At 54.5% G+C, this 57,671-nt stretch carries 50 protein-coding genes (1 of these 50 only partly in view); 21 read left to right on the plus strand and 29 right to left on the minus strand.

Annotation, left to right across the window (positions count from 1 at the left end):
- The 5 genes from C5Y96_RS08460 to C5Y96_RS08480 form a co-directional block, all read right to left on the minus strand.
- Positions 1-517, minus strand: partial view of a sugar phosphate isomerase/epimerase family protein gene (locus C5Y96_RS08460; protein WP_105351995.1) — the 5' portion only. 332 nt of this gene lie to the left of the window's left edge; the window shows 517 of its 849 coding nt (coding positions 1-517); its start codon is at positions 515-517; its stop codon lies beyond the left edge, outside the window.
- 42 nt (positions 518-559) lie between these two features.
- Positions 560-1,213: a hypothetical protein gene (locus tag C5Y96_RS08465; protein ID WP_105351997.1), complete on the minus strand. Its 654-nt coding sequence runs from the start codon at positions 1,211-1,213 to the stop codon at positions 560-562.
- A gap of 83 nt (positions 1,214-1,296) precedes the next feature.
- Entirely contained in the window at positions 1,297-2,436 is a 1,140-nt protein-coding gene (locus C5Y96_RS08470; RefSeq protein ID WP_105352000.1) for a Gfo/Idh/MocA family protein, read from the minus strand.
- Between the two features lie 57 nt (positions 2,437-2,493).
- Positions 2,494-3,006 carry a DUF5063 domain-containing protein gene (locus C5Y96_RS08475; RefSeq protein WP_105352002.1) on the minus strand — a complete coding sequence of 171 codons (513 nt, stop codon included), beginning with the start codon at positions 3,004-3,006 and terminating at the stop codon, positions 2,494-2,496.
- A gap of 6 nt (positions 3,007-3,012) precedes the next feature.
- Complete coding sequence (locus tag C5Y96_RS08480) at positions 3,013-4,047, minus strand: sugar phosphate isomerase/epimerase family protein (RefSeq protein WP_199188658.1); 1,035 nt, start codon at positions 4,045-4,047, stop codon at positions 3,013-3,015.
- A 410-nt stretch (positions 4,048-4,457) separates the two neighbouring features.
- Between C5Y96_RS08480 and C5Y96_RS08485 the strand changes: the two genes are divergently transcribed.
- Positions 4,458-5,612, plus strand: coding sequence for an aldose 1-epimerase family protein (locus C5Y96_RS08485; protein ID WP_105352006.1), 1,155 nt, complete (start codon positions 4,458-4,460; stop codon positions 5,610-5,612).
- 63 nt (positions 5,613-5,675) lie between these two features.
- Here C5Y96_RS08485 and C5Y96_RS08490 read toward each other — a convergent pair whose 3' ends face one another.
- The gene (locus tag C5Y96_RS08490) at positions 5,676-6,392 is read right to left on the minus strand and encodes a class I SAM-dependent methyltransferase (protein ID WP_105352371.1); all 717 of its coding nucleotides are present in this window, start codon (positions 6,390-6,392) and stop codon (positions 5,676-5,678) included.
- A gap of 255 nt (positions 6,393-6,647) precedes the next feature.
- Between C5Y96_RS08490 and glgC the strand changes: the two genes are divergently transcribed.
- Together glgC and C5Y96_RS08500 are read left to right on the plus strand one after the other, a co-directional pair.
- A complete protein-coding gene (glgC, locus tag C5Y96_RS08495) occupies positions 6,648-7,907 on the plus strand; it encodes a glucose-1-phosphate adenylyltransferase (RefSeq protein ID WP_105352008.1) in 1,260 nt (419 codons plus the stop codon).
- A gap of 107 nt (positions 7,908-8,014) precedes the next feature.
- Positions 8,015-9,439: an N-6 DNA methylase gene (locus C5Y96_RS08500; RefSeq protein ID WP_105352010.1), complete on the plus strand. Its 1,425-nt coding sequence runs from the start codon at positions 8,015-8,017 to the stop codon at positions 9,437-9,439.
- On the opposite strand, the gene C5Y96_RS08505 is transcribed toward C5Y96_RS08500, so the two are convergent.
- Both C5Y96_RS08505 and C5Y96_RS08510 read right to left on the minus strand, forming a co-directional pair.
- Positions 9,436-10,515: a site-2 protease family protein gene (locus C5Y96_RS08505; protein WP_146115571.1), complete on the minus strand. Its 1,080-nt coding sequence runs from the start codon at positions 10,513-10,515 to the stop codon at positions 9,436-9,438. The two genes, C5Y96_RS08500 and C5Y96_RS08505, sit on opposite strands and share 4 nt — an antisense overlap.
- Before the next feature lie 226 nt (positions 10,516-10,741).
- On the minus strand, positions 10,742-12,409 hold the full coding sequence (locus C5Y96_RS08510) for an HDOD domain-containing protein (RefSeq protein ID WP_105352015.1): 1,668 nt from the start codon (positions 12,407-12,409) through the stop codon (positions 10,742-10,744).
- Between the two features lie 157 nt (positions 12,410-12,566).
- Here C5Y96_RS08510 and C5Y96_RS08515 point away from each other — a divergent pair, with 157 nt between their 5' ends.
- Genes C5Y96_RS08515 through C5Y96_RS08525 form a run of 3 tightly spaced genes read left to right on the plus strand, consistent with a single transcriptional unit; the run spans position 12,567 to position 14,287 of the window.
- Positions 12,567-13,619, plus strand: coding sequence for a DUF1559 domain-containing protein (locus C5Y96_RS08515; protein WP_233198883.1), 1,053 nt, complete (start codon positions 12,567-12,569; stop codon positions 13,617-13,619).
- A gap of 48 nt (positions 13,620-13,667) precedes the next feature.
- A complete protein-coding gene (locus tag C5Y96_RS08520; RefSeq protein ID WP_105352021.1) occupies positions 13,668-13,895 on the plus strand; it encodes a hypothetical protein in 228 nt (75 codons plus the stop codon).
- Positions 13,896-13,900: 5 nt separating this feature from the next.
- Entirely contained in the window at positions 13,901-14,287 is a 387-nt protein-coding gene (locus C5Y96_RS08525; protein WP_105352374.1) for a type II toxin-antitoxin system death-on-curing family toxin, read from the plus strand.
- On the opposite strand, the gene C5Y96_RS08530 is transcribed toward C5Y96_RS08525, so the two are convergent.
- The 3 genes from C5Y96_RS08530 to C5Y96_RS08540 form a co-directional block, all read right to left on the minus strand.
- Positions 14,284-15,519, minus strand: a complete 1,236-nt coding sequence (locus C5Y96_RS08530; RefSeq protein ID WP_105352024.1) for an LL-diaminopimelate aminotransferase — start codon at positions 15,517-15,519, stop codon at positions 14,284-14,286. The genes C5Y96_RS08525 and C5Y96_RS08530 overlap by 4 nt on opposite strands.
- Before the next feature lie 128 nt (positions 15,520-15,647).
- On the minus strand, positions 15,648-16,745 hold the full coding sequence (locus C5Y96_RS08535) for a glycosyltransferase (RefSeq protein ID WP_105352026.1): 1,098 nt from the start codon (positions 16,743-16,745) through the stop codon (positions 15,648-15,650).
- Between the two features lie 33 nt (positions 16,746-16,778).
- Entirely contained in the window at positions 16,779-17,540 is a 762-nt protein-coding gene (locus C5Y96_RS08540) for an alpha/beta hydrolase-fold protein (protein WP_105352028.1), read from the minus strand.
- A 258-nt stretch (positions 17,541-17,798) separates the two neighbouring features.
- Between C5Y96_RS08540 and C5Y96_RS08545 the strand changes: the two genes are divergently transcribed.
- Complete coding sequence (locus C5Y96_RS08545) at positions 17,799-18,071, plus strand: DUF4190 domain-containing protein (RefSeq protein WP_105352030.1); 273 nt, start codon at positions 17,799-17,801, stop codon at positions 18,069-18,071.
- Positions 18,072-18,080: 9 nt separating this feature from the next.
- On the opposite strand, the gene C5Y96_RS08550 is transcribed toward C5Y96_RS08545, so the two are convergent.
- The gene (locus C5Y96_RS08550; protein WP_105352038.1) at positions 18,081-18,998 is read right to left on the minus strand and encodes a metallophosphoesterase; all 918 of its coding nucleotides are present in this window, start codon (positions 18,996-18,998) and stop codon (positions 18,081-18,083) included.
- Between the two features lie 171 nt (positions 18,999-19,169).
- On the opposite strand from C5Y96_RS08550, the gene hpt reads away from it, so the two are divergent.
- Together hpt and C5Y96_RS08560 are read left to right on the plus strand one after the other, a co-directional pair.
- Positions 19,170-19,700: a hypoxanthine phosphoribosyltransferase gene (gene hpt, locus C5Y96_RS08555; RefSeq protein ID WP_105352377.1), complete on the plus strand. Its 531-nt coding sequence runs from the start codon at positions 19,170-19,172 to the stop codon at positions 19,698-19,700.
- Entirely contained in the window at positions 19,697-20,878 is a 1,182-nt protein-coding gene (locus tag C5Y96_RS08560; RefSeq protein WP_105352041.1) for a glycosyltransferase family 4 protein, read from the plus strand. Before hpt ends, C5Y96_RS08560 begins: the two co-directional genes overlap by 4 nt.
- Positions 20,879-20,893: 15 nt before the next feature.
- On the opposite strand, the gene C5Y96_RS08565 is transcribed toward C5Y96_RS08560, so the two are convergent.
- From C5Y96_RS08565 to C5Y96_RS08590, 6 genes are all read right to left on the minus strand, one after another.
- On the minus strand, positions 20,894-21,847 hold the full coding sequence (locus C5Y96_RS08565) for an SGNH/GDSL hydrolase family protein (protein WP_105352043.1): 954 nt from the start codon (positions 21,845-21,847) through the stop codon (positions 20,894-20,896).
- Positions 21,848-21,872: 25 nt separating this feature from the next.
- A complete protein-coding gene (locus C5Y96_RS08570) occupies positions 21,873-22,661 on the minus strand; it encodes a hypothetical protein (protein WP_105352045.1) in 789 nt (262 codons plus the stop codon).
- Positions 22,662-22,753: 92 nt separating this feature from the next.
- Entirely contained in the window at positions 22,754-23,098 is a 345-nt protein-coding gene (locus C5Y96_RS08575) for a YciI family protein (RefSeq protein ID WP_105352048.1), read from the minus strand.
- A 453-nt stretch (positions 23,099-23,551) separates the two neighbouring features.
- A complete protein-coding gene (locus C5Y96_RS08580; protein ID WP_105352051.1) occupies positions 23,552-24,100 on the minus strand; it encodes a rhodanese-like domain-containing protein in 549 nt (182 codons plus the stop codon).
- Between the two features lie 203 nt (positions 24,101-24,303).
- The gene (locus tag C5Y96_RS08585; protein WP_146115572.1) at positions 24,304-24,726 is read right to left on the minus strand and encodes a hypothetical protein; all 423 of its coding nucleotides are present in this window, start codon (positions 24,724-24,726) and stop codon (positions 24,304-24,306) included.
- Between the two features lie 42 nt (positions 24,727-24,768).
- Complete coding sequence (locus C5Y96_RS08590) at positions 24,769-25,728, minus strand: DUF1559 domain-containing protein (RefSeq protein ID WP_105352056.1); 960 nt, start codon at positions 25,726-25,728, stop codon at positions 24,769-24,771.
- Positions 25,729-26,286: 558 nt separating this feature from the next.
- On the opposite strand from C5Y96_RS08590, the gene C5Y96_RS08595 reads away from it, so the two are divergent.
- The 3 genes from C5Y96_RS08595 (at position 26,287) to C5Y96_RS08605 (ending at position 29,968) form a co-directional block, all read left to right on the plus strand.
- The gene (locus C5Y96_RS08595; RefSeq protein WP_233198884.1) at positions 26,287-27,642 is read left to right on the plus strand and encodes a sulfatase; all 1,356 of its coding nucleotides are present in this window, start codon (positions 26,287-26,289) and stop codon (positions 27,640-27,642) included.
- A 27-nt stretch (positions 27,643-27,669) separates the two neighbouring features.
- Positions 27,670-28,398: a metallopeptidase gene (locus C5Y96_RS08600; RefSeq protein WP_105352061.1), complete on the plus strand. Its 729-nt coding sequence runs from the start codon at positions 27,670-27,672 to the stop codon at positions 28,396-28,398.
- A 196-nt stretch (positions 28,399-28,594) separates the two neighbouring features.
- Positions 28,595-29,968 carry a Gfo/Idh/MocA family protein gene (locus C5Y96_RS08605; RefSeq protein ID WP_105352064.1) on the plus strand — a complete coding sequence of 458 codons (1,374 nt, stop codon included), beginning with the start codon at positions 28,595-28,597 and terminating at the stop codon, positions 29,966-29,968.
- Positions 29,969-30,049: 81 nt separating this feature from the next.
- Here C5Y96_RS08605 and C5Y96_RS08610 read toward each other — a convergent pair whose 3' ends face one another.
- The 4 genes from C5Y96_RS08610 to C5Y96_RS08625 form a co-directional block, all read right to left on the minus strand.
- Positions 30,050-31,579 carry an RtcB family protein gene (locus C5Y96_RS08610; protein ID WP_105352066.1) on the minus strand — a complete coding sequence of 510 codons (1,530 nt, stop codon included), beginning with the start codon at positions 31,577-31,579 and terminating at the stop codon, positions 30,050-30,052.
- Positions 31,580-31,638: 59 nt separating this feature from the next.
- Positions 31,639-33,123, minus strand: coding sequence for an arylsulfatase (locus C5Y96_RS08615; protein ID WP_233198885.1), 1,485 nt, complete (start codon positions 33,121-33,123; stop codon positions 31,639-31,641).
- A 91-nt stretch (positions 33,124-33,214) separates the two neighbouring features.
- Positions 33,215-33,781 (minus strand): hypothetical protein, encoded by a 567-nt coding sequence (locus tag C5Y96_RS08620; protein WP_105352072.1) that lies wholly within the window; start codon positions 33,779-33,781, stop codon positions 33,215-33,217.
- 219 nt (positions 33,782-34,000) lie between these two features.
- Positions 34,001-34,828 carry a hypothetical protein gene (locus tag C5Y96_RS08625; RefSeq protein WP_146115573.1) on the minus strand — a complete coding sequence of 276 codons (828 nt, stop codon included), beginning with the start codon at positions 34,826-34,828 and terminating at the stop codon, positions 34,001-34,003.
- Positions 34,829-35,118: 290 nt separating this feature from the next.
- Between C5Y96_RS08625 and panB the strand changes: the two genes are divergently transcribed.
- From panB to C5Y96_RS08650, 5 genes are all read left to right on the plus strand, one after another.
- A complete protein-coding gene (gene panB, locus C5Y96_RS08630) occupies positions 35,119-35,928 on the plus strand; it encodes a 3-methyl-2-oxobutanoate hydroxymethyltransferase (protein ID WP_105352077.1) in 810 nt (269 codons plus the stop codon).
- A gap of 55 nt (positions 35,929-35,983) precedes the next feature.
- Positions 35,984-38,023: a thioredoxin domain-containing protein gene (locus C5Y96_RS08635; protein WP_105352079.1), complete on the plus strand. Its 2,040-nt coding sequence runs from the start codon at positions 35,984-35,986 to the stop codon at positions 38,021-38,023.
- A gap of 141 nt (positions 38,024-38,164) precedes the next feature.
- A complete protein-coding gene (locus C5Y96_RS08640; RefSeq protein ID WP_105352081.1) occupies positions 38,165-39,130 on the plus strand; it encodes a YceI family protein in 966 nt (321 codons plus the stop codon).
- 6 nt (positions 39,131-39,136) lie between these two features.
- Positions 39,137-40,048: a hypothetical protein gene (locus C5Y96_RS08645; protein ID WP_105352083.1), complete on the plus strand. Its 912-nt coding sequence runs from the start codon at positions 39,137-39,139 to the stop codon at positions 40,046-40,048.
- A gap of 210 nt (positions 40,049-40,258) precedes the next feature.
- On the plus strand, positions 40,259-40,720 hold the full coding sequence (locus tag C5Y96_RS08650) for a DUF4112 domain-containing protein (RefSeq protein ID WP_105352085.1): 462 nt from the start codon (positions 40,259-40,261) through the stop codon (positions 40,718-40,720).
- On the opposite strand, the gene C5Y96_RS08655 is transcribed toward C5Y96_RS08650, so the two are convergent.
- The 4 genes from C5Y96_RS08655 to C5Y96_RS08670 all read right to left on the minus strand — a co-directional run bounded on the left by C5Y96_RS08655 (position 40,717) and on the right by C5Y96_RS08670 (position 47,933).
- A complete protein-coding gene (locus C5Y96_RS08655; RefSeq protein WP_146115574.1) occupies positions 40,717-41,787 on the minus strand; it encodes a DUF6268 family outer membrane beta-barrel protein in 1,071 nt (356 codons plus the stop codon). The two genes, C5Y96_RS08650 and C5Y96_RS08655, sit on opposite strands and share 4 nt — an antisense overlap.
- 72 nt (positions 41,788-41,859) lie before the next feature.
- Positions 41,860-43,056 (minus strand): hypothetical protein, encoded by a 1,197-nt coding sequence (locus C5Y96_RS08660; RefSeq protein ID WP_146115575.1) that lies wholly within the window; start codon positions 43,054-43,056, stop codon positions 41,860-41,862.
- A gap of 122 nt (positions 43,057-43,178) precedes the next feature.
- Positions 43,179-46,646, minus strand: coding sequence for a PVC-type heme-binding CxxCH protein (locus tag C5Y96_RS08665; protein ID WP_105352093.1), 3,468 nt, complete (start codon positions 46,644-46,646; stop codon positions 43,179-43,181).
- A gap of 54 nt (positions 46,647-46,700) precedes the next feature.
- Positions 46,701-47,933 carry an SGNH/GDSL hydrolase family protein gene (locus C5Y96_RS08670; protein ID WP_146115576.1) on the minus strand — a complete coding sequence of 411 codons (1,233 nt, stop codon included), beginning with the start codon at positions 47,931-47,933 and terminating at the stop codon, positions 46,701-46,703.
- A gap of 334 nt (positions 47,934-48,267) precedes the next feature.
- On the opposite strand from C5Y96_RS08670, the gene C5Y96_RS08680 reads away from it, so the two are divergent.
- Positions 48,268-49,284: a hypothetical protein gene (locus C5Y96_RS08680; protein WP_105352100.1), complete on the plus strand. Its 1,017-nt coding sequence runs from the start codon at positions 48,268-48,270 to the stop codon at positions 49,282-49,284.
- On the opposite strand, the gene gmhB is transcribed toward C5Y96_RS08680, so the two are convergent.
- Positions 49,235-49,939, minus strand: coding sequence for a D-glycero-beta-D-manno-heptose 1,7-bisphosphate 7-phosphatase (gene gmhB, locus C5Y96_RS08685; RefSeq protein ID WP_105352102.1), 705 nt, complete (start codon positions 49,937-49,939; stop codon positions 49,235-49,237). The two genes, C5Y96_RS08680 and gmhB, sit on opposite strands and share 50 nt — an antisense overlap.
- 212 nt (positions 49,940-50,151) lie before the next feature.
- Here gmhB and ppk1 point away from each other — a divergent pair, with 212 nt between their 5' ends.
- Entirely contained in the window at positions 50,152-52,323 is a 2,172-nt protein-coding gene (gene ppk1, locus C5Y96_RS08690; RefSeq protein WP_105352104.1) for a polyphosphate kinase 1, read from the plus strand.
- 117 nt (positions 52,324-52,440) lie between these two features.
- Entirely contained in the window at positions 52,441-53,562 is a 1,122-nt protein-coding gene (locus C5Y96_RS08695) for a S1C family serine protease (protein WP_105352106.1), read from the plus strand.
- 2 nt (positions 53,563-53,564) lie between these two features.
- Here the strand turns inward: C5Y96_RS08695 and C5Y96_RS08700 are convergent, their stop codons facing one another.
- Positions 53,565-55,286 (minus strand): arylsulfatase, encoded by a 1,722-nt coding sequence (locus tag C5Y96_RS08700; RefSeq protein WP_105352108.1) that lies wholly within the window; start codon positions 55,284-55,286, stop codon positions 53,565-53,567.
- Positions 55,287-55,424: 138 nt separating this feature from the next.
- Between C5Y96_RS08700 and C5Y96_RS08705 the strand changes: the two genes are divergently transcribed.
- Entirely contained in the window at positions 55,425-56,576 is a 1,152-nt protein-coding gene (locus tag C5Y96_RS08705; protein ID WP_158261141.1) for a YcxB family protein, read from the plus strand.
- Between the two features lie 5 nt (positions 56,577-56,581).
- Here the strand turns inward: C5Y96_RS08705 and C5Y96_RS08710 are convergent, their stop codons facing one another.
- Positions 56,582-57,442 (minus strand): hypothetical protein, encoded by an 861-nt coding sequence (locus C5Y96_RS08710; RefSeq protein WP_146115577.1) that lies wholly within the window; start codon positions 57,440-57,442, stop codon positions 56,582-56,584.
- Positions 57,443-57,671 lie beyond the last annotated feature (229 nt).

Genomic DNA, 57,671 nt, shown 5'->3' on the forward strand with positions numbered 1-57,671 from the left:
TGGGATGATCGACTTCACGCACGAAACGCGCCGAGTCGCGGTGAATGTTCAACAGGTAGGTTTCAAAGCGATTAAGCGCTTCGACACCCAGCATCACGTTTACATCGCCGGCATACTCGGCAACCTGACGCATCGAATCGACGCCCCACTTCCATTCGTCTTCGGTTGGGCCGGCACCGCTAAAGATACCGATTGCCGAGTGATACGGACCGACCAGCGTTTCGGCACCCAGGGCTGCACAACAGTCGAGCGTCTTCTTGTTCAGTTCGACACCCTTGGCACGCACTGCCGCATCGGGGCTGATCGGGTTGTCGTCTTCGTTACGGACGGTCACGGCGGTGCACTTCAGATCCATGGCTTTGATCTTTTCGCCGTACTTCGTCCACTTGTCGACGTCGAGATTGAACAGTGGGATCTCCACCCCGTCATATCCCATGGCCTTCAACTCTTCGATCACCGGCAGCAAGCTGTCATCGGGATCGCCGGACCAAAGCAACAAATTCATGCCAAACTTCATCGACGGGGTCTCCTGGTATTTATGAAAACTCTTGAGGGGCAGTCAAGTGGAATGGGCGGTCAGTAGTGCCGCGGACGAGGCCCGCACGTCTTGGCGAAGCTCGGGCAAGAGCCTGCCGAACGCATCAGGCAAAGCTGGTAGTTTGACGCGCTGCATCACCTGATTCAACCGGTAAAGCAGTTTTTCGTCGTCGGGGTAATCTTCAAGAAAACGAACTTCGACAAATCGTCCGATGAACCAATCCAGACGATCCGCCGGCCGCTCGGCAATCCGCTCAACCGTCCGCTGCACGAGGGCTCCATCGACCTCGTTGAGTGCGGCATAGTAAGCATTTAGCTCTTCGGGGTCGTCTTCAATCAAGACCGAATCCAACAGCAACTCGACGAGAATATGACCGAGAAAGCTCGGCCGTAGGCCGCTGTCTTTGCCCAGGAAATCACGGATTCGCTTCGTGAAATCCCACTGCAGCCGGTTAAATTCTTCGGTTCGATGAAACCAATCGTCATCGGCATGATGCTGAACCACGCCGGTGGCTATCTGCGCTTCGATCGGATTACTGGAATCGCACAGGGGCAAGGCCTTCTTCGAGCGTGCGCGGCACTTGCGATCGACCACGTTCAACCAATCAGGCACCGCCGTCCCGGCAAGGACGTACGGCTGATCGAGAAACTGTCGGCCATGGGCGAGGTAATTCATGTGGTTATCTTTGCCCCGAAACGAAAAAGGGAAAGGGCACACACTTGCCCTTTCCCCGGTTTTCGATCGTCAAGCACGATGGACTAAACGTCCTTCCAGACCTTTTCGGCGGCACTGGATAGGACCGCATCGCAGACCTTTTGGGTTTCCAGAGCACTGCGGAAGGTAGGCTCGCATGGCGTGCCGTCTTCGATGCTCTTCAGGAAGTCGGCCACGTGATGCACGAAACTGTGCTCGTAACCGATGTTCAGGCCGGGGACCCACCAGTGATCCATGTAGGGGTGCTCGCCATCGGTGACATGGATCGAACGCCAGCCGCGGACTTCCCCTTCGTCGGCATGATCGAAGTATTCCATGCGATGCAGATCGTGCAGGTCCCAGCGGATCGAGGCGTGTTCGCCGTTGATCTCGAAGGTGTACAGCGCCTTGTGACCGCGAGCGTAGCGGGTCGACTCGAACAAGCCGAGCGAACCGTTTTCAAAGTGACAGAAGAACGAGCAGGCATCGTCGATCTTCACGGGCTCTTTCTTGCCGGTGCCGCTGTGCAGGCGTTCTTTCACGAACGTTTCGGTCACGGCGTTGACGTCTTTAATGCTGCCGTTGAGCCAGATGGCCGTATCAATGCAGTGAGCCAAAAGATCGCCCGTCACGCCGGAACCAGCCGAGGCGGCATCCAGGCGCCACAGACCGGCACCACCTTGTGGCACGTCGGCGTTGATGGTCCAGTCCTGCAGGAAGTTGGCACGGTAATGGAAGATACGTCCCAGCTTGCCACTGTCGATAATCTTCTTGGCCAGCGTCACAGCGGGAATGCGGCGGTAGTTGTAGAAGATGGTGTTGGCCACACCGGCGTCTTCGACCGCTTTGACCATTTCTTCCCCCTCGGCGGTGCTCATGCCGATTGGCTTTTCGCACAGTACCATCTTGCCGGCCTTGGCAGCGGCGATCGAAATCGGACCGTGCGTGTCGTTCGGCGTGCAGATGTCGATGGCGTCGATATCGTCGCGAGCGATCAGCTTGTTCCAATCAGTCTCGTACGACTCGTAGCCCCACTGCTCGGCGAAGGCTTTGGTTTTGTCTTCGCTACGACCGCAAACGGCCTTCAGGACCGGTTGGTATTCGAGTTCCGGGAAGAAGTCAGGTACCCGCTTGTAACCGTTGGAGTGGGTACGGCCCATGAAGCCGTAACCGACCAGACCAATACGGAGGGGTTTCTTTGCCATGTTGTTATTCTCCCAAATGGGGCTCGCGATATGCGAAGCAGGTGAGGTTTATGGTCTCTAATCTTCGTTGTTTTCAATATCCTGACACATGCGATTAATGGCACGCATGGCGTCTATCACATGATCCGACCAATGGCTATCAAAATGAAACCGCCATTGCCAAATCAATTCCCGCCGAAGCGGTTCGTCAGCCACCTCCCAATGGAGGAGACTGTTCTTCAAATCTCGCCAGATATCCGCCAAGTCGTCCGAAAGACTGCTTAAGACGGCTTCTGGAACTTCGTCCGCGATCAAGTCGATGTCATGCACGAACCAATACGGATCGTGCTTTCCTAAATACTGAACGAGCCGCCCGAACAAACTCTGCCATTGATCGTGCGTGATCTCACGCTCGTAGCTGTAATCTATTCGAGATTCAGCGTCTGGCAGCTTCACCGCCTGGTAGTACAAAAGCGGAAGAAGCTGCTGTAGCTTTCGTGTGAATCGACCAAGCGGTTCGTTTTCATGGCTTTCAACCAGATGACAATACTGGCTTACCGTTTCAACGAACTCGTCGATTGACGCGGACATGCCGACCTAGTTCCAACCACACTGGTCGCGAACCTTGATCATGACATCCAGGATCGTGTTCCAGGTTTCTTGCTTCTCGAGCATTTCGTTGGGGAACATGCAGCCATCCCAGCAGATATGCTTGATACCGCGGGCCTGGGCATCTTCGAGCCAGTACTGGCTGCACTTGACGATATCGAGCTTGCCGTTGGGATCGTCGGCAGGGCAGTGGCGACCGGTCTTGTCGTGCGAGCCGGTTCCGTGCACGCTACCGTCGTTCTGAGCGACGTGGAAGTCGATCGTCCACTTTCGCAGAGCGTTGGTCATCTCGGTGTAGGCAGACCAGAACTCTTCTTCGGTGTAGCCTTCCTTCAGCAAGGCGTGTTCTGGTGCGTTGTAGCCCAACAGGTAGAGATAAGTGTGCGCCAGGTCGGCCTGGAAGCCCACGGTTTCCGGCATGCCGACGGCTTCCAGCAGGTTCAGCATGTCTTTCCACGAGTGCATGCCACCCCAGCAGATTTCCCCTTCGGCGGCCAATCGTTCGCCATTGTCGGCAGCGACCTTGCCTGCTTCTTTGAAGGTTTCGGCAATCAGCTTGGTGTTGGCTTCGGGACTGGCGGACCAGGCTTCGACGCCACTGGCTGAGTCGATACGAATGCATCCGTACTGCCGAACGCCATGCTCGTTGAAGATCTTCGCGATACGGCAGGCCTTCTGCACGGCGAGGACAAAGTTCGAGCGTTCCTCAGCGGTACCCATAGCCGGTCCACCGACCGTGCCGGGCCAGATCGGAGCCACCAACGAGCCGATCGTCAGGTTGTGCGAAGCAACCAGGTCGGCAATTCGCTTCAACTCGTCATCCGAGGCGTCTGGATCGGTGTGAGGGTGGAACAGGAAGTAATCGATCCCGTCGAACTTGATGCCATCCACTTCCGCCGCGGCGGTTAGCTCGAGCATGCGTTCCAGGCTGATCGGCGGATGATCGGTCCCTTCTTCCTTACCAACCAAACCAGGCCACATGGCGTTATGAAGTTTCGGGGACGCGTTAGGATGCGTACTCATGAGAGAGTGCTCCGATAGAGATTAAGTTCTTGTGAGGATGAGATTGAGATGTGATGGCAGGCAGCGAATTCGCTTCAAGTTCTCAGCGCTGCGTCCAGAAACTTGGCGATGCGATTCCCTGTGACAATACTTTCGATCATCTCGGCTGGTTACTCCGGTGTGGTAGCATATTCCTGCGTTACCATATGCCGTAGCGACACAAGACGACTCGACTAGCGCAGAGCAGGATGGGCCCAAAGCCGTCAAGGGAAAGCGCTTGTTTTAACAAGTTTTATCGTGGTGACAAGTAAATGAAGGGGCTTTTCGACCCTTCTGTGCTGGAATTTCACGCGTAGCACGCGTATGGTAACGACAATTTGTCCGTTCGTGCCAAAAACCTGTCTAGTAATGACAAATGGGGAAAGAGCAACATGAGCAATCGCTGGGTCCTGAGTGAATACGATGTCACGTCCCCTTATCAACAGCCGGCTCCCTTTCTGAAAGCGGCCAAGCAGCACGGTCTGAGCGTGACTCACACGCGGCTTTTCGGAGGACGTCGCGATGGCGTCGAGTTGCTGACTGTCCAGAACGGAGAGTTCTCTTTCACGGCCATTCCTACGCGTGGTATGGGCATCCACCAGGCCAAGTACGGCACCACGCGTATCGGCTGGGATTCGCCGGTTGAAGGGCCTGTGCATCCGCAGTTTGTGCCCCTCTCTGAACCGAGTGGGCTGGGATGGCTCGATGGCATGGACGAACTAATTGTTCGTTGCGGGCTGGAAAGCAACGGTGCGCCCGAATTCGACGCAGAAAGTGGGCGACTGAAGTATGGTCTGCACGGTCGGATCGCCAATCAACCGACTGAAGACGTGGTCGTGGAAGTTTCGCCTGATGGCGAAATGTGCATCAGTGGCGAAATCCGTGAGACGCGGTTCCTGTGCTACAACGTCGCGATGAAAACCGAGATCCGCACCAAAACAGGCGAAAACGGTTTCCGCATTCGCGATAGCATCATCAACCGTGCCGCCCAGGAAAGCACGGCCCAGATGCTGTACCACATCAACATGGGAGCCCCCATCCTGGGTGAAGGAGCTTCGGTGGTGTGCCCTGTTACCGAACTGTGCCCACGCAACGACCATGCGGCCAACGACGTTGACACCTGGTCGACCTACAAAGGCCCCACGGCTGGCTATGTCGAACAGGTTTACTTTATGCAGCTTGCCGCCGATGCCAACGGCGATACCTGTACGCTATTGAAGAGTGCCTCTGGCGAACAAGGGGTTTCCGTCCACTTCAATGTGAAACAGCTTCCCTACTTCATCATCTGGAAGAACACCGCCGCCGAAGCAGACGGCTACGTGACCGGTCTCGAACCATCGACCAACTTCCCAAATCCTCGCTCGTTCGAGGAAAAGAACGACCGCGTGCTGCGGATCGCCCCTGGTGCCACGTACGAGATCGACCTGGGCCTGCAATTCCATCCCGATGCCGCAAGCGTTGCGGCCATCGAAAAGAAGATTGCCGGGCTCACCGAAGGGAAAGACGCCAAAGTACACACCACGCCCCAGTCGACATGGTGTAGTTAGCAATGGTCGTGTCCCCTCTCCCTTCGCCGGGAAAGGGTTAGGGAGAGAGGTTTTGCGTCTCGGTTACTTCACCGCACAGTACGCACCGAAGCAGGCATTGAGGTGCAGCACTTCAACCTGACGAAAGCCAACGGCTCGGCAAACGTCGACTTGATAGAGGACACTCCGCGGGGTGTCCTCTTTTTCGATGTAATCAAAGACCGTCTGACGATAGGCATCGTCTCGGAAGTCGTTAAGGTACTCGCCGTAACGTTGCCATTGCACCTGATCAGCCGCTGGCAGATCGGAAGTTACCAGGTCGCTCACTAGAAAGATCCCGCCGGGACGCATCGCCTGGTGAATTTTCTGAAAGACCTGCTTCCAGTCGGCATCGTCCCGTAGATGATGCAGCACCGCGGCAGCCATGACGACATCGTAGGTATCGCCGGGAAGATCGACCTCGCGAATGTCGCCTTGGATGGTAGTAATTTCACGGGAGCTACTTTCGGATACTCGCTGCCGGGCCCGGTCGAGCATCGGCTGACTGAGATCGACCAGCGTGCAGTTCATGCCGGGAATACGCTGGAGAAGCTTCAACGTGTAGTTGCCGGCACCGCACCCGATATCCAGGACGTGCTTTGCGTCCGCGCGATGGGTAGCGGCAACCTGCGTGATCAGATCTAGCACCAACGGGGCATCCATTGTGGCGGACTGCCCAGTTTCCAGGTTCGAGAAGCGATCGACATCGCTATCAAACCGGGCTCGGATTTCTTCGACCGTTGACTTTTCAGAGGGATTCATCTGCATCCTTCAATGGGTGTGACTTCGCCTGACTGTTGGCCAGGACAGTCCTCAATCCCAATCGGTTCGCTGGCGAATTAACCGTTATCGTCCGCACGACAAGCTTCTTCTTGGCGCAATCCGCTAGCGACGTGGCATCATTTTTTAGTTTTGAGGATTGGGTAAAGCCGATAGAATGCGGCAGACACCTCGGAGGCCGCCCCAAGCTTCCATTGCCTCTTCCCACACCCCAATCATAGCTGAGGTACGCAACGGATGGAGAACGTACTCACCGTGATCCTTGCCGGCGGCAAGGGTTCCCGCTTGGAACCACTGACCCGCGATCGCGCGAAGCCAGCGGTCCCCTTTGGCGGCGTCTATCGCATCATCGACTTCGCTCTCTCAAACTGTTTGAACAGTGGTTTTCGCCAGATTCAACTGCTGACACAGTACAAAGCCCAAAGCTTAGACCGGCACATCAATGTCGGCTGGCAGCGATACTTCTGCCGAGAGCTAGGCGAATGCATCGACGTGGTACCCCCACAACAGCGCATCGACGAGCAGTGGTACCAAGGCACCGCCGATGCCGTTTATCAGAACATTTACGCCATCGAAAAGCATCGCCCGAAGTATGTTGTGATCCTGGCTGGCGATCACATCTATAAGATGAACTATGCGTCGATGCTCGACTTCCACATCGAGAACGGGGCTGACCTCACCATTGGTGCCTTGAAGACGACCGTGGAGGAAGCCCGGTCTTTCGGCGTGATGCAGATCGATCGCGTGCAGAAGATTCTCGGCTTCGACGAGAAGCCAGAGCACCCGAAAACGATTCCCGGCGATGATCAGCACTGCCTGGCGTCGATGGGCATTTACGTCTTTAATGCGGCGTTCCTGTTCGAGCAGCTCTGCAAAGACGCCACTAATCGAACCAGTGCCCATGACTTCGGACGGAACATCATTCCGTCGATCATCGATACCCATCGCGTCTATGCTTTTCCCTTCCGCGACGAGAATCGCAAGCACGATGCCTATTGGCGAGACGTCGGTACTTTGGACGCCTACTACGAAGCGAACATGGACCTCGTATCGGTCGATCCGCAGCTCAACATCTACGACGAGGCCTGGCCGCTGCGGACCTATCAACCCAACGTTCCACCACCGAAGTTTGTCTTCGGCGGCGAATCGGATCCAACCCGTCGCGGGTACGCGCTGGATAGCGTGGTCTGTGGTGGATCGATCATCTCCGGAGGCGAGGTCGAACGAAGCATCATCGGCCCACGCGTTCGCGTGAACAGTTTTTCGTCGGTCCACGATTCGATTCTGTTCGAGGGGGTCTCGGTCGGACGGCATAGCCAAATCCGCCGAGCGATCATCGACAAAGGCGTTTCGATTCCAGCAGACACCCAGATCGGCTTCGACCTGGAACTCGACCGCAGCCGGGGTTTCACAGTCACGCAATCCGGCCTGGTCGTGATCGCCAAGGAAGACTTGATCGAGCCGCACATGACCACCGGCAAGCCCCAAGTTGCTTGATCGCCAGCAGTTAAAGGCAGGAAATTGCCATGGTTCGAATTTCGCAGAACTCTTAAACTGACGCGAAGTTCGATCCAACATCGCATTATCCCGCTCGAAACGCTGACATGATTCGCGTCAAAAGTCGTCAGAAGACTGAGTATGGCGACTTCCAAACTCCGATGCCCCTCGCCGAAGCTGTTTGTCGGATGCTCCGCGCCGATGGTGTTCGGCCTGACTGCGTCCTGGAACCTACGTGCGGGCAAGGAACGTTTCTCGCCGCGGCTGCCAACATCTTCTCCGATTGTAAGCGTCTGGTTGGCCGCGAATGGAATCGAGCTTACGTGGCGGAAACTCGCCGGCGACTTTCCGGCACCCACTGCCAAGTCGATCTCGCTCAGGCCGACTTTTTTCAGCAGGACTGGTCATCGCTACTGAAGCGGCAGCCGGGGCACTTGCTCGTGCTGGGCAATCCACCTTGGGTTACGAATTCTGCTTTAGGAACGCTGGGTAGCGGCAATCTTCCGGCAAAGTCCAACTTCCAGCACGAACGAGGCCTCTCGGCTAAGACAGGCAAAGCCAACTTTGACATCTCGCAGTGGATGATCCTGCGGCTATTGGAAACGATGCCGCAGCAAGACTGCACGCTGGCCATGCTGTGCAAAACGACCGTGGCACGCAAAGTTTTGGAACAGGCCTGGAAATCGGGCCTGCCGATTGCCGACAGCCGGATCTACAAGATCGACTCCCGCGAGCACTTTGATGCCTCGGTCGATGCCTGCCTGCTGGTTTGCCAAATGCAAGCCGCAGCTCCCACGACCACGTGTGACGTCTACGAACAGCTCGACGCCGACTTGATATCGAGTGTGTTGGGCATGCACTCTGGCAATCTGGTTGCCGATCACAGGGCGCTCGCCCGGCAGAAACATCTCCTCGATACTCAACCCACCACACGCTGGCGAAGCGGTGTGAAGCACGATTGCCGCGCGGTCATGCAACTCGAACGCCAGGGCTGGTGCCTGGTGAACGGCCTGGGGGAAAGAGTCGAACTAGAGCCTGACTATCTTTACCCAATGATGCCGGCCGGGGCAGTCTACCGCGGGGAAGTAAAACAGACCGACAAGTTTTTGATTGTGCCACAAAAGCGAACGGGTGAAGACACGGCCCCGATCGAGTCGGCCGCACCGCGAACGTGGGCTTATCTGCAACGGCATGCCACTCGACTGGCCGATCGCAAAAGCTCTATCTACCGAGGACGCCCCCCCTTTTCGATCTTTGGCATTGGCGAGTATTCCTTTGCCAAGTGGAAGGTCGCAATCTCGGCGCTGCACAAGCAGTTGTCGTTTCGCGTTATCCCACCTCAGGATGGTCGTCCAGTGATGCTGGACGATACCACCTACTTTCTTTCCTTCCGCACGAAGAAAGATGCCGTCGCGACCGCAAATCGGCTCAACAGTCCGGAAGTTCAAGAGTTCTACCGAGCGTGGATCTTCTGGGACGCGAAACGTCCGATCACGTCGGAGATTCTTCAGCGGCTCAAAGCGGTCGACTAGGCAGCTACGATTGCCATCGGCGGAAAGCAGAGCAAGGGGATGCTGAGCGAGACCGTCCCCAAAGCATAGCGGAACCAGCCGATCGGAACGCTGTCGTCACTAGTTGGTGGATGATCAGGACGCATCAAGATGACCAGCAGCAACATCAGGCTCCACTGGTAGGCCCCGATCGTGATGATAAAGAGCACCGCCACCACGAGAAATGCCCGGGCAATCCAATGGGCACTCTTTCCGAACATCGTGTAGGTCACGTGCCCTCCATCGAGTTGGCTGACCGGAATCATATTGAGCCCAGTCACCAGAAGCCCCACCCAACCGGCCATGAAAAAGGGGTTGAGCTGGCTTTGATTGATGTACATCCCTGCTTCATACCCGGGGACATCGAACCACTGCATCATCCACGCCATAGCGATCGGCAGGTCGAGCTTGAAAGATCCGGTTCCCGGTGCTGTCAGGTCCATCTGCGATACGCCATACCACAGCACGGGAACGGCCACAACCAAGCCCGCCAAGGGGCCAGCCAGGCCAATGTCGAATAACTGTTTGCGGTCGGCACGCATGCCATCCATGCCGATCACTGCCCCAAATGTTCCGATCGGAGAAATCGGCACTGGTATGAAGTAAGGCAGACTGGCCGGCACTCGGTACCGCAAGGCCATCAGGAAGTGCCCCATCTCGTGGGCAAACAAGATTCCCAACATCGCTGCCATGTACAGCAACCCACTCTTCCAGTCAGCAAGATAGTGGATCAAGTCACGTCGCATCTCGACGGCTGGACTCGACAGGAACGAATCAAACGCACGCGGAATTCCCATCGCCGCAGGGCTCGACCACGCAAACAAATTGATGATCGCTTCCAACGGCTGCCAATTGGTCATTCCGGCAAGAAAGGTCGATGCGCACGTAGCGAAGAAAAGAATGACCGGTAGGCGTACGCGGCGTTTGCGAACGGGAGGGTTGGCAATCAGGCGGGCCTGCGACGAAAACTCGACCGAATCCTGTTCCCACGCTTTCGAAGCCCCCTCGTCCAAGGCGGTCTTGTGAGGTGTCGTTTGTTCGTCTACGCGGGATTCCATCGATTCATTCATAGAGACCAAGTTAACAGAATTCCGCAACGAGCGGATAGCGGACCAGTCAACCAGCTCTCAGTTGAATGGACCACACAGCCCCTAAAGCCTATAGAGCCAACGGGAAATGGTAAAGGTTAGCCCTGGCATCCATTCTGCGTAACTTCTTTATTGGCCGCGTCTTCCGAGACCGAGACACGGCGGTGACCGAAGGAATCACTTGAACGGCAAGTGATTACAGGACTTCGATACTCTTAATGGCGTTACCGCCCCCCTTCGAAGCAGCCAACAAACAGCGTCTGGCTGCCTGAAAGATCTCTTGCGGGGGAAGACTCTTGGGTGGCACACATGCCGACGCAACGCCACCACAAGTGGCGAGTTCGATCCCTTGATGGCACTCGCGACGCTGCGACCAGGCGGTCACCAGATCTAAGATTTGCCGCGTTAAGGTAACCGTTTGATGCCGATCGTGATCGTCCAGCAGAACGGCCAGGCACATATCGCCGCACGGCAGCACACGCCCCAGACCATCGCTCAGTCGGTCCACGATAGCCGCGACCAGTTGCCGCCAGACATCGACTTCCTCGACTCCGGCCACCATCAGGAAGTCCTCGAATTGATTGATCTTTAGAAGCGATATCGAGAACTCGCAACGCTGCGACCGGCATCGCTGCATCGAGGTGGCAATCTCCGTCAGCAAGTTGGCATCGGCCATGATCGGATCGACCGGCGTTTCCTCGACGGTCGCTTCTGCGCCGGTTTCCTTCTCGGCATGAGGAGGAATCCCCCCATTTTCGGCCAGACTCTTGGTGGTATCGATTAACCGCTGGACTTCCGGCGATTGAATCATCTGAGCGTGAGGCGCACGATCCCCCAAGGCCAGCGGAGCGGCGACCACCTCGGCCAACTGGGACAATTGGAAATAAGCTTGGGCAACCACTTCGCAGTAGTCGGTTCCATCGGGCAAAGAGACTGAAAGAACGCCGGCCAGTTGATACAACTTCTCTTGGATATCTACGACCAGGTGTTCGACCGTATCGGCATCGTGGCTGGTGGTCGATTTCAGCTGATCGAGAAACTTCGGCATCAACTTGAGTCGATGATGTGCGAGAACCTCGGCCAGGTTGTGCGCCAGACGCAAAGTTGCCGACTGACCACTAAGCTTGCTGAATTCAATTCCCGAGGAAGGATGCCCTTCGCGAATGATTTGCACCAACGATTCCGGCAGGTTCCAGCTTTGCAGTAGTCGGCAGCCAAGAATGTTGTGATCGAAACCGAGTGTTTCCCATTCCATCTCTGACAGGTCCGCTTCCTCCTGAAGGACCTTGTTGGCGAAGTTGGCGTAGGCATCACCTAGGTCCTGCAGCATCACCAACGCACCAATTTCTGACAGCAGGCCAGCGATGAACGCGTCGTCGCCGAAGTTCTTCCGCTGCAGATTGGCGATCTCGCGAGCAGCTACGGCCTTGGTCAGGGCAAACTGCCAGTACTGAGCCAGTACTTCGGCTTCAATTCCCTGCAGCATCGCTTTCGGCAGGCTGAAACCCAGCACCAAGAGCTTGAGCGGTTTGATTCCGAGAAGTGCAAGCGCCTGATTCAAATCCGACACCTGCCCAGACAACCCAAACAGGGGGCTGTTAACGACTTTCAGGATCTTGAGGGTCATCGCCGGGTCGCGCTGGATACACTGCTTGATTTGCACAACGGTAGCATGTTCGTCGGCGGTTAGCTTGAGCACTTCCATGGCGACGGTGGGAAGCGAATAGAGTTGCTGGGCCCGGGACACCATTTGAGCTACCAGCCCTACTTCGCCCGATTCATGCTGAGCGCGACCAAGTGTCTTGGGAACGCTGGTCGATGTGGAAGAACCGCCTGTCACTTCAGTTGCCTTTTGCAATGCCAATCCAAGAATCCATCGGATGTCCTATTTCGTTTAAAAATATAGGTCACCGGGTGGGGCGAGTCGGCGGAATTGTTAGCTGCGAAATGGCTTGCGTCGATTACCACGGTTTGTCCCGTTGTTTGCTTAAAACCACTCTACCGGGTAACCTGAAACTTTATTGTCTCCCCCTAAATTCACTACCACCGTTACGACCACCCCAAGCCCCATGCCATCGCCAGCGAACATTTCCGAACGCTACCTCCGCCGAGGGTTCACGCTGGTCGAACTTTTGGTGGTGATCGCGATTATCGGAATTCTGATCGGCTTGCTGCTGCCGGCGGTACAGCGAGCCCGCGAGGCGGCCAGGCGGACGCAGTGCGTTAACCAGCTCAAACAGATCGGCTTGGCCTGGCACAACCACACCGATACTTACAACGCATTCCCGACCGGTGGTTATGCTCAGCACGTATTCGCAACGTTTAACGGTGGCCGTCCGGGGGCACTCGAGAAACAGGCTGCCGGCTGGGCATTCCAAATCCTTCCCTTCATGGAACACGACACCGTGCACAACGGCAAACCAGGCGGAACCGACCTGGAATCGTCGAAGTACGCGATGAGCATTCCGATTCCCGAGTACTTCTGCCCGAGTCGGCGTTCACCGACTTCCGAGTCGGCCAAGTTGATCCACATGTGTATCAGCTCGAGCGGGGCGAACACGAATGCCTTCGATCAGGTCCCTCGGGCTCAGATCGATTACGCTGGCGGTAACCAGGAAGGGACAGGCGTGCTGGCCAGAGACTTTACCGGCACTTGCGGCGATACATCGAGTGCTAATGTTGGCCCTCGCAAGAAACTCTACGACTTTTCCTCGGTGACCGACGGAACTAGCAACACCCTGATGGTGGCCGAGAAATGCGTTAACCTCAGCACGATGGGACAAGGCTCCCAGGAAGGGGACATCTACGGATACACTTCCGGCTGGGACGGCCCACCAGCAAGCAACCCCGGTATCACACACGAAACAATCCGCCGTACCGACCTGGAGCCGTGGCCGGACATCATCGGTTCCACTCCCATCAACGGTGCCAATCGATTCGGCAGTTCCCACGATGGCGGCTTGAATGCCTTGCTGGTCGATGGCAGCGTACGGTTCATCCCCTACACAATCGAGGTTGATCTCTTTCGCAAGCTGGGGGACAAAGGGGATGGGGAAGTGGTAAGCTTACCGTAATACTTCCTTTGTCCGACGACAGAACATCACTAACTCGCGAAGCTCGCTATGATTGTCCGGCTTAAAAAACAAGGCGATCGCTACGTACTGGAACTCGACGCCTCGGTCGTCGAGCAGTTGCAACTGGATGAAACCACGCCTTTGGAAATCACCCAACTAGAAGACGGGATCAAACTCTCGAAATCTCCCAGTGGTATTTCCCCAGAAGCGTTCCAAGACGCCATCAAATTCGCCGACGAGAACTTCCCCGATACGTTTCGGAAACTCGCGGAGTGAGTGCCATGTTATTCCTCAGCATCGAGGATGCCCTGGCAATTCATCGGTGGCAGATCGAAACATATGGTGGACAAGATGGGCTTCGCGATAGAGGACTGCTGGAGTCTGCATTAGCAATGCCCCTGGCAACGTATGGGGGAACAGAACTTCACCCCACCATATTCGACAAAGCGAGCGCGTATGTCTTCCACCTCGCTCCCAATCATCCATTCCTAGACGGCAACAAGAGAATTTCCGCCGCCGCAGGAATCATCTTCCTGAAAGTAAATGGCTATGAGCTTCACACAACTCAGGATAGTTACACCGAACTGATCCTGAATGCGGCCCAAGGAAAAATTCAGAAACCTGAGATCTCTGAATTTTTCCGAACTAACACGAAGCCCATCACTTAGTCGAACTTCAGCGAGATCTGCTTCAGACGCTTTTCGGTTTCTTCCATCAGGGCGTCTTCCGCAGCTTCATCCGCTGCGACGTACGTGACCGAGAAACGAAGGAACGCGCCGGCATCGTCCCAAGGCACCGTGCAGATCGACTTCTCAGTGATGAGGTACTGCGAGGCTTCTTCGGCATTAGCGAAACTTGGACCACCTTCGACACCCGAAGGGCTCTTCGTGTACAGGAAGTACGTTCCGCCTGGCATCTTGCACTGAAAACCGCAGCGGTTGAGCATGTCGACCAGCTTCTTCAGACGACGCTCGTACTTAGCCCTGGTTTGCTTCGGGATTTCTTCGTTGGCCAAAGCGGCGGCGGCCGCTTTTTGAATGGCGATGAACTGCCCGCTGTCGCAGTTGTCTTTGACGTCGCTGAAGGCCTGGACCAGCAGAGGGTTACCGCAAACCCAACCAATTCGCCAGCCGATCATATCGAAGCCCTTGGACAACGAATGGACTTCCACACCCACGTCCTTGGCACCTGGCACGCTGAGGAAACTGAGCGGTTCGCCTTCGAAGGTCAGCACCGTATGGGCTGCGTCCTGAACGACAACCAGGTTGTTTTCCTTGGCAAACTTGATGACCTTTTCGTAGAACTCTTTGGTCGCAACCTTACCTGTTGGGCTGTTGGGATAGTTGATCACCAGCAGCTTAGCCTTCTCCTTCACTTCTGCGGGGATGCCGTCGAGATCTGGGAAGAAGTCGTTTTCAGCCAACAGAGGAAGCTTGTAAACCGTACCGCCGTAGTAGGCCGCATGCGTTCCGGCAACCGGGTAACCAGGGACCGTCATCAGACAGATGTCGCCTGGGTTGATGAAGCAGGCCGGCAGCATGGCCAGAGCCGTCTTGGAACCGATGCAGTGGTTCACTTCGGTCGTGGCATCGAGTTCGACACCGAACATCCGTTTCATGTAGTCGGCGGCTGCCTTCTTGAACTCGGCGACACCGTTGTCGGCATAGCCGCGGTTCTCAGGCTTGTTGATCTCTTCGCCCATGACCTTACGGACCGATTCCGGGGCCATTTCGTCGTTTTCGCCGATTCCGAAGTCGATCAGCTGGCGATCCGGGTAATCGGCCAAAGCCTTGCGTTTGGCTCGTTTGATCTTCTCGAACTTGTAGATCGCGGTCCCCTTACCGTAGTTTTCGCCACCGATACGTTCAGCAAACAGCTTCTGGAAATAGGGATCGCTCATGGTCTTCGTTCTGAGTTTTACTAGGGTCAAACGGATGGCCGGAATTCAAACCTACTAGCCTACCGCCGGTCAAAAGAGACAACAACCGGGGCAGGGGAGTTCGCCAGAAGTGGGCTACTGCCCATTAATTACGACAAACTTTGATAGAGGGCCGCGTGACGATCGATCATCTGTTGGACGCTGAACTGCTCCTGAATCGTCTTACGCCCCGCTTCTGAGAAACGGTTTCGCAGGGCCTCATCTTCCAGCAGGAAATTGGCAAAGCGGGAATACTCGGTCCGCTGTCCCAGCCCGACGAGGTATCCGTTCTCGTCGTGGGTGACTAAATCACGGTTGCCGGGTATATCGCTGACCGCCACCGGCAGCCCGATGGCCATGGCCTCCATCAGAGCATTCGACTGGCCTTCGTAGCCGCTGGCCAGCATGAACAGGGTGGCATGTCGCATCAGGTCCGCCACATCGTCTCGTGGGCCGGCGATCCGCACCTTGTCGTCAATGGTGACCTGCTTCGTATAACGCACCAGGCGTTCCCGCTGGGGGCCATCGCCGACAATCACTAGAAACGCATCGTCGCGGATACGCTTCAAGATCTCGGTTGCCCAGATCAAATCCTTCATCCGTTTCTGCGGCCAGAGACGTCCAACGCTAAGCATCATCTTGGCGTGCGGCGGCAACTTCAGCTGCTGCCAAAGATCTGACTTGCTGATCTGAGGAGGTCCGTCGATGAGGTCAATGCCGTTAGGAATGACGACAAACTTGCTCTTGTCGCGTCCCTTCTTCACGTAGAAGTCGACGATGCCGGAACTGTTGACCACGATCTTATCAGTCTTCCGGTCGAGGTAGCGATCGATCAGATGTTCGTGCGTGATCTTCCAGGGATCGACGCAGCGCTCGCCGCACAGGACATGACGAACGCCAACTGCCTGGGCCGCTTTGCGACCGTAGCTATTGGCGGCAAAAAGCCAGGTATGAACGATATCAGGCTTCACGTCCTGAATGTGCTTCTTGAGTCGCCAGTACGCAGGCGGATCGATCTTCAACTGCTTGCCGATCACCGTTACCGGGATACCGGCCGCACTGAGCTCTTCACTGTAGGGACCACCCCGCGTCAGGCAGCAGACCGAGACATCGAACTGATCGCGCGGCAATCCCTTGGCCAACATCGTCAATTGTTTCTCGGCTCCCGAACGATCAAGTGTCGGGATGATGAGCATCAGTTTCTGCATCGTCCAGCGAATTCTTCACGGGTGCATGTTGATCTAAACAACTCGGCGGCGTTCTTTTTCCAAAGAATCCCAGAGGAACTGCACCACCTTGGGGGCCATCAGGCTGTAGTAGTTAAAGCCATGCCCCCCTCCCTTGGTCTCGAGGTCGCACGTATGCGGCACGCCCAAAGACTGCAGCTTCATTCGTAATCGATCCGAGCTTTCCCACCAAGAGGAGTCCTCAGGGCAGCAGCAAAAGAATTGATTCCGGGGCCAGTTCAGTGGGTGAATGTGCAGAGTGGTCGTGTCCTGCCGGGCCTGTTCGGTGCTGTCGTACATTTGCCACAGATTGTCTTCCGGGTCGTCCCGCATCCGATTTTGATAATCAATCGCGGGGCTTACCGCCGCCACAATCGGGAAGACATCGGGAAATTTATAGGCAAACCGCAGCGAGCCTTGCCCACCCATGCTGGTCCCGAACAGGGCCACCTTCGACGACTTGGCCCCGTATTCAGATTCGACAAATGGCAACACACTTTCCAGCAAATAGGTCTGGGCCGAACGCTGGGGATCGAACTCCTCGCAGATGCGATCAGTCCACCAGCTGCGCTGCGTCACCGGGGCCACGACCGGTAAGCCGAACTTTTCTAGCTGTTCGATAAACGCCGGGCTGTGGTACAGCTTCCCCAGGTGCACCCCATGTAGATAGATGGCAACGAAGCCGTGCTCGTTCCGCTGCTGCGGTTCGAACAGTTCGCACAAATGCCCATCGAGGTCGATCTCGCGCCAGTTGCCGTAGGTGGGTTGATCGGCCATGAAAGTTCCCGGTGTGCACGTCGTAAGCGGTGATGTGTCTTGTCTGAGTCCTTTGTCACTTGATGTGACATCCCATGATATCATGCCGCCGGGAATCGCCCATTCGGGACCAATAACGACTTTAGCGATTAATCGACAATTGCAGATCTTTGCTGGGAATTGCGCTGGGGCCCTGTTATCATACCCCGCGAGGTTTTCACCTCGTGGAATCGATGTTCATATTAAACCGATCATTCGAAGAAGTAAGGAAACGCGGACATGAAACCACATCGTGGTGTGCTCATTTTGGTCCTGGGAATACTCGGTATTATGGCCTGCTGCTTCTGCGCCCCAGTGGCCTGGTACATGGGCTCGCAAGACTTGGCCGAGATTGATGCCGGACGGATGGACCCAGAAGGGCGTCAAATGACCCAAATCGGCATGATTCTTGGCATCGTCGGCATCGTCTTGGGAATCATAGCAATCATCATCCCAATATTCTTCATCCTTCTAGCTGGCGGCTTCGGTGTCGCCGGTGCCGCAGTAAACTGACAGTTCCCGTTACTTCAAATAGACAAACTTTTCGTTACGAAGTTCCTGTTCGCCATCCCAACGATAGGCACACAGGAAGCCCCCTTTGGCAACGCTGTAATCGACACAAGCCACGTTCCTGGCCAACCGCCGGGGCGTGGCTTCTTTCAGCCAGTAATGCCCGAGAAACACCGGTCTCTCGCTCGCTCCGTAAGGTCGGCACGTAACGAGAACATCCTCACTCAGCGGAACATCGCAGGTCAGTTGGTCGGTCATCGCGTAACTGCCGAACGTATGCCCATCGGCAGCCAGGAACCAACGCGTCCGTGTTTTCGTGCGCTGATGACCATCCTTGTCTTGGAAGCTATATCCGGTGGGTAGTTGCATCTCTTTCCCTTTAAGGATGGCTTCAACAGAAGCAAATAGCGGTTCGCCAGGCAAGCAGGCAGATGCCAGCACCTGGTCGGTCAATCCGCCTGGCTGCTGTAGCTGGTTTTCAATCTGGCCAATTGCGGCGTCATCCCAGCAGGCATGCACCGCGCGCAGTCCGTCCAGTTCCAGCCACATCGGTAGCGTGCGAAACCATGCCAGGGCATCGCTCAACTGGGACTCGCTAAGCTGAGCCAACGTTTGCCCGTGCTGTTTTTCGTTCTTGGCCGTATGAGGCCGTAGATACTCGCCAGGCTGATCGGGGTAAGCCGTATGAAACGCCATCGCGTTTAGTTCATGATTGCCCATCACCGTTAGGGCCGCGTCGGTCTCGACCATGCCGCGGACAATCTCCAGTGTCTCGCGAATCTCAGGACCTCGATCGACGAAGTCTCCTAGAAAGATGACGCGTCGATCTGGGTGACCATACACCCCATCTCGCGGAGAATAGCCCAGCTTATTGAGCAGTGCGGTCAATTCGTCGGCGTGGCCGTGAATGTCTCCGATGATGTCAAACATGAAATCGACTCCACTGGGTGATTGGATATGCAGGAGATAATTGCCCAATTTCTTGATTCGCTACCGGATCAAGCAAGGAGTCAGCACGGACTCTACAGCATAAAGAGTTAACAGCTTACAATAGCCGCATGTCGATTCAACTTCCTCCATCCGCACGTGGGGATGATTTCTTTGCATACTTTGATTGAAACGAAAGAACTAGCCACAAGAGTCACCCATCTGGCGACGGAACTGGCGGAAACCTACGGAGACAGCCCCCTGACGGTGCTCGGGGTGATGACCGGCAGTCTGGTATTGATGGCAGACCTGATTCGTCAGCTTGAAATGCCGCTGAAAGTGGGCGTTATGCAGGCCCGCAGCTATCGAGGAACCGCCACTTCCGCGGGTGAACTGGCCTTAAACCTCGACATGATGCCGCAAATTACCGGGCAAGACGTGCTGGTCGTCGATGACATCTTCGATACGGGACATACCCTGAAGAATGTGCTCGAAAGCATCCAAGAGCATGGCCCGACCTCGGTTCGATCACTGGTGCTGCTTTCCAAGTCCGAGCGACACGAAGTCGCAATCCGGCCTGACTTTGTCGGCTTTCATATTCCCAACGAGTTCGTCGTGGGTTACGGTTTGGATTATCAAGACCTCTACCGCAATCTGCCGTTTGTTGCGGCACTGGAAGACCACGAGATCGCTTCGCACGCATGACACCTCTCCGCCTGGCACTTGTCACTCGCCGATTCTGGCCTTTGGTCGGAGGGGCGGAAATAGTTATGGCCAACCTGGCCGAAGAACTCACGCGTCAAGGACATCAAGTTCAACTCGTGACCGCCCAGTGGCATCCTGATTGGCCGAAACAGATCTCGCATCGCGGCATTCCTGTCGTTCGCCTGCCTAACCCATCGGTTCGCGGCTGGGGAACTGTGCGCTACATGATGTCTCTTGGCCGCTGGTTACGAACGCATCAATCGCAGCTCGATGCAGTCTACGTCTCGATGCTCAAACATAGTGCCGTCGTCGCGACATCACGCCTGCAAGGGAGCAAAGTCCCGATTATCTTGCGGGCCGAAGGAGCCGGCGATACAGGGGACTGTGCCTTTCACGAAACCGCCAATTTCGGCCATCGCATTCGTCGCACCTGCCAGCAGGCAGATGGCTTTGTGGCTCCCAGCCAACAGATTTTCGACGAGATGATTTCATCTGGGTTCGAGCGAGACAAGATTCGCTTTATCCCCAACGGTGTCCGCGTCGGACCTGCGCGGAGCGACGAACAGCGTCGCGCGGCTCGGGCTGCACTTGCCGCTGCCAATCCAATTCTGACCCTCGCCGAGTCCGCCCCGCTGGTAGTCTTCACCGGTCGACTTCATCCGGGAAAAGGTCTTACTAAAGTCGTGCGTGCGTGGTCGTATGTCCTGCAACGTTTCCCTATGGCACGCCTATGGCTGATCGGGGAAGGCCCTCAGGAAGGCGAACTCACTTCGTTAGTCGGAGCCATGGGACTGCAAAGTCGTATCATCTTGCCAGGGGCGTTCGACACGGTCGAAGACGTACTGGCTGCGGCCGATGCTTTTGTGCTGCCGTCATTGCACGAAGGAATGTCAATCGCACTGCTGGAAGCGATGGCGGCGAAACTTCCCTGTGTGGTAAGCGATATCCCTGGAAATCGCATTCTGATAGACCACGATGAAACGGGAATCGTCTTTCCGGTTGATGATGTTAGTGCCCTGGCCGATTCCATCATTCGGGTAATCGAAAGCCAGCAGCTGGCGAAAAGCCTGGGAGATGCGGCCCGTTCGCGTGTGATTCAACACTTTAGCCTGGAACGCTGCGCGACCGATCACGTCAATTACTTTCGATCGCTGATGGAACAAAAGCGTCTTCGATAGAGACCTGCACGCCCCCTACTTGGCACTTAAAGGGGCACTTGCGTGAAGCGAAGAGTGATCGATGATCTTGTTGAGAAATACTCGGCGAATGGCATCGTAGCCCCGATCGTTGGGGTCTTCGATGTTTTCATAGAACCAATAATTCGGATCGTCTGTAACGTAAGTGGATCGCCAGAATTGAGTCGCGTGCGAACCATGCCCCATGAAGGTTTCATGTAGAGGAACATGGTAGACGTTGGGACGTGCGTCAATGCAATCCAGGATGACTTCGTTGTACCTCTCGTGAATAGCCAAAGCGTCTGGCCAATGCGGAAGATAGACACTCGGCGCATCCCCCACACCGTCGGTCGGATCGTAAATGTCTGCCAGATAAATCTCGCAACCGCCGGGAAAGGATGCGGTAATCTTATCAAGCATATCACTCAGGCGTATGCGAAATGAAGCGATCCACGGCTCGGCCTCAGCAAGCGTTGCACCGTACATGGCACACTCCTTAGGAGGCCTCCGTCCATAGCTATGGATCAAGTCATTTCCACCTGAGGTTATGACCACCAGCCCAAAGACGTCAGGTTCGTGTGGCAACAACCGATCTTCTATGACACGCAAATGGTCTTTCGACGTCGAACCAGAAATCGCCAGGTTCTCTGCAATTAGGCCAGGCAAGATGATCGAAAGAGACTTTCCCTGCATATCGGGGAATTCGTCGGAAGGATTTTCCACAAGCCGCTGGAAAAAGGTGTGATCTGGCGAGTCAGCACCGAGGCCTGCCGTGATGCTGTCCCCGATCCCTACAAGCATCACCTTGCGGTCGCTCCAGATTTCGCTGAAGGGCTCGTCGGCAACCTCTGGTCCCGCAGGCCCACTGCCAATCGGCCGCAGCATAAAATACTGGACATAAAACACGGCACAGGTGATCGCCAAGACCCCAGAAACGCACAAAACGGTTAGTCTTGACTTACTGATTTTCATGAAGCACACCAATGAGTGTTTCGCACTAACGGGAAGCTGGCTCCATCGTCTCAAGAACCTCTACCAGTGGGTGATGGTCGACCTGGATCAAGCCCCGACGAGGGCGATCGAAATCGAGAATGACAAAGAGAACCAGTGTAAGCAGTACGTTAAACGCAAACCACAATCCAAGATATCTCTTGCCGACCTGTCCTGATGAATGCCCGGTTATCATGCTGGAAACGATGATACAAATGCACAGCAAGATCACGACTGGCTGTGGCATGTGGTTGCGTGCCGACCACAGACGAGTCGTATTCAGGTCGATGACACTGTTGGCTGCGGGAACAATTTGACTAGGAACCACTCGATCAGGCTGAGTCTGCGCTGTCGTCTCGACACTGTGCCATATCTGATCAAGTTCCGTTTGCATCTGCGAGAGAGTTTCGTCGTAGGCGTCGTGATCGAGTGCCAATTCAAAATGCTTAAGACGCAGATTCGTGAACCGCTTGAGACTTTGTTGAAGCTCCGATTTCTGCGGCTCACCCAGCAGACCGGCACGTAGATAACACGTACCGATGGCATTGGCTTCGTCCAGGACCAGCCTTTGCCGTTGATAGTGCTTGGTGGTCGTGGTCGAAAACGAAAACCCTAACAGCAAAGCAGCCAGTCCCAAGATGCTGGCCTTAAGACCGTTACTGACAGCGCGTGCCCCCTCCGAATCGTTCTTCCCTTCTCGGGAACCTGCACGAAAACCAACTTCGTTGGCGATAAACGTCAGGACAAAAATGCTGCCAACAATTTCCCATGTTGGCAGATCATAGATGCTTGCCATATGCCCCCGGCCCAACCATGCAAAAGAGTCTGATTTCGGACACTGCTTGGATCATAATCGCCATCAAGCCAAGGGAGAAGTGCCAGAAGCAGCTACTGTGGAAGGTGGTCCAACGGGCGGACTTCAACGCAACCTACCGAAGCCGGAGGGATCCGGGCAGCTATCGCCAGGGCTTCTTCTTCGGTGGCAACATCCAATATGTAATATCCGCCTAGCTGCTCGGTCGTTTCGGCGAAAGGTCCGGTCGTAACCAACGGCTTGCCTTCCCTAACCCGAACCGTCTTGGACGTCGAAATAGACTGAAGCGGGGACGCGGCAATTAACTTGCCTTCCTTTTCCAATTCCTCGCAAATCGCCATGCTTTTGCGCATGCAATCCTCGCGGCTCTCAGGCGTCCAGCACGTTTCCGCTCCGTAAACCAGCAACATGTACTTCATGGTTGTCTCTTTCGTTCCCGATAGTTTCTCAATGAGAATGGAACCGGTTCAACTTCGCATTCCATCGAATGCGAAGTTGATTCTAGTTCATGGTGTAAATAGTAATAAAAGTGACAGTCCACCCGATGGCAATCACTCTTCCAAGGACTAGTCGAAGGAATTCAGCCAAATTCGACATCACCTCGAAAGTTTTTTCCTCCATATCGGGGTGGGTCGAGACTCAGACTGGCAAGGGACTTCTATGTGGGGAACACGCGACGGGCGACGTATCGCCAAACTACAATCGAAACTTTAGATAAGATGAGAAGAGTCCACCATTGCCTGAAGAAGGAGCGTCCCTGGAAGCCAGGTTGTCCCCAACCAGGGTGATTGACGAGTTGACACTAGATCGGTCTTGAAAGAAAAACCAAGTGCCCTAAATCCGACTGGGCAAACCAAGTGCCTGTTACTTGATTACTTGCTGTTTTCAGCGGAAGTGCCAGCGAAGGGAATCTTCGTTTCGCGGCGGTCCAAGAGAGGCTTCAACTCATAGATGTTTCGATAGCCATAGCTATACAGCGTGTTGTAGGTATTCAAGTTGAGCGAAGCGACGGGAGCCTTAGGGGCAAAGGCCTGGGGTTCATTCTTAAAGTTGTTGTTACAGTAGATCACCACGCGAGTGTCTTTTTGGGGAATCAGCTCAGCCAGATCCTCGGCAGTCATGTCCGGCAACGAGATATGCACAGCTCCTTTCACATGAAGTAGGTCGTACATCCGCTTGCTGCGGGCGTCGAGAACGATTGTCTTAGGATCATTCATCATTCGAATGAACTCTTCCTCAGATACGCGTCGCTTTTCACGAACCTTAGCGACCTCTTGCACCTGTTTCAGGAAGCCTTGGTAGTCGATCTGCGGGTTTTCATTGGCTGACTGAGTAATCCCCTCTTCGCCCGTCAGGACTGCCCCGACCAAAAAGATTCCCAATCCGACAGCAATGGTACCCGCCAACATGATCTTACGCATTTCTCGTCTCCTATCTGATAGCCCTGGGCGCAACCCTAGCCCCAAGAGAAGACGATTCCGAGGGGGTCTGAGATTTGCATTCGGGATTGCAATTTCGCGCGACGCGTCCGAACTTCTGACGACATAAGAAGATACACATAGAAGAAAAAGACGGACCCAAGCAGGTCCGTCTTTTTAGACTTAGAGGAATTGTAGCAAGTGAGCTAGACGCCTGGCCCCGAAACGGACATCTCAGGATGTACCTCTCGGAACTTATCGGCGGCTCGTTGGCTGATTTTGGTTTCTGCCAATTCAAGCGTTTTTAATGTCGGCATATTGTCAAACATCGAAAACACATCATTCGTAATGTCGCTGTTGTAATTCAGGTACAACGCACTGAGCTGGGGCAGGGCAGCGAACTGTTCAAGATCCGAGTCTTGCAGGTTCGCACTTTCACACCAAACGGTAACGATATGGCCGTCTTTGGTCTCGACCATACCTCCTTTCTCTTCGACAAACGACTTGACGGACTGCTCGGCAGGGTCGAGTGAAGCCATCGAGCTACAGCCAAAAACCATCCAGGCAACCAGAACCGTCAGACACAACATTACCTGAGTCTGACTCCATTGTGAAAACAACGAACGCATAACTATTCATCCTTTTAGGGCAAACACATCTGGTGAATTCGACTAAGGAATGGTGACAGGCCGACCATCAGTACGCGAGGCCAACAATTCCAGAACAGTATCAGGAGTGTTGTCCGAATCGAATTCCACCGTGTCGGGGATGAATTGAACACTGCCGTCGCAGAAAAGGAACTGGACACCACCTGGATGCAGGCTACTAAACGAAGAACTCTCGTAAGCATCGTTCCTCGCATAGTTGATCGTCCGCACCGTTCCACCCAGGACCGAGTAAAGCGTTTTCGTTGAAACAGGACTTCCACCGACAACCAGTCGCCCTTCTACGCCATAGATATTACCTGCGTAGTAGTTTGCTTTACCGGTTCCATTCCGACGATTCATGTTCCAACTACGTTCGCCGATCGCAAACGTGTTTGACGTACCATCGGTAACATCAGCGAAATTGCAATCGCTGTTTTCCCAGAAGATGCCATCGGCACCGTAATTAGTTCCTGGAATGCCATCATTCCGCGCGGCCAGATCACTCGAGTTGGACCCGATGTAGTTCGACACGGCCGTCGCCTGCCCAGCAAGTTTTCGCTGATCATTCAAATCTGGCCCAGTATCCGACGGACAGCGGAAGATATCGAGAGGTGTCTTCATGACCGCGAGATCATTTGCATTGGCGACCGCGTTGGCAAGCGTCTGATTCTTCGGATCGATCGCATCGTAAATGGTTTCCTGCTCGATGAACGGCATCAGAAATGCGGCCCATCCCCAGGTTGGATCACCGTCAGTGAAACCCGATCGGAACTCATAGCCCACCGGAAACTGACCATACGTATCGTGGTGATTGTGAAGACCTAGCCCAAACTGTTTCAAGTTGTTAGTGCATTGCATCCGCCGAGCTGCCTCGCGGGCTTGCTGTACGGCCGGTAACAGAAGAGCGATTAACACACCGATGATTGCGATCACGACGAGAAGTTCGACCAAAGTAAAGCCGGATCGTCCGAAGCGCACTTTCATAACGATCTCCCAGAATAGAAAAGGAATAGGGTATGGATACGTTCGATCTCATGAGACGAACCCACCAAATGACCAAAACACTGACACCCCCCACTCACTTCGATCGCGGTAGAAAAACAGTGTCGCGATTCGAGAGCTATATGTCAGTACAAGAGGGATAAAGGAAAAGGTTTTCGAGAAAAGGAGTACGGAGTTCCAACAAACCGCGATTGTCATCCGAAACACTGGCCATTCGGATTACTTCTAAACGTAGCAAATTTCCATAACGCCCTGAACACTGTTTCTGAAATATTCTACAATTTTTTGTTGCGCTAAATTGTGCATGGCGTGAGAGCACTTTTGCCTCTGGACCTCCGGTATTCCTTGAATCGCTGGAACTTACGAATATTTGACCTGAATCTCCGTGCCATTGATAATCGATCAACTTCCTGCCCCTCGACGCTTTTCTTACTTCGCGAGACCACCATCATGCGACTGCTCGTAGGATTTCTCCTAACTTGCCTTCTTGTTTCTCATACCGAATTGGCCCTGGGAGATGAAACGAGGCGACCACCGAACGTGATCCTGATTTTCATCGACGACTTAGGATTCGGTGACGTTGAATTCAATGGAGCCCAAGGCCCACGAACGCCCAATCTAAACCAGATGGCCGCCGAAGGAATGAAGTTCACCGACTTCTATGTCGGCTGTGCTGTCTGCTCTGGCTCTCGGACAGCGCTGCTGACTGGCACGCACTATCAGAGACTCAGTATGAACCCAGTTCTCTTTCCCAACAGCAATCAGGGCCTGCATCCAGAGGAACAGACGATTGCGGACATGCTCAAAGATGCCGGCTATCGAACGGCCTGCGTGGGGAAATGGCACCTGGGTCATCTCCCCCCTTGCCTGCCGACATATCAAGGATTCGACAGCTACTTCGGCATCCCTTATAGCAATGACATGTGGATCGACCCGGCTAATAAGCTGGCCAACGACCTCGTGCTCCGCGATGGGGTAACCATGCAGCAGATGCAAGATGGCGTCACGAAAAAGAACGTCGTCCCACTGATGCGAGATGAAGAAATCATCGAATATCCCTGCGACCAGAACACGATCACCAAACGCTACACCGAGGAAGCGATTCGCTTTATCCAAACGGAAAGTGACAAACCATTCTTTCTGTATCTGCCGCATACGATGGTGCACTTGCCGCTACACGTCAGCCAAGAATTCCAAGGACGAACCGATAAGTTGATTTGGGACGCGATTGAAGAGGTCGACTGGTCTGTTGGCGAGATTCTAAAAACCGTTCGCGATCAAGGTATCGCCGAAAACACCCTAGTCATCTTCACGAGTGACAATGGTGCAGCGGTGGGCTCTTCACTTCCGCTCCGAGCCAAGAAGGCGAGTGTGTATGACGGGGGCATTCGTGAGCCAACGCTCATGTGGTGGCCAGGGACGATCCCCGCCAGTTCCGTATGCGATGAAATCACGGCTTCGATCGATCTTTTGCCGACGCTGGCCAAACTGTGTGATGGGAAGCTTTCCGGGCGCAAAATCGATGGAGTCGACATTCGCACGGTTATGCTGACAGAAAACGCCGAGGGGCCTCGCGAGTCATATGTTCTCATGCATGGTGAAGGAACCGTCCGACACGGGAAATGGAAGTACTACCCGTGGAAAGAAAAGAAGCAGGGACGCGATGCCCCACAGGGGCGAACACCTTCGAACGAACCAGTTCAACTTTACGACATCGTCGCTGATATCGGCGAAACCAACAATGTTTCCGCCCAACACCCTGAAGTCTGCGAGCAGTTGCAGAAGATGTACGAAGACCACGTCGCAGATATCAAAGCATCAAAGCGTCCTACGGCACCGCTAATTCGCTCGCAAGATGCCAAACCGCCAACCCTTCCCAGCCGCAAGAAGTCCTAATATCCAGAGACGATTAAGGCAGTCCTCATGAATAAGACTATCGTTTTCACGCAACTGCTGATGCTCGTATTCCTTACAGCAGGACAACTATTGGCAAAGGACTCTCCCGCGTTGCCGGCATCCCATACCATCCGCAACGTCGAAGGGTGGAATGTGCGAGTCGACGACCGGCTTCTCACCGGCGAACACAAGGACAAAGGTGAGCGTGCATTAAAGCTACTCACCGCTCGACTTGTGGCAATCGATGTCGTCATGCCTGAGGCATCGCTGGAAAAAATACGCCAGGTCGTCATCCAGCTTGATCTCGACTATGGCAAACTTACCGCTATGCAGTATCACCCAGACAAGGGCTGGCTAAAACGGAACGGCTACAACGAAGATCTTGCCAAGTGCGTTCATATTCCCAGCGTCGATGCTTTTCTTTCCCCCTACGAAAACCACCGTATGCCGTGGGTCGTTCTGCACGAGCTTGCCCATGCCTATCACGATCAATTTCTTGGCTTCGATAATGCGCGCATCCAGTCCGCATGGGACAAGTTTAAAGAGAATCAAAATTACCAGTCTGTCCTCACCAGCCCTGGCCATCTTCGCGAGCATTATGCATTAACGAATCCCAAGGAGTTTTTCGCCGAAATGACGGAAGCTTATTTCGGTTCGAACGACTTCTACCCATTCGTCACCGGCGAACTCAAGAAAGACGAACCAGAAGTTTTTGCCTTGATGCAGGAGATGTGGGGAAATCTACCGGGTCGATAACAGCAAATAGTGGCATTTTTCGCTCAAAACCCGGAATATTAGCGTCTTTCGGATAGTCGCAGTTAGAATTACTTCACGGTAAAATAGAGATTGGGTGCATGCCAGAAAACGGCCGAAGCCCAAACCAACATCACTTCCCTTTCCCTACCTCACACTCTCAAGCATCTGCCTCTAATCACCCCGAGGAAAATCAACCATGCCCAAATTTCCGCAAAGCACACGTCGTCAATTCCTGAAGGGAGTTGCCGCCGCAGGTGCCGCTACGATTATCATCCCGTCGACAAATCGTGCCTTCGGTTTCCAAAATGCTAACGATCGTCCTGTCTTTGCCTCGATTGGTCTTCGTAACCAAGGCTGGGGCATTACCAGCAAGACGACTCCTTACGCCGACTTTGCCGCACTGGCCGACGTCGATGCCAACGTTTTGGCAGACAACGTCGCGAAGTTGGAAAAGAAACAAGGCAAGAAGCCTGACGCGTATAACGACTATCGCAAGATCCTCGATCGCAAAGATATCGACGCGGTGATGATTGCCACGCCTGACCACTGGCACACCAAGATCGCTGTCGAAGCGATGTATGCTGGCAAAGACGTCTACTGCGAAAAGCCGCTGACACTGACCATCGCCGAAGGCAAGCTGATCGAAAAGGTTGTCAAGGAAACGGGCCGTGTCTTCCAGGTTGGTACGATGCAGCGTAGCGAAAGTGGCCAACGTTTCCTGCAAGCGGTTGCCTTGGTCAATGAAGGACGTATCGGCAAGGTTAAGAGGGTGACCTGCGGTATCAACGGCATGACAGGCTCCCCAGTGATTCCCGTTGCAGAAGTTCCTGCCGGACTCGACTGGGACATGTGGCTCGGCCCAGCAGAAAAAGTCGACTACCGTGCTCTGCCTGAAATGCGAACAGGTTACGGCGGCGGCGTTCCGCTGTACAGCAATTGCCACTATTCGTTCCGCGACTGGCATGAGTACTCTGGCGGTAAGCTGACCGACTGGGGCGCTCACCACGTCGATATTGCCTGCTGGGCATTGGGCGCGACCGAGACCGGACCAAGTAAGGTGAAACCACTCGAGTACAAGCTGTCTTGCGAGTACAAAGACGGCTACCCGGTCGTTCACGATCGTTACAACGTAGCGAAAACATTTAAGATTCAGGCCGACATGCCCAACGATGTCGAAATGATCATCACCAGCGAAGGTGACAACGGCATCCTCTTCGAAGGGACCGATGGCCGCTTCTTCGTCAACCGCGGCAAGATCGTCGGTGCTCCCGTCGAAGCCCTCGCATCCAATCCTCTGCCTGAGGGTTCAATTGAAAAGGTATACGGTGGCCCGGTTCCAGCGAATCACAGCGTCAACTTCATCGAGTGCATGGCGTCGCGCAAACAGCCGATCTCGGATGTGTGGTCGCACAACCGCATGCTCGAAATTTGCCACCTCTCGAACATCGCTATGCGATTGGGTCGCGAACTCAATTGGGACCCCGAGAAGCGAGAGATCATCGGCGACGATCAGGCCAACTCCTTCCTTTCGCGAGAAAATCGCAAAGGCTACGAGATCCAGATGGGCTAATGCCCACTCCTGACGAAAACCCAGAACCAAAAGGCCGCCGGCTATTGCTGGCGGCCTTTTGTTGTTCTTGCCTGAAACAGCCTAACCTTTGACCGTCATCAGGGGTTTTAGTTCCGCGACCGGTCTGGCCATACCGGATGATTGAATCGTCTCGATGACTGAGCCGATTCCCTTGTATGCGAATGGGGCTTCCTGCCGCAAATCGGCCAGCTTCTTGTGCCTAATATCGCTCCGCTGGCGAATGTCTTGACGTCGAAAGTCAACGGGCGTTACCACACGAAACTCTTCCAAGAACTGCTGAAACTCTCGATCAAAACCCTTCATCGACGCTCCACGTGAAATGGCCCGTCCAGCGCCGTGGGCCGCACTTTGATTGGTGCCGGGGAAACCGTTTCCTGCAAGGACATAACTACTGGCTCCCATCGATCCTGGAACAAGTACCGGCTCACCATAATAGGCAAATGGGGTACCTGCCATCGCATCGAATCCCCGGGCAGGACAAGCCCCCTTGCGATGTATGTATGTCTCATATCCTTTAGATTGTTCTTTCCAAATCATGTTATGAGGAGCGTCATACAGGAGTTCGCACCGCGTCTCTCCAAAACAGTTCTCAAGGCTTGCCCAAGCCATCAGTGCTAGAAACATTCGATTTGCGTAGGCGAAGTTCGCGGCATTGTTCATCGAGTCCCAGAAAAGCGATTCGGCTTCACCATCTTCCGGCCCAATCGGCAATATATCGATTCCATTCTGGGGTCTGCGAACGGATGTCGGATGGCGAAGTCGAACCTGATCGCGGTAGAAACTGCCGCTGGCATATCCCACCGACACGCTTCCAGTATGCACCATAATGGTAACCATGCCTGGTTCAAGCCCCCACGCGTGCGCGATCTGACCATCCAGGATGCGTTCTACCTTCTGGAACTCGACGAAGTGATTTCCACCTCCAATCGAACCAATTTGGCTATCACGGTGCAGACGCTCACGATGACCCAGGAAATCTTCGAGACCATGCACTCGACTAGCCGACAGGCAGCCACGTCGCTCAATCCTGGCCAACGTTTCATCGCGATCAGTACGATGAAAGTAGCTCCAGAGACCTTCATCGAATGTCTTGTCGACGGTGGCGTATAGGCCTTCGATACCCGAAAGTAGCAAGGCCTCACGATGCGGCCAGGCGAGGGGAATTCGTCGTCCTGCCTCGAAGAAAATGGAACGACAGGCAATTTCCAGAGTGTTGACAGATGCTTTCAGTTGGTCGGCCGTGAGACTCGTTCGATGCAGACGCATTCCACAGTTAATGTCGTTACCAATCGCCTGGGGCACGAGAAATCCACTGGTCTCCAGAATGGTTCCGACCGGAATTCCGCGAGCTTTATGAAAGTCGGGCGTTATGGCCACACTTTCAATCACAGGCTCAACCGAGAACCTTTTGGGACATGCCTTGTAGATGTCCTCGATTGTTTCTTGTAACTGAAGCATCGCCTGCAGTTCAGCTACGGCCACCGGCTCGATGGGGACCTCTTCGTTTGCGAACAGCGTGACATCAATTCCGTACGGATTGATCAGTTCAAGCCGATTGGCATCGACTCGCTTCAGTTCATTCAAAGACATGCATCACCCGAGTACCTCCATAGAAAGTTTGTTGTCAGACACACTTTCAGGGGCTTGGTTCACTGCATGCCGCGAACTAATTCCCCTTTGTCCTGCCACCATGCTTGCCACTTGGCGTTAAGCTGTTTGACCTTTTCGGGATGATCTTGGGCGAGATCGTTGAGTTCGGTGGGATCTTGGCTCAGGTCGTATAGTTCCCAGCCCCCTTTGCCGAGTTTCACGAGCTTCCAGTTGTGATCGCGGACAGCTTGGGCTTTGCCGAACTGCCAGTAGATGGGCCAAGGGCGTTCGTTTGATGAACCGCTGAGCGTTTCGACCAAAGAGTGCCCTGCCAGTTCGCCGGTGACCTTCGCACCTGCTAGGTTGAGCATGGTGGGCATGAAGTCGACCAGGTGCCCCGGCTGGTCAGTGATCGTGCCTGCTTTGATTTGTCCTGGCCACCAGGCGATCATCGGAGTTCGCGTTCCCCCTTCGTAATCAGTCGTTTTGTATTTACGGTACGGGGTATTCGATGCGTTAGCCCAGGGGCGTCCCTGCGTCAAGTAGCTCGTCACCTCCCACGGCATCGATCCCTTTACCGTCGATCGATCGGACGACTCATCACAGGCCCCATTGTCTGACAGAAAGAAGATGACCGTGTCATCTGCTTTTCCTATCGCTTCCAGCTTATCAAGGATACGACCAATGTTGCGATCCATGCGGTCGATCATTGCGGCATAGGTGGCCATGCGAAGATCCCACCAGTCGCGATCGTCTTCCGCGATGTCGCTCCACGCCGGTAAACCTGTGTCACGCGGCGAAAGAGCCACGTTCGCAGGCAGAACGCCCAACTTCTGTTGCTGAGCGAAACGCTTCTCACGCAGTTTATCCCAGCCTATTCCACCATACTTACCACGATACTTAGCGATATCTTCTTCGCTGGCATGCAGGGGGTAGTGGGGTGCGGTGTACGCAACATACAGCAGGAATGGCTGCTCTTCGTCCTTGTACGCTTCGAGGTAGTCGACGGCATAATCGGTGAATGCGTCGGTGGTATAGAAGTCTTTCGAGTCTGGCGTGAAGGGCTTGAATTCCTGACCATCAATCGCCCAGCGGCGAACTGTCTTCTTGGCTGGTTCTGGTTCACCAGGTCGGGCATGGCCGGGGTTCCAGAAATTGCAACAACCATCGGTCAGGCCATAGTAGCGATCGAATCCGCGTTGGTACGGCGTTTGGCCAGCATGCCACTTGCCAACCATCAACGTACGATAGCCCGCCTCGCGCATGCGTTCGCCGAACGTCGGAGCCTTGTAAACAACGCTGGCGGACGCCCCTACGTGATGCCACCAGCGCCCGGTCAATAGCGAAGCCCGCGTGTGTTCGCATTTGGCGTTGTTGTAGAACGTACGGAACCGCATTCCTCCAGTTGCCAGCTTGTCGAGATTGGGGGTTTCAATTTCTCCGCCATAGCAGCCGATATCCGAAAACCCCATGTCATCGCACATAATCAAGACGATATTCGGTCGCTTGGCTTCCGCTGCTTTGGCGTCTGATATCAGGGCCACACTAGTGCACGCGAGGACGCATAGAATCAAAGAAAAACGCATGTCAGGGCACTTATTCCGTGTGAGGTGATTCCGATGAGAAGAGAGCAACTCAGGAGTTGTTGCGATTTGGCTGGATGACTTCTTTCTCAAGATAGTCGGCCACGGTAACTACTGCTACCGGAAAGTGATTATCGCAGAAGACTTCTTTCTCGACGTGTCCTGTTACCACCGTAATAGCAATCTGAGTTCCGTTCGTCACGTCACCGTGATATTCGTTGGCCAGCGTCATAAACCTCGATTGATTCAGCTTGCCGCAGATCTCTTCCAGTTCGCCAGGCGACAACTCAAAGGTCAGTGTTTTCTGGCGGCTCGAATCCGACGCCTGATCCCAGTAGCTGTACTCGCCTGTTCCATCTGCTTTTACGCGAAGAATATTGAATCCCTGCAATCCGTCCCCAAACGCATATTCGATCAAGAATTCGGGCGATGGCCGAACCACAACGTTCCGCGTGTCCTCTTTGCCTCCCTCGACTACTTTCGCGCGATGTGATGTTACCGTGCGATCGCCGATTTGCACTTGATCATCACGATCAAACGGTCGGATAAGGCCGTATAGAAAGACCCCACCGAGCACCACAAATAAAATGAAAGCGTTTCGCAAGAATCGCGCATTCATGGCAAATCTGCCGAAAAGTTGAAACGAGAGAAAGACCTTATAACCGCGACAAGATAAGGCATTCCCCCACCAATCGCAACGATTTCTATGACGTTACTTAGCCCACAGAAGCAAAGTTGGTCCGCGCATCCGCTGTTTTCGCCATCAACAAAAAAAGAGGAGGCCACAAGGACCTCCCCTCCCGGTTCACCGACCGGACATCGTAAGGATGCCCAGCGGTTACTTCATATCGAAAATACTCTTCGCCTCGGCCGGGTTGGCCGGGGCATCTTCTTTATCTCGACCACGACTCTTGCGACGGGCTTCGCGTGGATCTTCTGGGGCAGCGAAGGGCTCGGCGGCTTCGACTTCGACTTCTCCCTTTAAGATGCCAACGCCTTGGTTGTAATAATAGACCGTACCTTTGACCGTATCGCCCATGCGAATCAAACGCGGATCAGGTAGTTCGACGCTGATCTTGGCGTCTTCGGCAACTTCGACGGTAACCTTCGCTTTGCCAGCGGTAACGCTCCACTTGCCATCACGTGCCACGCCAGACAGACGACCAACAACAGTGTACTTGGCTACTTCTTCGCCAGAGCTTTCGGTCGACTCTTCAGAACCATCCGATGCCAATTCCGGCAGGCCACCTTGTTCGGTAACTCCAAGTTCAAGCTGCGGTGTCGGCGTGAAAACGCTGACCTCGCTCACAGCAGCTTGACCGAAGCCTTTCTTGTCGAGTGTGGCTTCGAAGTGGACGAACATCCCAGGACGAACCCAACCCTTCTCCGCTTCGCCGCGAACAACGATTTCATCAGGCTTCGAATCGACGCGAATGGTCCACTCTTGGTTCCCCTTCTCAGGCTTGATCTTGATCAAAGGTGGCTGGGCTGCGGTTAGCTTGCCAGTCAAGTTGGTCCGTTCCTGCTTCTGACCTGGCTGCCCGTTGAAATTGGGCATGCCCTGTTGGGGCTGATTGGGTTTTTGTGCGTGAACATTAAACGTGAGACATACTACGGCCAGCGAAAAGGAAGCGGCCGCACAAAGACGAGAGATTTGGCGATACATGGGAGTCCTGAAGTTATTCCGGAAGGAAACGCAAGGAAGGCTGTTGTGTCTTCTAAGATAACGATTGGCCAACAGAATTTCCAATTTTTTCCCGCAAGACCTCTCGTAGGGGAAGGTTGGCGACAATCGACGAGAAACAAGTTTGTCTCTCCAGAGAACCGGGCTCCTAAGGTTCCCAGCAGTTTGAACAGCACCAACGACAAGTGGATCACTGGTTGCCGCTAAGACGGCTAACTGGGAAAATAAGTGCTGACTGGCTCAACACTTGCAATCAGAAAAGGCATAGGCCCATGTCCACCCCCCCGCGCGGCAAATCCCGACTGACGGTTCCCCAATTTGTAAGCCGCAAAGCAGAGGGCAAGAAGCTCACCGTATTGACCGCTTACGACTATCCTATGGCCAGCCTGGTCGATCAGGGCGGCGTCGATGCCATCCTGGTCGGGGATACGTTGTCGATGGTCGTTCAAGGGCACGATTCGACCATTCCGGTCACGTTGGACGAGATGATCTACCACGCTGAAATGGTAACACGTGCAGTCTCCAATGCGCTAGTGATCGTCGATATGCCCTTTCCATCGAACCTTTTGGGCGTCTACGAAGGCATTCGCAACGCAGGCCGTATCCTCAAGGAGACAGGTGCCCAGGCCGTCAAACTCGAAGGAGGTGCCGATCAGGCCGAAGTGATCTCGGGCCTGGTAAACGCTGGCATCCCGGTGATGGCGCACATTGGCTTGCGGCCACAGTTGGTCCATCAAATGGGTGGTTATCGCGTTCAGCGCAATCGAGACCAGCTGATCCAAGATGCGAAGGCCGCAACTGAAGCCGGTGCGTTCAGCATTGTCTTGGAATGCATCCCGCAAGACGACGCGGCGGAAATCACTAAGATGCTGGACATTCCAACGATTGGCATTGGAGCCGGCAATGCATGCGACGGGCAAGTCCTCGTTTTGAATGACATGCTCGGCATCACTGAAGGGCACGTACCGAAGTTCGTCAAACAGTATGCCAACATCCGCAAGACGGTAACCGATGCGGTTCGCCAATTCTGCGACGACGTCCAGTCAGGCGAGTTCCCTGATCAAACGCATTCATTTCGCTAAAACCAACGCCAACATTGCTCAGTGCGGCGATTCGTCGCGCGAAGGACCCCGGATCATGCCGAACCGTCTCGCTCACGAAACGAGTCCGTATCTACAGCAGCACGCCAATAACCCTGTCGACTGGTATCCCTGGGGCGCGGAAGCCCTGGAGAGATCGAAGCAAGAAGACAAACCGATCTTCCTGTCGATTGGGTACTCGGCATGTCATTGGTGTCACGTGATGGAGCACGAAAGCTTCGAGTCGCAGGCGATCGCCGATTACTTGAACGAGCACTACGTGAGCATCAAGGTCGACCGCGAAGAACGCCCTGACCTCGACCAGGTCTACATGAACGCCGTACAACTGCTTACCGGTCACGGCGGGTGGCCGATGTCGGTGTTTCTGACACCTGAGTTGATGCCGTTCTTTGGTGGTACCTATTGGCCTCCGACGGCTAGTCGCGGGATGCCAGGCTTTGATCAAGTCTTGAGGGCGGTGGTCGATGCCTGGGAGAACCGTCGCGAAGTCGCGCTGCAACAATCGCGTCTTCTTACCGAGCGTTTGCAACGAATTGGCCTCGGCTCGGCGGAATCAACAGAGATAGCCCCAGGCCGCGTGGGGATGGCCGTTCGACAAATGGAAGAGTCGTTCGACCCCAAGCATGGTGGCTTCGGCTCGGCACCAAAGTTTCCGCACACGATGAACATCGATCTGCTGATGCGGCATTTCGTCGACACACGCAACGAAAAGCTCCTCCCGATGGTGACCACCACCCTCGACAAGATGGCAATGGGCGGCATTTACGACCATCTCGGTGGCGGATTTGCTCGCTACAGCGTCGACGAGTACTGGCTCGTTCCCCACTTCGAGAAAATGCTGTACGACAACTCGCTTCTAATTAGCAACTACGTCGACGCATATCGCCTGACTAAGAATGAAAATTATGCTCGCGTCGCAAAAGAGTCGTGCGATTACATCTTACGCGACATGACCGACGAACATGGCGGCTTTCACAGCACCGAGGACGCCGACAGCGAAGGGGAAGAAGGGAAGTTTTACGTCTGGACACCGAAGGAAGTCGATCAACTGCTGGGCAACCCACTGGTTGCGAAGCGATTTCGCCAAGTATACGACATCACCGAATCAGGCAACTTCGAAGGACACAACATCCCACGATTGAAGAAGTCGATCGGCGAGTACGCCCAAGACTTCGGAACTTCCGAAGAAGTGCTACGCGACGAATTGCAGCGAGATCGGGAGGTACTCTTCAATGCTCGCTGTCAGCGGATTCGCCCCGGCAAGGATGATAAAATCCTCGCCAGTTGGAACGGGCTGATGATTGAAGCGTTGGCGAAAGCTGGAGCAACATTTAACAATCGTACGTATCTCGATGGTGCCAAGAAGGCAGCGACGTTTGTGCTTGAGCAAATGACCGATGACACCGGTCGGCTACTGCACACCTACAGGCACGGCAAGGCGAAGCTGCCTGCCTATCTCGACGACTATACCTATCTCGCCTCGGCTATGTTCGCGTTATATGAAGCCACCTTCGACGCAACGTGGCTAGAACACGCTCAGAAGCTGATCGACACGGCAGTCGAGCACTTCTACGATACCGAGTCCGGAGGTTTCTTCTACACTGCGGACGATCACGAGCAGCTTATTGCCCGAAACAAAGACTTCTACGACCAAAGCATCCCCAGCGGCAATGGCGTAGCGGCATTGGTCCTGGCAAAACTCGGAAAGCTACTGGCAAGCGAGAAGTATCTGCAACTGGCGAAGGAAACTATCTCTGCGGCAGCCGACGTTTTGCAAAAACATCCGATCGCAGCAGGCCAGTTATTGGTTGCCTATGACTATCTGCATCAGCCTGGCTCGGAAGTCGTGATCGCCGCCGCAGATCGTGCCTCGTGTGACGAGCTCATCCAGGCGATTCATAACAGGTACCAACCCAACACGTTGTACGTCCTGGCAATCGACGGCGAAGATCTGGGTGCCAACTTGCAACCGCTGGTATCAGGCAAGTCTCCGCTGAATGGTCAGCCGACGGTTTATGTTTGCGAGAACTTCCAGTGCAATGCACCAGTGAGCGCAGCTGAATACTTAGCAACCTAAATGAAGAATGGCAACCTTTGCAGTCGTGTGGTTTAATGGCGTGTGACATCAGCCAGGTATTGGCACTATCACCCTAGATGCTCTCGTACCCAGCGTCCGTTCACGGCCCCAGCAATCACCCAAGACATCAAGGAGAATAAGATGATGCGATTTCTAGGTTTCGTTTTGATCGCCGCGATTGCTTTTACCGGCTGCAAGCCGCCTACGGGCGACGGCAATGGAAGTGCTCCTTCGAGCACCAATGAAACGACCACGCCGGCCGCATCCAACGAAACAATTCCTCCGCCAAAAGTCACCGAAAAGCCCGCTGAAGAAGTTGCTCCGGCACCGGAAGAAAAGCCTGAGATGAAAGCGGAAGAGTCGGCACCTCCCATGGAAACACCAAAGGAAGAGCCAGCCCCGGAAACTCCTAAGGAGGAAATGAAAAAGGAAGAAGTCAATCCGGAAGCGGCCGCTCAGCCAACCCCAGCCGACGAAGTCGAAGGCCTCACCGAAAAAGCTACCAAGGAACCTGCACCAGAAAAACCGGCACCGGAAGAGAAGGCTGCGGAAACACCGGCTCCTGAAGAAGGAGCCGAGATGAAGAAGCCCGTTGAAGACACCACAACGGTTGCCGTTGAAGCAAGCGGTCCGGTCGAGGTAAAGCTCACACCGGAGAACACGTTGATTCAATTCGTGGGCACGCACAAAGGAGACAAGCCAGATCCGCGTACCGGAAAGTTCGGCAAGTTCAACGGTTTGGCTCAAGCCGCTAACGGTAAACTCACTGAGATTACCGTCGTCATCGATACCACTTCACTGGAAACAGAAATCGAGAAGCTGACGAATCACTTGAAGAGTCCTGATTTCCTTGACGTTCGCCAAAGCCCGGAAGCGAAGTTCGTTTCGAAATCGATCGAAACGGCCGACGATGGCACGGTAAAGGTCACCGGCGACCTGACCCTTCTGAAGGAAACCAAGTCAATCAGCTTTCCCGCCAAAGTGAAAGTCGACAAAGATATCGCTTTGGATGCCCAGTTTGTGATTAATCGCGTCGACTTCGGCATGGACTACGGAACAGACAACGTTCACGAAGAAGTAACGATGACCATCAAGGTCGGCAAGTAAGCAAACATGCCCTTCTCTTGGAATGACTTACTTTGGGGGCTCGCCGTGCCGCTGCTGACGGCGGGCGGGCTCCGCCTACTTTTGGTTTGGCTTTTCCAGCAGTTTGCCGCTGCTGGCAATCGCGATCCTGCCCCAGAAGCAACGGCTTCCGCAGAAAATCCTCGTGCCTACCCTCTCGAAACATCGCTTCCTTTGGTTGTCGGTGCTGCGGTCGGATACTTCGTGCTGAAGTTGGGACCATGGATCCCTGATGCTCACTACGAATGGCTTCCCGTCGGGATTGCCATCGCGATGCTTGCTGCGGTCGCGGTTGGCTTGCTGGGGCAGTCCGTCTTGATTCGCATTGCCGTCCTTCCTCTCGTCTATGCGGTTGTTACTGCGGGTATCGGTATTCTGCTGATACCGACTTGGGAAGACCTTTCTCCTCCCTATGCTCCTTACTTATTCTGCTGGTGCATTGGCGTTACAGCAGTTTCCGTTGTCACGCAGCTCTCTCCTGAAAGCAATCGTTGGCCCTTTGCGGTAGTTTGGCTGGGCACCTGCCTAGCCGTCGCGGCAATCGTTGCGATCTCGGAAAGCCTAAGATTTGCTCAGATCGCTGGGCTGACTTTTGCCGCGTCTCTGGGACTCGTCGCCACGGGGTTATCATTGAGGCGATGCCTGCTCGATGGAGTTGGGCTCACGCTGACGATCTACCTGGCCGGCATCTTGTTGATTGCTCAGGTCAATTCATGGAGTGCGGTACCACTGGCCAGCTATTGGCTCCCCATGGCCGGCCCTCTCTTGGCAGCTGTTGTAGGCGTGCTTCTTTCTCAGAAGTGTTCGCCCGCGCTGCGAGCCACGCTGGTGATCTTAGCAGCAGCGATTCCATCAACCATTGCGGTCATCCTGGCGTTTGTCGCCACGCTTTCAGAGTGAAAGCCAGCCTGCCATTTCGGTGAACTGAGCATCACAGCAAAGACCTGGGGGATTACGGCAATTCCCTCAAAGAGTTTTACCAACACGGGTTACGGGAAGGCACGCCGCTTCGTCATCCATTCACTGCCAATTGGTTGGCGAGTGGCATAGCGATTGCAAAAGGTAATACAGCACCCAAGCGTGCTGCACCTTTAACCCCGGTAACAAGCCATGAACATTCGCTATTTAAGTCCGAATACGTCACGCTTGATGCCTCGTCGTCCCAGCACTCCCAGTGCTGTTCGCAAGGTAGGAAAGCATGCCCAGCATTCCCTCTCGCAAGAAGATCGCGAGAAGCTGATGAAACGGCTTCAAACGATCACCCATCTGTTTGACGATGCAGCAACCGTTCCGGGTACTAAGATCAAACTAGGTTGGGATGCCGTGCTCGGCTTAATACCGATTGTCGGTGATGCATCCACAACGGCGGTCTCCGCTTATTTCTTGTGGGAGGCTTATCGCTTAGGGGCAAGCCGCTGGACCTTAATCAAAATGGTTTGGAATGTTCTGGTCGACTTCATCATCGGTTTCGTACCGCTGGTCGGTGACATGCTGGACGTCACGTTCCGAGCCAATCGCCGCAATATGAAACTGCTCGAAAAAGAGTTGGTCAAGCATTCAAACCAAGATTAGTACCACCAGCCACTTCGTAGCATGATAGTATCACTCATGTTGAGTTCGACGGGATCGTTTTTGTATTCGAATTTTCGACCAAACACATAGCCGATCTCCAAAAACGACTTGCCTCCCCCATCCGTTTTGCGTTCCATGCCAATGATCAGGCGGTAATCGCTGAGGGTAAGTGAGTCATTTTCGCCAATTGGGTGTTCGACGCTCCATGTCCCCCCGCCAAACTCACCAGAAACGTACCACCAGTCTTCGTAACCATCGCCATACGAGAACAGTTGCATATAACGAGGGCGTGGGAAGGTAAGCTCCAGACGATGATCGTCGTCAGGTGTCCAAACCAGCCCGACCACCGGCAGAATGGGGTAGTCGTCGCGGTTGAGATAGGCTACGCCGAACAGGAATTGAATCGTTTCGGTCCACTGGTATGACATAATCGCCATACCGCTCACGCGAAACGCATTGCTATCGGTACGCTGAAAATCGCTGTACACGCCAGGCGTAACTGACAATATGGTCCCCCACTTAGGAGACAATTGCGACATCCAACGCGTGGTGAGATACGCCTGGTAAAGAGTCGCCGGAGCTTGAACCGAGTCGGGACCAACCAGGAAGAACATTCCGTAACCAGGCGTCAGCAGCAAGGGTGATTCGCGTGTGGGGGCCGGAAAGCCGACGGTCGCACTACCGCTGACTTCGGTCATGCCAATATTATCGCCACTGCCAGCAATCCACGTACTTTGAATCGTCAGCGATTGCAGAAACCCATCCTTAGCCGGGCTCAGCTTTGGACGTGTCGAGAAGACTTCATCCTCAGTCAGGTAAAGCGCATCCTGCTTTTCGATATCATCGGAAAGGGTGCTCAGTTCTGGGGGATTCTCTGCAACGAGCGTTGCCGGAACAGGCGGATTTCCCGGCGAGCCCGTCTTTGGATACTGCGGCAATTGGTATCCGCCGGGGAAGACTTCCGTGGGTGGAATCCGTTGTATCGGCTGATAGGCGGATTCGCGCGGAAGGGTACTCAGGTCGCGCTGCGCCCAAGGCTGCATTTGCGCGTGAACACGCTCCGTCACGGCGCTTCCGAAGAGGCATCCAATGACCACCAGAAATGCTGCGTAAATCGATGGGTGTTTCAATGCCTCGCCTTAGAAATTAAACCCGACTCGTAACATCACGGTGTCGTTCACTTTCAGGTTGGGAATCGTCGGAGCCCGATACAGAATGTTTCGATCCCATACGTATCCAATTTCCGCGTAGGCTCGCAGACGATTGGGATGGGTTGCTTCGAGTCCCACGAAGACGCGGTAATCGTTGATATCGATCTGGTCGCTTACGCTATCCATGGCCATGAAGTCGTAGCGCTGAATCGTCCAGCTACCGTAACCATACTCACCGCCAACATACCACCACACCTTGCGATCACCGACCGTAGTCCAGTACTTGGAAAGACGAGGGTAAGGGAAGGTAATGTCAAAGCGAGTCAAGCTGTCGGGTTCCCATAAGAGACCGATGACAGGCAACAACTTCTTATCCATGCGGTCGATGTACACCGCCCCGGCTTTCAATGTCATGGTGGGAGTCAAGCGAATATTGCCCACGCCCAAACCTTGAAACCGCAAGCTATCCGAGTTGATCGTTTCGAAGTCGGTATATACGCCTACACGGAAACCTAATTCGGCGTACAACCGAGGCGTAAGCTCCGGATTCCAAGCCAGGTCGAGGTAAGCGCTATAGGCCTTCGACGGCAGGTCCTGCACCATGGTCGATGGACCGTCCCACAGGTGAAGCACAAACCCAGGGGTGACCAACAAAGGGTGATCGCTGAACAGGAAATTAGGAAACAGCGCCGTGACCGAGGTCTCGAAGTCTTGCGTTTGCAAGGAATCGGCGTCGTCGCTCAGCTTGGGTAAAAACGTGTACTGAAACGCCAGGTTCTCCATGAAGCGTTCGTACGGTATTTGGTACTGCTGCTGTTGAACAGCAAATGGCTGGGCAGGCTGATAAAGAGGTTGCGGCTGCTGAGGATAGAATGAGTTCGGGCCCGTCGAAAAGTTAGCAGGCGGACTCGAAGGTGCTGGTGGAAAGCTGCTCGGCGGAGGATAGCTAGATGTCGGCGGCGCAGCATAAGTGGGCGCGCCGTATCCAGGCTGACTATACGATCCGTACTGCGGAGCCGTGGAATAAGGATCCCAGCCCTGAATGGAAGCTCCAGCGGATCCTGTAACAGGTGCCGGAGCAATGGTTCCTTGGGCTACGACCTTTTGCCCAGAAGCAAGCACCGTAAGTGCTAGCAGCAGGGAGCCCGCAATGCTGGAAATCGGATGATGAGAATTTTTTTTCACGATGACGCTCAAGTCCCCCGTCAACCTGTGACGATACTAATTAGCTGGACCGAAGCGTGTAACTACCAAAGGGGTAAGTTGCAGGTCAAGGCAAGATTCCCCCCAATTCTCATCATTCGCGGCTATTTCTTCGCCGCTGTAGCCAGGCGGCCTGTCGATTGGTCTTCCAGAAGTCGGACTTTGACTGATTCCTTCCGTTCATCCAAGTTGATCGCAAGCGTCAACTGATGCACGCCCGGTTTCCAATCTGCCTCTAGTTCTTTAGCCGTTGGAATAGGCTTACCGTCCAGCCATACCGACAGTCCTTCGGGGCCTTCAAAAGCAAACCGGAACGTACCGCTGCTAGCGACGCCGATGTCCGTCTGGAGATAGGCAAACTGTGGTTGGTTGCGGTGCGGGTGATAGACCGGAAGTTCTGCGAGTGGAACACCACCATCGACCTGACTGAAGACAGGCTTCCATACGAAAGCGGCATTCCCAGCAGCGACGGTGTTGTTACTCGAACGGTTGATCGCTCGATTCGACTCGTCGTTGTAGGTGAGTGTCTTCCACGACCGCAGGTACTTCTGACTGCCAATCGAGAACTCTTCCGCTTTCCCCAGCTTCGACATAAACGCCGCCAGATCGACGATCTCTTTCGTCGTCAAGGCATCGATCGAACCATCAGGCATCAGCGAGCGGCCTTCGGCACGATCGTCGATAGCTTCCTGTGGGATTTCGATCTCGCGTCCCTCAGCATCACGCAGGACGAGCAGGTCCTTGTTTTCGCGAACCGGGATCCCGGTAAGCACCTTGCCTTCGTCGGTCAAAATGATCAACGAATGGAAGTTCTCTTTCACCTTTGCACTGGGGCGAAGAATCGATTCGACGATGTAGTCTGGCTGGGCACTTGCCCCCAGGCTGATCAGGTTTGGCCCCACATTGCCGCCAGCTTCGCCAATGGCATGGCACTTGAAGCAGTTCAGTGCCTCCTTGCGGAAGATCGCTTCGCCAGCATGAGGATCGCCTGACTCCATGACCAGCCTGGTGATCTCGGCCAATTCGTCGTCAGACCACTGACGAACCCCTTCGGTCAGACCGCCTGCCGCTTGAATCGCCGCGACAAGTTCCGGCGATGCCTGGCTGCTGCTGCGAGCCGAGCGGAGGGCCAGTTGTGCTTGGTCTCGTGGAAGCTTCTTATCCTTCAGCGCTTCCGCAAGCCGAATCTGTCCTTGCTTGCGACTGACGAAAGGTGCCAGCAACGCGTCGGCCGGGATGGCGTTTCCTTCTTTCGCCAAGAGCACGGCCGTTTGATTCGCCGCATTAGGCAAAGCAAAGGTGGCCAGGCTTTCCAGGGCCGCCAGTCGAACGGCCTGGTCCGCTGCGTCGGATTGAATCAAATCAACGAGCAACTTGGAAGTTGGCTGCCCAGGCATCTTTGCGAGGGCCCGCACCGCGGCAACACGTGCTGCTGCAGGAAGTTCCTTTTCGCCAGATGCGTAGGCACGCACCAGGTCTTGCGAAGCCACGTTCCAGGCAATCGCCGTATCGAAGGCCAATGCGGCAACTTCTGGTGAGTCGGAAGCGTACAGCTTCTCGATCGCCGCCAGGTCGCCTTCTGGTTTCGTCTTTCGAACCTGCATAGCGACGAGGAATGACTTGAGGATCGGCACGATTTGCGAGTTATCGCCGGCTCGACTTCCCCCTGGCAAAATCGAATTGAGCAGATTACCCAGTAGTTGAGAGCCACCTCGCTGAGCCGCTAGTTCTACCAGACGACCCGATGTTTCGGCATCGGCATCGGGAAGTAACAGAATCGCAGCCTCAGCAACTTCGGCATTGGGAATCGCCTCAAAGGCGAACGCCCAACTAGCTGGATGCGCTTTGGCGTCCTGCAAGATCTTCGAGTTCTTGTCGTTATTGGCAACGGCCTCCTTCAAATCGGGGATCCAAACTGGGGCGAGGTCCTCGACCAACTGCCAAACGGCAAAGTCCAGGAATCGGTCCATTGGCTGTCGTGTCGCTTCTAGTCCGACGATCATGGCCTGGGAACTTGGAATCGTGGCCAGTGCACGAACACCTTCCAGGCGAACGCGTGGATGCTCGTCACGAACGGCTGCGGTAAACAACCCGAGCGGATCCGATACTTCATCATGCCACTGCGAGGCCACCCGGACAGCCGCGGCGCGGATGTTGTGATTCGGCGAGGCCAGCATCTCTAGCAATAACGTTTCGTTCGTCTCATCGAGTGCCTGATAGGCCCACAGTCCTTCCAGACGCTGATGCTCTGTTGCGGGATCGTCTTTAGCCAGTCCCTGCATCCAAGCAGCAAGCTGCTGAAGCACATCCGTCCTTGATCGTTGTTTCAACTGTTGCTTCGCCTGAGTGCGAACCCATTTCTCCGGCGACTTCAGTGCGGCCAGAAGCTCTTCGATAGACGCTTCGTGCAGGTTTTGCGGTTTGACCAGGGGGCTTCCCTTCTTAGTTACCCGCCAGATACGTCCGTGCACGTGATCGCGGCGGGGGTCACGGAAGTCCACTTCACCGTGCTGAATGATGGGGTTGTACCAGTCGGCAATGTAGATCGCTCCATCGGGGCCCATCTTCACGTCGACAGGTCGAAATGCACCGTGGGATGCTTTGATGACGTCCTCGGCCTGGCGACTGGCGTAGCCGGAACCATCTTCTTCCAACACAAAACGGCACACGCGATGAGCGCGGAAGTCATTGGTAATAGCGCTGGTCTGCCAGTCTTCCGGCAAGTGCGAACCGCCGACCAGTTCCAAGCCGCAATGCTTTGGGCTCCCGGGATTCAGTCCTTGGAGCAATCGACGTGAGTCGGCAGCGGTAACAAACACGGCCCCAGGAAAGGTGTAGTTGATGCCTTCGCCATAAGCGCCGTCGGTTGCGAAGTTCGCACCGTAGTCGTTGAAGTGATGTCCCCAGGTATTCACAAATCCACGGCAGAACACATCCAGCTCCATCGTCTCAGGACGGAACTGCCAGATGCCACCCGCATTCAAACGGCGCACGCCATGCGGTGTTTCGATGTGACTATGAATGTAGATCGATTGGTTAAAGTACATCATCCCGTCGTAGCCCCAGCGGAGCGTATGCAGGATGTGGTGCGTGTCTTCGGTACCGAAACCAGAAAGCACAACACGCTTCTGGTCCGCCTTGCCGTCGCCGTCGGTATCTTTCATGTGCAGCAGTTCGGTACTGTTGGCCACGTACACGCCACCATCACCAGGAAGCACGCCAGTAGGAATCAGCAGGCCATCCGCAAAGACGGTCGACTTATCAGCGGCACCATCGCCATCGGTATCTTCCAGCATTAGGATCTTGTCGTCGGCTACCTGGCCAGGTTCGATCTGGGGATAGACCGAACTCGACGCAACCCACAAACGCCCTTGGGCGTCGAAGTTAATTTGAATCGGGCTGGCGATCATCGGTTCCGAAGCAAACAGGTTCACTTCGAAACCTTCGGCCACGGTAAACGACCGTTGTTCCGCAGCCGGATCGGTGTCGGGAATCACCTTCAGGTCACGCTGGGCAAATAAGACTGCCGGAGCGATCAGCAGCAGAAGCAAGGTAATGGCAGGGCGGTTCATGGGGACGAATATCTCAATATCGAGGAAGGATGGAATTAGAATAGAAAGTGAAACTTACTTAGCCGCTTCTTCAAACTTCACGTCGAAGGTGACTGGTTGTTTCAGCTCGAAGATCTTCTTGTCTTGCTCTTCGATCAGAGGATCGAACTGAGGAATTTCGACCGCGTTATTTCCCTGTTCATGCTTGCGGAACAGGTAGAGATAAGTTTCGTTCTGCGGGCGGAAGCGATCGAAGAATAGCTGATTCTTGCGGAGAATCGCCTGATGAAGCTGTTTTGTCTTGGCATAAATAGCCGTCGCCGGAATATCGACGCCACGTCCCCACTGCTCGGTGGTAGCCTCCACATCAGGAGAATCCCCAGTACCTTTCAGTATAGCCTTGCCCTCCTGATAGAAATGAATCGCAAACTGAATTGACTTCGGTGCTTCTTCACCAGGTGCTGGTGGGTAAGGGAGACGGACAAAAACCTTATCATGTGGTTTCAGGGGGTTAGCAGCAACTGCTTTGCGAGGTACCTCATTAAACCACGTCCAAGGTGCTACGCTTTCGACCATTTTCGGAGCGAGATACCAATACCCGAATTCGGTCAGATGCATACCGTTGTCTGTCAAATGCTCTGGCTCGCTCTTTAGGGTCGGCTTGTACTTTGAGAATGCGTCGTTCATGCCCATCGTGCTGTGACCGCGATCATAGGCCAATTGCTTGATCGCCTCTCCATAGAGTTCGACATTCGCGTTGTACTCTTCTGGGTTAGGTAAGGGTGGTCCCAGGTTTTCCATCGGCAGCGGCTTGATCAGCACGATGCGTTTAGTTCGCTTCTCAAGTTCATCGAGCAGTTTTGTGTAGTTCGCTTTAAACTCTTCCAGCCCTTCTTGACCGCGAAACGCTTCGTTGGTTCCGTAAGCGACGAAAATGATCGTTGGATTCACAAGATCCAGCGACTTGGTCAGATGCGACCAGGCTTCCTGTTGATTGCCAAAGCGTGCTCGCGAGATGCCCGTGACGGTGTCGCCACTCCAACCCAGGTTTCGCAACGTGAAGTTGGTTTCCGGCAGGGCCAGATTCAGGGCCAACTCGAAGTATCCGTACTGCTGCTCTCGCTCGATGAAGGTTCCACCGATCAAGGCAACCCGATCGCCGTCTTGGATCTTGGGCTTGAATTCCCTACGGCCACCAAAGCCGCCACCCCCACCAAACTGAGCAACGGTGTCAGCACAAATAAGTAGAGTAAGTAAAATCCCCACGAAGCAGGGAATGAGCCGAGAAGTCCAGGGGCTACCAGTCACAGGCAATGCTCCAGATTCGAGCGAATGAAGGGTCAAATGGGGTAGGTCAGGCAGGTACTATTAGTTTAGCCCGCAGAAATCTAAACTTCCAGCTAGGCGCAATCGCACCCCGTTTTGCAGAAAACTTGGCGGCAATTGGCCTCTTTTGACCCATTTTCGTACATTCCTGGTAGAATAGCTGGTTGCCTCTGGCCGCCGTGGGGAGCCCTTGTCCAATTCCCCTCCCGCGCTTTCGAGCGGTCAGTCGATATTGCCACATTCGGAGCCCCACATGCTGTTGAGTTCCTGCCCTCGTTGTCACGACTCCATTCGCATTCCCGCCTCAGCGAAGGAAATGTCAGTTATTCGCTGCCCACGTTGTAGCGAAGAGTTTCCTTTGAGCGAAATCTTCTCGAGCTTGCCCCCGGAAGCGGAAATCGTCTCTGGCCCAGGCTCCGAAGTCACCATCGCCGTCCCGGTAGGCCTGGCCGATACTAGCGAATACAGCCTGACCGGCGAATCGATCGAACCGAAAAGCGATTTCCAGATCAAGGAATCGGGACCGCTGGCTGGCAGCCCGCCGATGGCGAAGTTCGACTCCTCGCGTCCGGCCCGCAAGCCGAAGAAAGCGGAACCCAATGTGATTCTGGAGTTCGCCAAGATCGTGGTGGGCGGGGCCGCGGGTCTGGCAATCGCGGTGCTCATGATCATGTGGTTCGGTCACCAGGACGTCTTCAAGATCGTTCCGAAGCTTCCACCGGAAGCTTACTTCCTCGTTCCCGACGAGCTGCGAACGGCTGAAATGCGCGAACTTGCAAACCAAGGGAATGAGCCGACTGAAACGAATCCAGAAGCGGACGTCCCGGTCGAATCGATTCCCACTCAGGAGCCCACCGAGGAAGAGCCTGTCGAAGCGTCAACCGATCCAGACAATCAGGTATCGCGGAATAATCCGGCAGACAACGCCGACGAAAGCCCTCTAGCGGCTGCGTTTCAACAACAAGTAAACGCCGCGAAGCAGAAAGCCACACCCCAGAATAAGCCCGAAGCCAAACCCAAGCCGAAACCAGCCGCGCGCAAGGTCAACGCTGAAATGCCGGTCAGCGAGCCGATCATTGCGGAAGAACCTGCCGCCAAGCCGATGAAGCCTGCAGAAAAACCTGAAGTTGCCGAGGCACCTGCGGAAGAACCCAAGGCCGAACCGACCGAGCCAACCCCGATCGATTCCACGGTCGTGGAAATGATCACGGAAGCTTCGGAAGAACTCGGGCCGATTGGGGCCGAGATCCCTCCACCCCCTGAGCCCAGTCAGCCTGAGGCGATCAGTGTGGATAATGTCGACCTATCTCCGGTCGGTGATGGCGATAAGTAGAAGCGAACTTGGGCGGCTTCACACTCTGCGGTTGAGTCTGGTTAAGAGCGGACAAGATCTGCTCAACCGCGGCAGCCAGGTCGTCGACAATGTTCGTAACTAATGCCGCCCCGGTGGCTTCTGCTTCGCGAAGAAGTTCTTCTTCGGTCTGCATGCCATATCCGGTTCGGACCAGGATGCCTCGGGCCCCGGCGTTGACGGCGGCTCGTAGATCGGATCGCTTGTCCCCCACGACGTAGGCCTGACTGAGGGAGACGTTTTCTTGAGCGGCCGCGGCGCTAAGCATACCGATGCGTGGCTTGCGGCACTCGCAATCGACCGCGTACTTCTTTACGATTGCATCGGGATGATGGGGGCAATAGTAGTATGCGTTGATGGACGCTCCGTGGTCGGCCAGGAGCTTGTCCATATAATTGTGCACGTCCTGAACATCGTCCTCGGTGTAATAACCACGAGCAATGCCAGACTGGTTCGTGACGACAATCACCGGAATGCCGACTTGATTCAGGCGTGCAATCGCCTCGGCGGCTCCTGGAATGATCCGCAATTGATGGGGCGAGCCGAGGTACTTTACCTCTTCGTTGATCGTGCCATCGCGGTCCAGGAAGACGGCCGGTCGGCCAGGGCCAGTCCAAATTTTCGTATCTATCGCCATGCCAGCAGGTCCATGCTAGAACTCAGAGAGACCTCTTCGAGGGGTCGTTGTAATATTTTCGTCGACCAACCCCAAGACCAATCTTCACCGTTAATTCAGTCGGAAACCTACATCTGGGGGCCCCAGTCGGCATCCTTATGAGATAGAATTGTTCTTTCCACCCCAGATGTAACACAAGCAAAGCTTTCCGCAGAAAAAGGCTCTAAGGACTGATGACGCAGGAAATTACGGCACGCTTGATTGACCAGAATCTGAAGACTTCCTTGCCCGAAACGGATCTTACCGATAATTCCTGGCGAGACGCCTACTCTGACCGCGACCTGGGATGGCTTCAATTCAACAGCCGCGTCCTTCACGAGGCGCTCGACGACCGCAACCCAGGCCTCGAGCGAATCAAGTTCCTGGCGATTTTCACGTCGAACCTGGACGAGTTCTTCATGAAGCGGATTGGCCTTTTGCGAACTCGCAGTCAGGCCGAACGTCTTAAGAATAAGGTCATCGGCCCTGTACCTGTGCAACAGCGTCTGCAAGAGATGCGGCAGGTCATCATCCCTATGCTGAAGCAGCGGGCCAAGTGTTTCCGTAGGGAACTCAAGCCGCTGCTGGCCGAGCATAACATCCATCTCTTAGATTGGGATCAACTCACCGATTCGCAACGCGAGAAAGCCCATCTCTTTTTCAACCGCAACGTCTACCCGGCGCTGACGCCGTTGGCGCTCGATCCTGGACACCCTTTCCCCTACATGTCGAATCTCTCGACTTCGCTGGGCTTTGTGCTGCGTGTGCCTGACTCGGAAGAAAACCTGTTTGCCCGGGTCAAGGTTCCCAACATTCTGCCGCAATGGATCCAACTCGATTCTGAGATGGATGATGCTCGGTCGTATATTCGCCTGGCCGATCTCATTCATTACAACGCCGAGAAGCTATTCCCCGGCATGACGATCATCGACTCGACCTTGTTCCGCATTACGCGCAACTCGGAGGTGGAAATCGAAGACGACGACGACTCGGAAAGCATCCGCACGATCGTCGCGGAAGAACTGCGTCAAAGAAAGTTCGAGCCAGTCGTGCGTCTTGAACTTTCAGAAGATCCCAACCCGTGGGTTCGCTCGCTACTGATGCATCAATTCGATCTCTCGGAAGATGATGTCTACGAGGTGCCTGGCGAGCTGGATTACGCCGGGATGTGGCCGCTAGCATCGCTCGACATCAAAGAACTTCGCGATGAACCCTGGAACCCGATCGTTCCGGCTGACCTCGCTGGCGAAGAGGCCGATATTTTCTCGGTTATCAAGTCTGGCGACTTCCTGGTTCATCATCCGTACGAAAGCTTCGATGCCAGTGTCGAGCAGTTCATTCGTGCCGCGGCGAACGATCCGAAAGTGATCGCGATCAAGATGACGGTATACCGAGTCGGGGACGACACGCCGTTCGTTCGCAGCTTGATTCGTGCCGCTGAGACTGGCAAGCAAGTGGCCTGCCTGATCGAACTCAAAGCACGCTTCGACGAAGAACGCAATCTTCACTGGGCGAAGGAACTTGAGAAGATCGGGGCCCACGTTGTGTACGGTGTCCTCGGCCTGAAGACCCACACGAAAATTGCCCTCGTGGTGCGTCAAGAGTCCGATGGCATCCGCTGCTATGCGCATATTGGTACCGGCAACTACCACGTGAAAACGGCACGTTTGTACACCGACCTGGGGCTATTTACCTGTGATCCGATGCTAACGACCGACGTGGTGAACCTGTTTCATGCCCTGACAGGACGTTCTCGTGAACCGAATTTCCAAAAGCTGCTAGTGGCCCCCACGAACATGCGGGAGCAGTTCTTGGAAAAGACGCGTCGCGAGATTGAGAACAAAAAAGCTGGTAAGCCGGCCATGATTATTTTCAAGGTCAACCAGCTGGAAGATCCGGAAATGTGCCAAGGGATCATTGCCGCATCCCAGGCTGGTGTTCAGGTCGAATGCATTGTACGTGGGTTCTCTTGCCTGCGGGCGGGTTTGCCTGGTCTCACCGATAACGTGACCATCCGTAGTATCATCGGCCGGTTTCTCGAACATTCGCGCATCTTCTACTTCGCCAACGGCTCGGAAGACCCACTCGACGGCGAATTCTATATCGGCTCGGCGGACTGGATGCAGCGGAACTTGAGTAACCGCGTCGAAGCCTGTGCACCGATTGAATTACGTGCACACAAAGAGCGAGTATGGGAGATTCTCGACGTACTGATGAAAGATCGCCGTCAGGCCTGGGTGATGAATCCTGACGGAGACTACGAGCAACTCGTTCCTACCGACGACGACAGCGACATCTCGCGTCTTGGTACGCATCGCACGCTGATGCTTCTGACCCAACAACGTCTCAAAGAACGTATTAAATAGTCCTTTTTTTCGACGGCTGAACCAATTTCCAGCTTGGTCGTATATCGACAAGTGCGAATGATTTCGAAAGTTCGTTTTCCCCAGGAGAGTCACCCTTCGCCTTAGGAGTACCGATCGATGACTACACTTCGCGTATTTCTCCCTACCGCATTGATTGCCATCTTCCTGTTTTCCAGTTCGCTCAACGCCCAGGAACGCGTTGCTTCGGCTCCGCAGGATTTCACTCCCCAGTGGAATGCCAAGCAGCTGGAATTTACGCCAGAAGAACAGCGAAACATCTACGTTTACGAGCAAGGTAATCGTGCCGTGGTTCATATCACCACGCGAAGTGTCCAAATCGACAACTTCTTTATGATGGAACGCCCTGCGGAAGGTTCGGGCAGCGGAAGCGTGCTCGACAAGCAAGGACTCATCCTGACCAACTACCACGTGATCGAAGGAGCCCGCGAGATCCGTGCAACGCTCTTCGATGGCGAAAGCTATTACGCGGCACTCGTTGGGCAGGATCCGGTTAACGACATCGCGGTATTGAAAATCGAAGCCCCCGAAGAGGTTCTTCATCCGGTTCAATTCGGGGACTCTTCGCGTCTGAAAGTTGGCCAAAAGGTTTATGCCATCGGCAATCCATTCGGCCTGGAAAGAACGATGACCATTGGCATCATCTCAAGCTTAAATCGAGTTCTGCCATCGCGTAGCGGCCGAACGATGAAGTCAATCATTCAAATTGACGCAGCTTTGAATCGAGGAAACTCCGGCGGACCGCTGTTTGACAGTAGTGGTCGTCTTATTGGGATGAACACAGCCATCGCATCGAGTACTGGCGAAAACACGGGAGTCGGATTTGCGATCCCCGCCACTGCAATCCAGCGAGTGGTGCCTCAACTGGTTAAGAATGGGCGCGTCATTCGCCCCGACATCGGAATCACGCGCGTCTATCAAACCGAGCAGGGACTGACGGTCGCGACGGTGGCGGCTGGCGGACCTGCGGATGAAGCTGGAATTCGCGGATTTCGACTCGTTCGCGAGCAGGTCCAACGGGGTCCGTTCGTCTACGAGCAGACTCGACTCGATCGCAGCGAAGCCGATACGATCGTTGGAATTGACGGGCACCAGGTCCAATCGGCAGACGACCTCCTCTCGTCTATCGAGAATAAGACGCCGGGAGAAGAGGTCGTATTGAGTGTCATACGACAGGGGGAAAAGGTCTCGGTCCCTGTGGAACTCGGCCTGGGAGATTGAGTTCAGTCTCCTTCACGCACTGGACTGACCACGACATCGCCCGTTGTTGAGTTGTCTTTGATGAACTCGCGTGGTGTGCCTTCGGCTTGCAGCCAAACGTCCATCAAGCCGGTCCCGGGCGTTAACGGAAGCACGGTGACCGGTTCCTTTAGATTCTCGATATCGTAGGCGAAAACGTTCCCTAGCCACTGTACCATCAGCTTTTCGCCTGGCTTGGCTACCTGATTCAAACGCAATTGCACCAACAGCGGCTCTTGTACTTCTACCCTCCAGCCGAGGTGCCGCGAACCTTGGTAGTATCCGTCCTGGTAGCGACATAGAAGAGTCGACTCGGTCGCTCTCGCCCCCAACAAGATCGCTGGCGTAGCAAACTCTCGTGAAGCCTTCACATCCGCAAACCAGGCATCGTAGGCCTTGGTGAGCTCCGCTACCTTCTCTGGCATCTGTTTGGCCAGATCATTTTGTTCGCTAGGATCCTTACTTAAATCAAAAAGCTGAAAACCCGTTCGCTGCTTCTCTGGCACATCTGTCAGCTTCTCGTGCCCGAAGCTACCGTCATTCATAACGAGCTTATACCGCTCACCCAGAACGGCCGCGTTGTGATACGGTTCTGGATCTAGCCCACGATGCACTTGAAAGAAGAGTTTGCGGGGCTCTACTTCTTTCTGCTTGCCACTTAGTTGCGGCCAAAAACTAACGCCGTCGATCTTGTTTGGCAAATCGGCCTGAATGCTAGTTGCTTCAATTAACGTTGGCAACCAATCGAGGTGGGCGTGACGCGTACTTACTTGATCTCCTCCCTTCAGTTTGGCAGGCCACTGGACGAAGCAAGGAACGTGAATCCCTCCTTCAAGCACCATAGACTTTCGCCCACTAAGATCTCCATTGAACCTCTTCTGCTGCGGGCCATTGTCGGTCAGAAAGATGACGATCGTGTTTTCTCGCAGTTTCAATGCATCGAGTGTTTTCAGTAGTCGAGCAAAATTCTCGTCAATGTTCTCGACCATGGCATACACCTTCGCGGTGACTTCGTCTTGTTCTTGGTCGGCATAACGCTTCCACGCGGCCTCGTCCACAATCAGCGGCGTGTGGGGGGCATTCGTGGCGATGTAAGCAAAGAAGGGGACATCTTGGCTATCCCTGATGAAGTCGATAGCGGCGTTGAAAAAGACATCGGTACAATATCCTTGGGCTTGGACAGGTTCGCCATTCTTCCACAATAGCGGATCAAAATAGTCGTTAGGTTGATCAGGAGGCTGGGTGATTCCGCCTGACTTGTGAACGAGACTTTCCTGAAAACCCTGATCTTGCGGCCGCAAAGGATAGTTGTCACCTAAATGCCATTTGCCGAAGATACCGGTAACATACCCGGCATCCTGAAACACCTCGGCCATTGTCTTCTCCTCACTGGCCATTCTGGCTGCACCTCGCGAGGTATGAATAACACCAGTCCGGTAAAAGTAACGCCCTGTCATCAACGCAGCACGTGTAGGGGCACATACTGGGCTGCAATAGAATTGGGTTAGTTGGGTTCCTTCTCGTGCGAATTGATCGAGATGGGGCGTGCGTACAACCTGGTTTCCGTGGATACCAACATCGCCATACCCTTGGTCGTCAGTCATGACCAGAACAACGTTAGGACGCTGCGTGGCCCAAGCGGAAGCTCCAAACACGACGAGAAGCAAACATGCCGAAAAAAACGGGCGAAAGGTCGTAAGAGGCATATCGAAAGAAATATATTGTGAGGAACGAAATTCGAACAAGCGTCTCCCTATTGTCCCCAAGAAGAGATCGCTTTTCCATGAAATTCAATCGACAATCGGACCAATGCCCCGACTACAACCATTATTTGCGTGATGTCCATGGAAGTTACCTACGAAAACAAGTCGGAAGACATCGCCGCTATTCTTTACGGCCTGCCGTGGACCGATCGCCTAAGAGATTATTGGCGTACCATCACGGTTCTACTGGCGGTCTGGCCACTCGTGTTTCTTTTGGTCATCCTAAGCGAGTGGTTCTTTCTCGCTTGTCTTTTGGGCGTCGTCGGCCTTTGTGCCCTGTTGCTGACAATCCTCTATTTACGTGCCTGGGCAAGGATTGGCAAAAACGCCAAGATTGTTCCTGGACCACAAACCATTCGCCTGCTGGACGACTATTTAGAAACGTCAACGGAACGAGGAGCCTCGCGCCGACGATGGAACAACGTACCGCTTGTCCAGAACCTACCAGACTATGTGGCCATCTACGTTCAAAAAGTTCGAGCCTACGTCGTCCCCAAACGATACTTCTCGTCGCCAGAAGAGGCGGAAGCGTTCGCAGCCAAAGCTCAGGCACTAAGAACCCAGGCCATGGAACACCCGTCTCCTCTGGTTGACTGGGAAGCATTTCGCCGAGACAACCAACTCGATCAATTCCAATTGATCGAGCAGCTGAAATGGCCCCCCTGCCCAGAGCTTTACGCACGTTTGGCAACCATGGGGGTCGACGTAGACGGCAAGAATCCTGTTCCCACCACGTGGAGTATGATCAAGCAGTTGATCTTGCCGGCCATTTTGACCGTGCTACTCATCGTGGTCCGCTATCAGACAGGACTCGATGGCGACGTCATGTACTATGGGTTGCTCGCGATGACATCCATTACGCTTCTGGTGTTTGGGCTTCAGTGGCATAGCCGTTCTCAATACCTGAGAGAATTAACCGCTCAACAGGAATTCACCCGGCCGGATGAAGCGTGGTTCTATGACGAGGGTGTCGCAACCGTTACCGAAGAAGGGATCGGCTTTAGCCGTTGGAGCGTCTTGGATCAGGTATCCGACGACCGGGAAGCCATCGTGATCTACGACACCATGCCGTTTATCTACCTGGCAATTCCCAAAACGGTGCTGCCTGATCCCGAGAAACAGTCGACATTGTTCGAGCGTTTAAAGCAGTGTTCCGACATCGCACACGATCGTCATGAAGAAATTGTCCTGGCAGAAGTCACAGACAACCCATATCAATCGCCAAGTACTTGAAATGCTTATGCGGGAAACGATAGCCGCGAAGTTTCCCTGCCTTGTTGCTCGATGACTGGGGGCTCCGGCGAAAGCAACTGCTCGACTAGCTGTTGCGCGTCGTCTGCCAAGTGAATGATTCGCGATTCCCACATCGGATTGATCAACGTATTTTGGCTAAACAATTCATCGCCGAAACTGGCCATAACTGCATTCGCAATATCGCGATTCAAGTCTGCGTTGGCTGGCTCAGCCATTAGCTGGCCGCCAAAGGCCTCCAGGGCCGTCTCCAACAGCATTGCCCACGAGGCATTCTTGTTAGACGCTCCCCGCTCGCTGCGAATGTCGTTACCAAACTCACGGACTCGAGTCTGATCGTAACCAAAACTATTCACATCGGTATCGGCGGCAATATAACCCAATAGCATATCGGTCCAACGTTCCGTACGCCGTCGAAGCCGATTCAAGGGAACCATCATGGTTGCCTCTAAACCGCGACCATGCAAAAGCAGATTCAATGCCCGATTCCTGGCTTCCATGTGCCCTAGAAAAACACTCCTGGCCACAGGCTCAGCAATGCTTTCTCGCTGAATCCGATCGTGAGCAACGCACACCGAGATCCAGACGCGTGTAAGAATGTCGCTAACCAAGATCTCTTCGATCACAGGACGTGCCGCGTTCCAGAAACGCGGAAAGTCCATTGCTGGGCCAGACTCCAGAAGCTGCGCGTGAGTCTTCAGGCGAATACCCCAACGGTCGAGACGACACTTAGAAGATATCCAGTAATGCTCTAATGCCGTCGGGCTGTAGGTTACGTTTCCACGCAGGTAGGCAGGAGCATGGACAGCGAGGTAAGCGGCAAGTTGGACATGTTCGCGGGCGTGCATGGAGGAGACGTTCTCGACGAGACAGTGGTTAGCGGTTTTCACAAGCTCGCCAGCGTGCGAGCATGGTCCGAAAGGTCGAACAATCGAGAATTTGCAAAGCGGGTGCCATTCGCTGCCAAGGATGCACGTGACACGCCGCAAACCACTACCTGATAATGCTTTAGAAAAACACGGCGATTCATCGAAGTCTGGTGACAACTTTTCAATGATGTTGCGATACAGCATCATG

This window comes from Blastopirellula marina, assembly GCF_002967715.1.
Lineage (GTDB): Bacteria > Planctomycetota > Planctomycetia > Pirellulales > Pirellulaceae > Bremerella > Bremerella marina_B.

Bases quoted from the DNA above. Each gene is read 5' to 3' on its own strand.
- C5Y96_RS08695 (WP_105352106.1), top strand. From the start codon at position 52,441: ATGACTACACTTCGCGTATTTCTCCCTACCGCATTGATTGCCATCTTC.
- C5Y96_RS08545 (WP_105352030.1), top strand. From the start codon at position 17,799: ATGAAACCACATCGTGGTGTGCTCATTTTGGTCCTGGGAATACTCGGT.
- C5Y96_RS08680 (WP_105352100.1), top strand. From the start codon at position 48,268: ATGTCAGTTATTCGCTGCCCACGTTGTAGCGAAGAGTTTCCTTTGAGC.
- C5Y96_RS08645 (WP_105352083.1), top strand. From the start codon at position 39,137: ATGCCCTTCTCTTGGAATGACTTACTTTGGGGGCTCGCCGTGCCGCTG.
- C5Y96_RS08665 (WP_105352093.1), bottom strand. From the start codon at position 46,646: ATGAACCGCCCTGCCATTACCTTGCTTCTGCTGCTGATCGCTCCGGCA.
- C5Y96_RS08625 (WP_146115573.1), bottom strand. From the start codon at position 34,828: ATGTATCGCCAAATCTCTCGTCTTTGTGCGGCCGCTTCCTTTTCGCTG.
- gmhB (WP_105352102.1), bottom strand. From the start codon at position 49,939: ATGGCGATAGATACGAAAATTTGGACTGGCCCTGGCCGACCGGCCGTC.
- C5Y96_RS08530 (WP_105352024.1), bottom strand. From the start codon at position 15,519: ATGAGCGATCCCTATTTCCAGAAGCTGTTTGCTGAACGTATCGGTGGC.
- panB (WP_105352077.1), top strand. From the start codon at position 35,119: ATGTCCACCCCCCCGCGCGGCAAATCCCGACTGACGGTTCCCCAATTT.
- C5Y96_RS08525 (WP_105352374.1), top strand. From the start codon at position 13,901: ATGTTATTCCTCAGCATCGAGGATGCCCTGGCAATTCATCGGTGGCAG.
- C5Y96_RS08535 (WP_105352026.1), bottom strand. From the start codon at position 16,745: ATGCAGAAACTGATGCTCATCATCCCGACACTTGATCGTTCGGGAGCC.
- C5Y96_RS08485 (WP_105352006.1), top strand. From the start codon at position 4,458: ATGAGCAATCGCTGGGTCCTGAGTGAATACGATGTCACGTCCCCTTAT.
- C5Y96_RS08610 (WP_105352066.1), bottom strand. From the start codon at position 31,579: ATGTCTTTGAATGAACTGAAGCGAGTCGATGCCAATCGGCTTGAACTG.
- C5Y96_RS08575 (WP_105352048.1), bottom strand. From the start codon at position 23,098: ATGAAGTACATGTTGCTGGTTTACGGAGCGGAAACGTGCTGGACGCCT.
- C5Y96_RS08700 (WP_105352108.1), bottom strand. From the start codon at position 55,286: ATGCCTCTTACGACCTTTCGCCCGTTTTTTTCGGCATGTTTGCTTCTC.
- C5Y96_RS08470 (WP_105352000.1), bottom strand. From the start codon at position 2,436: ATGGCAAAGAAACCCCTCCGTATTGGTCTGGTCGGTTACGGCTTCATG.
- C5Y96_RS08465 (WP_105351997.1), bottom strand. From the start codon at position 1,213: ATGAATTACCTCGCCCATGGCCGACAGTTTCTCGATCAGCCGTACGTC.
- C5Y96_RS08635 (WP_105352079.1), top strand. From the start codon at position 35,984: ATGCCGAACCGTCTCGCTCACGAAACGAGTCCGTATCTACAGCAGCAC.
- ppk1 (WP_105352104.1), top strand. From the start codon at position 50,152: ATGACGCAGGAAATTACGGCACGCTTGATTGACCAGAATCTGAAGACT.
- C5Y96_RS08620 (WP_105352072.1), bottom strand. From the start codon at position 33,781: ATGAATGCGCGATTCTTGCGAAACGCTTTCATTTTATTTGTGGTGCTC.
- C5Y96_RS08500 (WP_105352010.1), top strand. From the start codon at position 8,015: ATGATTCGCGTCAAAAGTCGTCAGAAGACTGAGTATGGCGACTTCCAA.
- C5Y96_RS08585 (WP_146115572.1), bottom strand. From the start codon at position 24,726: ATGCGTTCGTTGTTTTCACAATGGAGTCAGACTCAGGTAATGTTGTGT.
- C5Y96_RS08490 (WP_105352371.1), bottom strand. From the start codon at position 6,392: ATGAATCCCTCTGAAAAGTCAACGGTCGAAGAAATCCGAGCCCGGTTT.
- glgC (WP_105352008.1), top strand. From the start codon at position 6,648: ATGGAGAACGTACTCACCGTGATCCTTGCCGGCGGCAAGGGTTCCCGC.
- C5Y96_RS08480 (WP_199188658.1), bottom strand. From the start codon at position 4,047: ATGAGTACGCATCCTAACGCGTCCCCGAAACTTCATAACGCCATGTGG.
- C5Y96_RS08710 (WP_146115577.1), bottom strand. From the start codon at position 57,442: ATGCACGCCCGCGAACATGTCCAACTTGCCGCTTACCTCGCTGTCCAT.
- C5Y96_RS08475 (WP_105352002.1), bottom strand. From the start codon at position 3,006: ATGTCCGCGTCAATCGACGAGTTCGTTGAAACGGTAAGCCAGTATTGT.
- C5Y96_RS08520 (WP_105352021.1), top strand. From the start codon at position 13,668: ATGATTGTCCGGCTTAAAAAACAAGGCGATCGCTACGTACTGGAACTC.
- C5Y96_RS08550 (WP_105352038.1), bottom strand. From the start codon at position 18,998: ATGTTTGACATCATCGGAGACATTCACGGCCACGCCGACGAATTGACC.
- C5Y96_RS08540 (WP_105352028.1), bottom strand. From the start codon at position 17,540: ATGGCCGATCAACCCACCTACGGCAACTGGCGCGAGATCGACCTCGAT.
- C5Y96_RS08565 (WP_105352043.1), bottom strand. From the start codon at position 21,847: ATGAAAATCAGTAAGTCAAGACTAACCGTTTTGTGCGTTTCTGGGGTC.
- C5Y96_RS08590 (WP_105352056.1), bottom strand. From the start codon at position 25,728: ATGAAAGTGCGCTTCGGACGATCCGGCTTTACTTTGGTCGAACTTCTC.
- C5Y96_RS08560 (WP_105352041.1), top strand. From the start codon at position 19,697: ATGACACCTCTCCGCCTGGCACTTGTCACTCGCCGATTCTGGCCTTTG.
- C5Y96_RS08705 (WP_158261141.1), top strand. From the start codon at position 55,425: ATGGAAGTTACCTACGAAAACAAGTCGGAAGACATCGCCGCTATTCTT.
- C5Y96_RS08570 (WP_105352045.1), bottom strand. From the start codon at position 22,661: ATGGCAAGCATCTATGATCTGCCAACATGGGAAATTGTTGGCAGCATT.
- C5Y96_RS08605 (WP_105352064.1), top strand. From the start codon at position 28,595: ATGCCCAAATTTCCGCAAAGCACACGTCGTCAATTCCTGAAGGGAGTT.
- C5Y96_RS08640 (WP_105352081.1), top strand. From the start codon at position 38,165: ATGATGCGATTTCTAGGTTTCGTTTTGATCGCCGCGATTGCTTTTACC.
- C5Y96_RS08505 (WP_146115571.1), bottom strand. From the start codon at position 10,515: ATGGAATCCCGCGTAGACGAACAAACGACACCTCACAAGACCGCCTTG.
- C5Y96_RS08650 (WP_105352085.1), top strand. From the start codon at position 40,259: ATGAACATTCGCTATTTAAGTCCGAATACGTCACGCTTGATGCCTCGT.
- C5Y96_RS08580 (WP_105352051.1), bottom strand. From the start codon at position 24,100: ATGCGTAAGATCATGTTGGCGGGTACCATTGCTGTCGGATTGGGAATC.
- C5Y96_RS08600 (WP_105352061.1), top strand. From the start codon at position 27,670: ATGAATAAGACTATCGTTTTCACGCAACTGCTGATGCTCGTATTCCTT.